This is a genomic window from Streptomyces sp. NPDC046915, assembly GCF_040644935.1.
Taxonomy (GTDB): Bacteria; Actinomycetota; Actinomycetes; order Streptomycetales; family Streptomycetaceae; genus Streptomyces.
The window spans coordinates 1-40,572 of sequence record NZ_JBEYXB010000042.1; the positions used below are offsets into that span (position 1 = coordinate 1).

Annotated in this window: 33 protein-coding genes; 14 read left to right on the top strand and 19 right to left on the bottom strand. The window is 71.3% G+C overall.

Annotation, left to right across the window (positions count from 1 at the left end; genetic code table 11):
- Window positions 1-415: 415 nt before the first annotated feature.
- Window positions 416-1,423, bottom strand: a complete 1,008-nt coding sequence (locus ABZ915_RS47175) for a stage II sporulation protein M (RefSeq protein ID WP_361817203.1) — start codon at window positions 1,421-1,423, stop codon at window positions 416-418.
- A gap of 131 nt (window positions 1,424-1,554) precedes the next feature.
- Between ABZ915_RS47175 and ABZ915_RS47180 the strand changes: the two genes are divergently transcribed.
- Entirely contained in the window at window positions 1,555-2,556 is a 1,002-nt protein-coding gene (locus ABZ915_RS47180) for an RDD family protein (protein ID WP_361817206.1), read from the top strand.
- 16 nt (window positions 2,557-2,572) lie between these two features.
- Here the strand turns inward: ABZ915_RS47180 and ABZ915_RS47185 are convergent, their stop codons facing one another.
- A complete protein-coding gene (locus ABZ915_RS47185; protein WP_361817209.1) occupies window positions 2,573-3,187 on the bottom strand; it encodes a hypothetical protein in 615 nt (204 codons plus the stop codon).
- Window positions 3,188-3,317: 130 nt separating this feature from the next.
- Window positions 3,318-4,775 carry an adenosylhomocysteinase gene (ahcY, locus tag ABZ915_RS47190; protein ID WP_361817212.1) on the bottom strand — a complete coding sequence of 486 codons (1,458 nt, stop codon included), beginning with the start codon at window positions 4,773-4,775 and terminating at the stop codon, window positions 3,318-3,320.
- Window positions 4,776-5,127: 352 nt separating this feature from the next.
- On the opposite strand from ahcY, the gene lepB reads away from it, so the two are divergent.
- Complete coding sequence (gene lepB, locus ABZ915_RS47195) at window positions 5,128-5,814, top strand: signal peptidase I (protein WP_361817214.1); 687 nt, start codon at window positions 5,128-5,130, stop codon at window positions 5,812-5,814.
- Window positions 5,815-5,832: 18 nt separating this feature from the next.
- Here lepB and ABZ915_RS47200 read toward each other — a convergent pair whose 3' ends face one another.
- From ABZ915_RS47200 to ABZ915_RS47225, 6 genes are all read right to left on the bottom strand, one after another.
- On the bottom strand, window positions 5,833-6,813 hold the full coding sequence (locus ABZ915_RS47200; RefSeq protein ID WP_361817217.1) for a cation diffusion facilitator family transporter: 981 nt from the start codon (window positions 6,811-6,813) through the stop codon (window positions 5,833-5,835).
- A 134-nt stretch (window positions 6,814-6,947) separates the two neighbouring features.
- Complete coding sequence (gene manA, locus ABZ915_RS47205; protein ID WP_361817220.1) at window positions 6,948-8,099, bottom strand: mannose-6-phosphate isomerase, class I; 1,152 nt, start codon at window positions 8,097-8,099, stop codon at window positions 6,948-6,950.
- Window positions 8,100-8,180: 81 nt separating this feature from the next.
- On the bottom strand, window positions 8,181-9,308 hold the full coding sequence (locus ABZ915_RS47210; RefSeq protein ID WP_361817223.1) for an SIS domain-containing protein: 1,128 nt from the start codon (window positions 9,306-9,308) through the stop codon (window positions 8,181-8,183).
- A 54-nt stretch (window positions 9,309-9,362) separates the two neighbouring features.
- A complete protein-coding gene (locus tag ABZ915_RS47215) occupies window positions 9,363-9,533 on the bottom strand; it encodes a Trm112 family protein (protein ID WP_360347509.1) in 171 nt (56 codons plus the stop codon).
- Between the two features lie 130 nt (window positions 9,534-9,663).
- Window positions 9,664-11,028, bottom strand: a complete 1,365-nt coding sequence (locus ABZ915_RS47220) for a phosphomannomutase/phosphoglucomutase (protein WP_361817226.1) — start codon at window positions 11,026-11,028, stop codon at window positions 9,664-9,666.
- A gap of 175 nt (window positions 11,029-11,203) precedes the next feature.
- Window positions 11,204-11,581 carry a DUF3499 domain-containing protein gene (locus ABZ915_RS47225; RefSeq protein WP_361817229.1) on the bottom strand — a complete coding sequence of 126 codons (378 nt, stop codon included), beginning with the start codon at window positions 11,579-11,581 and terminating at the stop codon, window positions 11,204-11,206.
- A gap of 366 nt (window positions 11,582-11,947) precedes the next feature.
- Between ABZ915_RS47225 and ABZ915_RS47230 the strand changes: the two genes are divergently transcribed.
- Window positions 11,948-12,400, top strand: coding sequence for a metallopeptidase family protein (locus tag ABZ915_RS47230; protein WP_361817283.1), 453 nt, complete (start codon window positions 11,948-11,950; stop codon window positions 12,398-12,400).
- Between the two features lie 69 nt (window positions 12,401-12,469).
- Here the strand turns inward: ABZ915_RS47230 and ABZ915_RS47235 are convergent, their stop codons facing one another.
- From ABZ915_RS47235 to ABZ915_RS47245, 3 genes are all read right to left on the bottom strand, one after another.
- Window positions 12,470-14,023, bottom strand: a complete 1,554-nt coding sequence (locus ABZ915_RS47235; protein ID WP_361817232.1) for a DUF5719 family protein — start codon at window positions 14,021-14,023, stop codon at window positions 12,470-12,472.
- On the bottom strand, window positions 14,020-17,709 hold the full coding sequence (locus ABZ915_RS47240) for a glycosyltransferase (protein WP_361817235.1): 3,690 nt from the start codon (window positions 17,707-17,709) through the stop codon (window positions 14,020-14,022). The genes ABZ915_RS47235 and ABZ915_RS47240 overlap by 4 nt, the downstream gene beginning before the upstream one ends.
- A gap of 259 nt (window positions 17,710-17,968) precedes the next feature.
- Complete coding sequence (locus ABZ915_RS47245) at window positions 17,969-18,232, bottom strand: WhiB family transcriptional regulator (protein WP_132852983.1); 264 nt, start codon at window positions 18,230-18,232, stop codon at window positions 17,969-17,971.
- Between the two features lie 615 nt (window positions 18,233-18,847).
- On the opposite strand from ABZ915_RS47245, the gene ABZ915_RS47250 reads away from it, so the two are divergent.
- The 4 genes from ABZ915_RS47250 to ABZ915_RS47265 all read left to right on the top strand — a co-directional run bounded on the left by ABZ915_RS47250 (window position 18,848) and on the right by ABZ915_RS47265 (window position 22,759).
- The gene (locus ABZ915_RS47250) at window positions 18,848-19,354 is read left to right on the top strand and encodes a cysteine dioxygenase family protein (protein ID WP_361817237.1); all 507 of its coding nucleotides are present in this window, start codon (window positions 18,848-18,850) and stop codon (window positions 19,352-19,354) included.
- Window positions 19,355-19,402: 48 nt separating this feature from the next.
- On the top strand, window positions 19,403-20,362 hold the full coding sequence (gene cofD / locus ABZ915_RS47255) for a 2-phospho-L-lactate transferase (protein WP_361817240.1): 960 nt from the start codon (window positions 19,403-19,405) through the stop codon (window positions 20,360-20,362).
- Complete coding sequence (locus ABZ915_RS47260) at window positions 20,359-21,693, top strand: coenzyme F420-0:L-glutamate ligase (protein WP_361817242.1); 1,335 nt, start codon at window positions 20,359-20,361, stop codon at window positions 21,691-21,693. The genes cofD and ABZ915_RS47260 overlap by 4 nt, the downstream gene beginning before the upstream one ends.
- 64 nt (window positions 21,694-21,757) lie before the next feature.
- Window positions 21,758-22,759 carry a DNA-3-methyladenine glycosylase 2 family protein gene (locus ABZ915_RS47265; RefSeq protein ID WP_361817245.1) on the top strand — a complete coding sequence of 334 codons (1,002 nt, stop codon included), beginning with the start codon at window positions 21,758-21,760 and terminating at the stop codon, window positions 22,757-22,759.
- A 34-nt stretch (window positions 22,760-22,793) separates the two neighbouring features.
- On the opposite strand, the gene ABZ915_RS47270 is transcribed toward ABZ915_RS47265, so the two are convergent.
- The 5 genes from ABZ915_RS47270 to ABZ915_RS47290 all read right to left on the bottom strand — a co-directional run bounded on the left by ABZ915_RS47270 (window position 22,794) and on the right by ABZ915_RS47290 (window position 27,917).
- Window positions 22,794-23,342, bottom strand: coding sequence for a DUF1772 domain-containing protein (locus ABZ915_RS47270; protein WP_361817247.1), 549 nt, complete (start codon window positions 23,340-23,342; stop codon window positions 22,794-22,796).
- Between the two features lie 14 nt (window positions 23,343-23,356).
- On the bottom strand, window positions 23,357-24,358 hold the full coding sequence (locus tag ABZ915_RS47275) for an AraC family transcriptional regulator (protein ID WP_361817250.1): 1,002 nt from the start codon (window positions 24,356-24,358) through the stop codon (window positions 23,357-23,359).
- Between the two features lie 37 nt (window positions 24,359-24,395).
- A complete protein-coding gene (locus ABZ915_RS47280) occupies window positions 24,396-25,214 on the bottom strand; it encodes an NAD(P)H-binding protein (protein WP_361817252.1) in 819 nt (272 codons plus the stop codon).
- 93 nt (window positions 25,215-25,307) lie between these two features.
- Window positions 25,308-26,390: an NDP-sugar synthase gene (locus ABZ915_RS47285; protein WP_361817254.1), complete on the bottom strand. Its 1,083-nt coding sequence runs from the start codon at window positions 26,388-26,390 to the stop codon at window positions 25,308-25,310.
- Between the two features lie 108 nt (window positions 26,391-26,498).
- Window positions 26,499-27,917 carry a peptidoglycan recognition protein gene (locus ABZ915_RS47290; protein ID WP_361817257.1) on the bottom strand — a complete coding sequence of 473 codons (1,419 nt, stop codon included), beginning with the start codon at window positions 27,915-27,917 and terminating at the stop codon, window positions 26,499-26,501.
- Window positions 27,918-28,028: 111 nt separating this feature from the next.
- Here ABZ915_RS47290 and ABZ915_RS47295 point away from each other — a divergent pair, with 111 nt between their 5' ends.
- From ABZ915_RS47295 to ABZ915_RS47315, 5 genes are all read left to right on the top strand, one after another.
- Window positions 28,029-28,784 (top strand): TIGR03089 family protein, encoded by a 756-nt coding sequence (locus tag ABZ915_RS47295; RefSeq protein ID WP_361817260.1) that lies wholly within the window; start codon window positions 28,029-28,031, stop codon window positions 28,782-28,784.
- 119 nt (window positions 28,785-28,903) lie between these two features.
- On the top strand, window positions 28,904-30,091 hold the full coding sequence (locus tag ABZ915_RS47300) for an LCP family protein (protein WP_361817263.1): 1,188 nt from the start codon (window positions 28,904-28,906) through the stop codon (window positions 30,089-30,091).
- Between the two features lie 230 nt (window positions 30,092-30,321).
- On the top strand, window positions 30,322-32,085 hold the full coding sequence (locus tag ABZ915_RS47305) for an LCP family protein (protein ID WP_361817265.1): 1,764 nt from the start codon (window positions 30,322-30,324) through the stop codon (window positions 32,083-32,085).
- A gap of 115 nt (window positions 32,086-32,200) precedes the next feature.
- The gene (locus ABZ915_RS47310) at window positions 32,201-33,820 is read left to right on the top strand and encodes an LCP family protein (RefSeq protein WP_361817268.1); all 1,620 of its coding nucleotides are present in this window, start codon (window positions 32,201-32,203) and stop codon (window positions 33,818-33,820) included.
- Window positions 33,821-34,056: 236 nt separating this feature from the next.
- On the top strand, window positions 34,057-35,700 hold the full coding sequence (locus ABZ915_RS47315) for an LCP family protein (protein ID WP_361817271.1): 1,644 nt from the start codon (window positions 34,057-34,059) through the stop codon (window positions 35,698-35,700).
- 28 nt (window positions 35,701-35,728) lie between these two features.
- Here ABZ915_RS47315 and ABZ915_RS47320 read toward each other — a convergent pair whose 3' ends face one another.
- Complete coding sequence (locus ABZ915_RS47320) at window positions 35,729-36,757, bottom strand: glycosyltransferase family 2 protein (protein WP_361817274.1); 1,029 nt, start codon at window positions 36,755-36,757, stop codon at window positions 35,729-35,731.
- Window positions 36,758-37,051: 294 nt separating this feature from the next.
- On the opposite strand from ABZ915_RS47320, the gene ABZ915_RS47325 reads away from it, so the two are divergent.
- Window positions 37,052-38,419 carry an LCP family protein gene (locus ABZ915_RS47325; protein WP_361817286.1) on the top strand — a complete coding sequence of 456 codons (1,368 nt, stop codon included), beginning with the start codon at window positions 37,052-37,054 and terminating at the stop codon, window positions 38,417-38,419.
- A gap of 57 nt (window positions 38,420-38,476) precedes the next feature.
- On the opposite strand, the gene ABZ915_RS47330 is transcribed toward ABZ915_RS47325, so the two are convergent.
- Window positions 38,477-39,034 carry an acyl-CoA thioesterase gene (locus ABZ915_RS47330; protein WP_361817277.1) on the bottom strand — a complete coding sequence of 186 codons (558 nt, stop codon included), beginning with the start codon at window positions 39,032-39,034 and terminating at the stop codon, window positions 38,477-38,479.
- A 119-nt stretch (window positions 39,035-39,153) separates the two neighbouring features.
- Between ABZ915_RS47330 and ABZ915_RS47335 the strand changes: the two genes are divergently transcribed.
- The gene (locus tag ABZ915_RS47335; RefSeq protein ID WP_361817280.1) at window positions 39,154-40,482 is read left to right on the top strand and encodes an LCP family protein; all 1,329 of its coding nucleotides are present in this window, start codon (window positions 39,154-39,156) and stop codon (window positions 40,480-40,482) included.
- Window positions 40,483-40,572: the final 90 nt, after the last annotated feature.

A 40,572-nucleotide genomic window follows, 5' to 3' on the forward strand; every position in this document is an offset into this window, starting at 1 on the left:
TTTGGCACGCTGTTGAGTTCTCAAGGAACGGTCGCTTCCTTTGTACTCACCCGAGAGACTCTCTCGTGGCTTTCCTCCGGGCGCTTCCCTTCGGTCTTGCGTTTCCGACTCTATCAGATCTTTTCTCGATCCGATTTCCTCGGTGCTTTCCAGGTTTCCGCTTTCGCGTTTTCCTTTCCGGCGGTTCCGACTTTATCAGAAGTTCTGGGCCGGTCTGACCGGCCGCTCATTTCCGAGTTATCGGGAGAGGCTTCTGTGGAACCCAGTTCCTCAAGAAGCAGATAGATTCTAGCTGCTGCGTCCCGGACATGTCCAGTTCTAGGCAACTCATAGAATCTACCTCCCCCCTCCAGCTGTGTCAACAGCTTTTGCGGGGCGAAGAGGAGACTAGCAGCTCAAGGGGCGCGTACGCACATCAGGCGGCGGTCGGCACGCTGGCGCTTCGCTCGGTTGCCTCGACGTCACCCGTTTCACCGGCACGGACAGCGCGGCCGCCGAGCACGTAGACGTACGTGAGGAAGGCCAGCTCGGCGACGATGCCGATGCCTATACGCGCCCAGGTGGGCAGGCCCGATGGGGTCACGAAGCCTTCGATCGCACCGGAGACGAAGAGGACGAGAGCGAGACCGATCGCCATGCCCACGGCGGCGCGGCCCTCTTCCGCGAGGGCCGTGCGGCGGCTGCGCGGGCCGGGGTCGATGAGGGTCCAGCCGAGGCGCAGTCCCGTGCCGGCCGCGACGAAGACCGCGGTGAGTTCCAGCAGACCGTGCGGGAGGACGAGGCCGAGAAAGGTGTCGAGCCGACCGGCTGAGGACATCAGACCGAAGCCGACGCCCAGGTTGAGCATGTTCTCGAAGAGGATCCAGAGCACCGGGAGGCCCAGGAAGACACCGAGTACCAGGCACATGGCGGCGGCCTGGGCGTTGTTCGTCCACACCTGGGCGGCGAAGGAGGCGGCGGGATGGCTGGAGTAGTACGTCTCGTACTCGCCGCCGGGGCGGGTGAGCTCCCGCAGCTGGCTGGGGGCGGCGATGGACGACTGCACCTCGGGGTGCGTGCCGATCCACCAGCCCAGGAGGACCGCGATCGCGGTGGAGATCAGGGCGGTGGGTACCCACCAGTGGCGCGAGCGGTAGACCGCCGCGGGGAATCCCTGCCCCAGGAACCGCGTCACGTCACGCCAGGAGGCGCGGCGGGTGCCTGTTACGGCACTGCGCGCGCGGGCGACGAGTTGACTGAGCCGACCCGTGAGCTGGGGGTCGGGGGCGCTGGACTGGATCAGGGAGAGGTGGGTGGCGGTGCGCTGGTAGAGGGCGACGAGTTCGTCGGCTTCCGCGCCGGTGAGGCGGCGCTGACGGCGGAGCAGCGCGTCGAGGCGGTCCCACTCGGCTCGGTGGGCGGCGACGAAGACGTCGAGGTCCATCGGGTGTGTCTGCTCCTCGGCTGGGACCGCTTGTGCTTGGGATGGCTGTCAGCTTGTCGTACTGGGGCGCGATGCGCCCTCAGCTTGGCAGACTTGCGGTTCTCCGGGCAGAGCAGGGAAGGGCGGCAGGCGTGAGTGAGCTGGTGACGGGCGAGGCGGTGGCGCTCGAGTTGCGTCCCGCGAGGCTGCCCAGCAGGGCACTGGCGGTACTGCTCGACCTGGTCGTAGCCGTGATCGTCTATATCGTCGTGTTCACGGCGCTGGTGGCGGCGACGTCGTCGCTCGACGAGGCGGCGCAGGTCGCGTTGTCCATCGCCAGCTTTCTGCTGGTGCTGGTGGGCGGGCCGATCGCGGTGGAGACGCTCAGTCATGGGCGTTCGCTGGGGAAGCTGGCGTGCGGGCTGCGGGTGGTGCGGGACGACGGTGGGCCGATCCGGTTCCGACACGCGCTGGTACGGGGGGCGGTCGGGGTGGTCGAGATCCTGATGACGTTCGGTGTCGTCGCCTGTATCGCCTCGCTGGTGTCGGCGCGGGGACGCCGGCTCGGGGATGTCTTCGCGGGGACGTTGGTGGTGCGGGAGCGGGTGCCGACCGGGCAGGGCCATTTCGTTCCCCCGCCGCCTCCCTGGCTGGCGGGGCGCTTCTCGGGGCTCGACCTGTCCGCGGTCCCCGATGGTCTGTGGCTTGCCGTCCGTCAGTATCTGACGCGGATGCAGCAGCTTGATCCGCAGGTCGGCTGGGCCATGGCGGAGCGGCTCGCGGCCGACCTGGCGGCTCGTACCGGGGCTCCGGCGCCGCAGGGTGTGCCGCCTGCCGCGTATCTGGCGGCCTTGCTGCACGAGCGGCAGGCCCGGGAGGCCCGGCGGGCCTTCGGGGGCGGCCCGGTCGGGGGTATGCCGGGCGTCGGGGGCGCGCCTGTCTCCTCAGCGGGTGTGCCCGGCGGCTACGCTCCGCCGGTCCCGCAGCCGACCGCCTCACCGTTCCAGCAGCCGGCCGCGCCGGCGTTCCAGCAGCCTCAGCCGGCTGCCCCACAGCCCCGCACTCATGTCCAGGCTCATCCCCAGGCCCCAGCCGGGTCCCAGGGCCCGTCCTCGGCCGAGCGGCCGGCCACCGGATTCGTGCCGCCGGCGTAACTGGTACCGGTCCGGCTCAGTCGAAGGCCGACGGCGGCGACTCGAGGTCCTCCAGCTCGATCCCGGGCGCGGCGAGGACCACGTCCCCGGCGATGTGCACGGTGTGCCGTTCGCCCGTGTCCAGGGCTGTGACCTGGTATTCGTCCACGGTCAGAGGGCCGTTGTCAGTGGTGTGTGCTTCTCTTTCCACCAAGGCCCAGGACTGGTCCACGGTGCGCGGGGCGAGGACCGGATCCGTGAAGGCCACGAGGCGTACGCGGGTAGCGGGGGCGGAAGGGGTGAGGCGCAGGAGACGGGCGGTGGCGATCAGGAACGCGGGGGACGTGCCGGTGAAGGCGTGGGCGCGCACATTGCCTTCGGTGGCATGAGTGCCGGTGGGGTCGGTGCGGACCCAGGTGACGCCGTCGAGGGCGGCGCCGCGCACCTGCCAGTTCGCCGCGTGCAGTTCAAGTCGGATGGGGCGGCCGAGTTCGTCGAGGGTGAGGTCGACGGAGCCGGTGTGGTCGCCCGAGGGGGTGGTCAGCCGGGAGACGTAGCGCCAGCCGGAGGGGCCGGGGGCGCACTGGAAGTGCTCTTCTGCGAAGGGGGTGTGATCGTGCGGATCGTGGAGCGAATAACGGCCGCGGGGCATGGGGGTCCTGGGTCTTGACGGGCTGAGGGTCCGGCCAGGGCTGCTGGTCCGGCCAAAGGGGCAGGCCCCCGGCACGGGGGTGCGGGGGCCTGCCTCGGAGGACCTGCGCGGGACGCGCCAGGGGTGTGGCTCAGTAGCGGTAGTGGTCCGCCTTGTACGGGCCATCGACCTCTACGCCGATGTACGCGGCCTGCTCCGGACGCAGCGTGGTCAGCTTGACGCCGAGCGCGTCGAGGTGGAGGCGGGCGACCTTCTCGTCGAGGTGCTTGGGCAGCGTGTACACGCCGATCGGGTACTCGGTCTGCTTGGTGAACAGCTCAATCTGGGCCAGCGTCTGGTCCGCGAAGGAGTTGGACATCACGAACGACGGGTGACCGGTGGCGTTGCCCAGGTTCAGCAGACGGCCCTCGGACAGCACGATGATCACCTTGCCGTCCGGGAACTTCCAGGTGTGCACCTGCGGCTTGACCTCGTCCTTGACGATGCCCGGCACCTTCGCGAGACCGGCCATGTCGATCTCGTTGTCGAAGTGGCCGATGTTGCCCACGATCGCCTGGTGCTTCATCTTGGCCATGTCGCCGGCCATGATGATGTCCTTGTTGCCGGTCGTGGTGATGAAGATGTCGGCCTTGTCGACGACCTCGTCCAGCGTCGTGACCTGGTAGCCGTCCATCGCGGCCTGGAGGGCGCAGATCGGGTCGATCTCGGTGACGATGACGCGGGCGCCCTGGCCGCGCAGGGATTCCGCGCAGCCCTTGCCGACATCGCCGTAACCGCACACGACCGCGGTCTTGCCGCCGATCAGGACGTCGGTGGCGCGGTTGATGCCGTCCACCAGCGAGTGGCGGCAGCCGTACTTGTTGTCGAACTTCGACTTGGTGACGGCGTCGTTGACGTTGATCGCCGGGAAGAGCAGGACGCCGTCGCGCTGCATCTCGTACAGGCGGTGCACGCCGGTGGTGGTCTCCTCGGTCACGCCGCGGATCTCGGAGGCGAGCTGGGTCCACTTCTGCGAGCCGTTGCTGATCGTGCGGTGCAGGAGTTCGAGGATGACGCGGTGTTCGTCGGACTCGGCGGTGTCGACCGAGGGGACCTTGCCGTCCTTCTCGTACTCGACGCCCTTGTGGACGAGGAGGGTGGCGTCACCGCCGTCGTCCAGGATCATGTTCGGGCCGCCGGTGGGCGAGTCGGGCCAGGTCAGGGCCTGCTCCGTGCACCACCAGTACTCCTCCAGCGTCTCGCCCTTCCAGGCGAAGACCGGGACACCCTGGGGGTTGTCGGGCGTGCCGTTCGGGCCGACGGCGATGGCGGCGGCGGCGTGGTCCTGGGTGGAGAAGATGTTGCAGGAGGCCCAGCGGACCCGGGCGCCCAGGGCGACCAGGGTCTCGATGAGCACGGCGGTCTGCACGGTCATGTGCAGCGAGCCGGTGACGCGGGCGCCGGCCAGGGGCTGCGCCTCGGCGTACTCCTTGCGGATCGCCATCAGGCCCGGCATCTCGTGCTCGGCGAGGGTGATCTCCTTGCGGCCGAACTCGGCGAGCGAGAGGTCGGCGACCTTGAAGTCCTGTCGGTTGTCGACAGTCGTCATTGCGAGCTGCTCCTCGTGGGGTTGGGTCGAGGTGGGTACGGCTGGTCTGCGCGGCGGCGGACACAGGGGTGCCCGAAAAAAGAGGACACAGGCATGCCCACACGTGCGCGCAGCGCAGTCCGTCGGAGGCCCTCTCTCCCTCGGTCGGTCCGCGGTGGGACCGCCCGACCGCCATCAGCAGCGACGTCTGGCTCCGTCCCAAGCTACACCGGAGGGCCCTGCCGTCCCCAGTCCGCATCCGAAGAGATCACGCCGATTACATGGTGTGACGGCGAGGGAGGGGGCCGCACAGCGATGTCACAGGCACGCGCTAACCTCTGCGGTCGCGAATGGGCGTGATGGGGAGGGACGAATGTCCGGCAAGGGCCGTGGGCTGGGGATCGCAGCCGTCGTCGTGGGGCTGGTGGGCGTGCTGCTCGGGGTCGGGGGTCTCGTGTACGCGCGGCACGCGTACGCCGGCTCCGTCGTGTCGAGCGAGAGCATGCAGCCGACGTACGAACCGGGTGACCGGATCGTCTATGAGCGGGTCGACGGGAGCGAGGTGCGGCGGGGTGACGTCGTGTTGCTGTCGGCGCCCGACCGCTACGGCCCCGATGTGCTGTCGGTGCAGCGGGTCATCGGCGTGGGTGGTGACCACATCGAGTGCTGTGCGAACGCCGGGTCCGCGAAGGAGCGGCTCACGGTCGACGGGAAGCCGCTCGCCGAGCCGTACGTCCGCGACGGCCTCGCCATCGACCCGATGAATCGCGAACTCGACGTCAAGGTGCCCGAAGGGCGGCTGTTCCTGCTCGGGGACCATCGCCTGAACGCGCGGGACTCCCGCTTCTTCCCCGACGACCACGGCGGGACGTTGCCCGTGTCCGCGATCCGGGGCCGGGTGGTCGACGACTACTCCGTGCCCGTCGTTCTCGGGGCGGCGATGATCCTCGGGGTGGTGCTGGTCCTGGCTGGCATCGGCCTGGGCATCGCGGCCGCGGTCGTACGGCGGAGGGCGCGGGCCGCCGTGCCGCCGCCGCCCCCGTGGGCGGTGCAGGTCTGAGGCAGGGCCCGAGACCGCTCAGTGCTCGGCGGCGTGCGGGTTGGGGCCGCCGGGGGTCGCTTCGGGGTCCGGGCCCTTGGCCGCCGCGGTCTCGCTGTAGATGTCGGGCTCGAGGTAGATGACGCGGGCTATGGGGACGGCGGCACGGATGCGGGCCTCGGCGGCGTCGATGGCCTTGGCGACCTCGGCGGCGGTGTCGTCGTGCTGGACGGCGATCTTGGCGGCGATCAGCAGCTCCTCGGGCCCGAGGTGGAGCGTGCGCATGTGGATGATGCCGGTGACCGTGTCGCCGTCGACGATCGCGGCCTCGATCTTCTTGATCTCCTCGATGCCCGCGGCCTCGCCGAGCAGGAGGGACTTGGTCTCGGCGGCCAGGACGAGGGCGATGAGGACGAGCAGGACACCGATGCAGACGGTGCCGATGCCGTCCCACACGCCGTCGCCGGTGAGCAGGGCCAGGCCGACGCCGCCGAGAGCGAGGACGAGACCGATCAGCGCCCCGAAGTCCTCCAGCAGGACGACCGGCAGCTCGGGCGCCTTGGCGCGGCGGATGAACTGCGACCAGGAGAGCTTGCCGCGCAGCTCGTTCGACTCCTTGATGGCCGTGCGGAAGGAGAAGCCCTCCGCGATGACCGCGAAGACCAGGACGCCCACCGGCCAGTACCAGTGCTCGATGTCGTGCGGGTGGCTGATCTTCTCGAAACCCTCGTAGATGGCGAACATGCCACCGACGGAGAAGAGGACGATCGAGACGAGGAAGGCGTAGATGTAGCGCTCGCGGCCGAAGCCGAAGGGGTGCTGCGGGGTCGCCTCGCGCTGGGCCTTCTTGCCGCCGATCAGCAGCAGGAACTGGTTGCCGGAGTCGGCGAGCGAGTGGACGCCCTCGGCGAGCATCGACGACGAGCCGCTGAACGCGAACGCCACGAACTTCGATGCCGCGATCGCGAGGTTGGCGCCGAGTGCCGCCACGATCGCCCTGGTCCCGCCTGACGCGCTCATGTGTCCGCGTTGTCCCTTCGCCTTCGTACGTACGCCGTCCAGGCCTGGCGCTCGTCGCCTTTGCCCGTCCTTTGCCGGTGGGTCATTCTTGCAGCCCCCTGCGGCAGCGGCGCGTCAGGTATCCACAGGTGCGGTCAGACAATCACAGTGGCACGGAAGACGCTGCCCTCGCCGGACACCTCGGCCTTCTCGCCCGCCGGTACGAAGACGGACTCGCCCGGGGTCAGCTCGTACTCCCCCGCCCGTACGGATCCTGCCGTGCAGAGCAGTATCTGCGGGGTCGGGAGGCTGAGGTCGTGGCTGGTGCCGCCCGCGGGGAGGACGTACCGGGACAGCCGGAACTCGTCGATCGGCGTCTCGTAGACCTCCTCGTCGTCCGGCGACGCCTCGGGGCGCAGCACACCGGGGTCGCCGGCCTCGAAGCGGACGACGCGCAGGAGTTCGGGGACGTCGACGTGCTTGGGGGTCAGGCCGCAGCGCAGGACGTTGTCGGAGTTGGCCATGATCTCGACGCCGAGGCCGCTGAGGTAGGCGTGCGGGATGCCGGCGCCGAGGAAGAGGGCCTCGCCGGGCTGGAGGCGTACGTGGTTGAGCAGCATGGCGGCGATCACGCCGGGGTCGCCCGGGTAGTGGTGGGCGAGGCCGGCGTAAGGCGTGTAGGCGCCGCCGAGGCAGGTGCAGGCGGCCGTGACGGCGGCGACCGTGCGGGCCATCTCCTCGGGGTCGGCCGTCAGTACGGCGGTGAGGACCTCGCGCAGGGCCGCGTCCTCGGGGCGTGCGTGCAGGAGGTCGACGTACGGCTTGAGGGAGTCGACGCCGAGCCCGTCGAGCAGGTCGGCGGTCTCAACAGGGTCGCGGAAGCCGCACAGGCCGTCGAACTCGGTGAGCGCGCAGATCAGTTCGGGCTTGTGGTTGGCGTCCTTGTAGTTGCGGTGCGGGGCGTCGACCGGGATGCCGCGGCGCTCCTCGTCCGCGAATCCCTCCTTCGCCTGCGCCAGGTCGGGGTGCACCTGGAGGGAGAGCGGGGCGCCCGCGGCGAGGATCTTGAGGAGGAAGGGCAGGCGGGGGCCGAACTTCGCGACGGCCTTCGCGCCCAGCTCGCGCTCCGGGTCGCCCTCGATGACCTCGACGAGCGTGCCGCGCGCGGTACGCGAGGGTGCGCCGGGGTGGGCGCCCATCCACATCTCCGCCTGCGGCTCACCGGTGGGCTCGACGCCGAGCAGTTCGGGGATGGCCGTGGTGGAACCCCAGGCGTAGGGGCGGATGGTGTTCTCGAGGCGATCCATGTCGTTTCTCTGTCTCCGTACGTACGCGGCCCGGCCGGTGCCGGCAGCGGGGCGCGGGTCAGTTGGCCCGGTGAGGCAAGATCAGGCCCCTGAAGCGAGCGCCAGGTAAACGGCGGCGAAATCCGTGACGGCGATCAGTTCCGCGAGCGTTTCCAGTTCGGCGCCTTCCTCCGGCTCCAGTTCGCTCATCGGCGTGTCGTGGCTGAGGGCCAGATCGCGGGCGGCGGGGGCGGCGGTGAGGCCGCCGATGGGGCGGTCGCGGAGCAGGACCACGCGCGCGTGCAGCGCGGGAGGTTCCTCGACGCGGTCACGGAAGAAGTCCTTGGGGTCGGCGCTGGCGGCGAGCGGGCCGGCCAGCAGGGCGCTGTGCGCGGCGAGTGCCTCGGGGAGTTCGGCGACCAGGGCGGGGCGGCCGGCCAGTTCGGCGAGCGCGGCGGCGAAGCGGCGGCCCGCGGGGCCTGCCGAGATGCCCTCGGTCCAGATCACGGGGAGCGCGTCGGCGAGCTCGGCGGCGAGGGTCTTGGCGGGGTTGCTGTAGGTCACGATGGCCGGGCCGCAGCGTTCGGCGACCTGGTCGAGGCGGTCGGCGACCTTCTCCAGGGCGTCGGGCGGGGCGGTCAGCAGACCGATGCGGTCGAGGAGCGCGAGCAGCGGGGTGAGCAGTGCCCACAGGACGCCCGGGGAGGACGCGGCGAGGGGCTCGTCGTGGTCGTAGGGGGCCGTGGCCATCGGTACGAACAGCCCGTGCGCGCCGGCGACGGCCTCGGCGAGCGGGGTGCGGGCGGGGGCCACGGCGGCGACGGTGCAGCCGCGGCGGTAGGCCTGTTCGGCGAGCAGGGACAGGCTCGGTTCGGTGCCGTCCGGCGTGGCGATCAGCAGCAGGTCGACGGAGCCCGCCCAGCCGGGGAGCTCCCAGCGGAGGGCGCCGGCCGCCGGGGCGACGCCGATGGGTGCCAGCCGGGTGACGGGGCTGCCGGCGCCGGCGAGCGTGCCGAGGAGGTCGGAGGCGTGGGTGGCGGAGGCGCCCGGACCGGCGATCAGGACGGACCGGGGACGCCCGTCCGGCTTGAGGTCGGCGATGCCCGCCTCGAAGGCGTGCCGGGCGGCGGTGCGGACGCGGGCGCCGGCTTCCGCGGCACCGCGCAGGAGGCCCCGGCGGTCGGCGTCGGCGAGCCCCTCCGGGGAGTCGAGCAGCGTTTCGTCGAGCATGGGGCAGCCTCCGGTCACCGGGGTCCTGTTGAGGATGTGGAAGACGCCTCGTGCTTACGCGGGGCGGCGGGCCTCGTCGATGAGGAGAACCGGGATGCCGTCGCGGACGGGGTACGCCAGGCCGCAGTCCTGACCGGTGCAGATCAGCTCGGTGTCCTGCTCCTTGAGGGGGGCGTGGCAGGCCGGGCAGGCGAGGATCTCCAGGAGGCCGGCTTCGAGCGGCATGGGGGTTCCCTTCGGGGGCGATGGTGCCTGTGCGGATGTGCCTGGTCAGCGTACCGCCGGTGACCGTGGGGTGGCGGACTCACGGCGATGCCCGCCCGCCACCCGCCTCGGTCGGCTGATAGGCGGCCCGTCAGCCGCGGATGATGGCCAGCGCCTCGTCCCTGACCTTCGCCATGACCGCCTCGTCCCGTGCCTCCGCGTTCAGGCGCAGCAGTGGTTCCGTGTTGGAGGGGCGGACGTTGAACCACCAGTCGGCGGAGGAGACGGTGAGGCCGTCGAGATCGTCGAGGGTCACGTCCTCGCGGCTCTCGTACGCGGCGCGGATCGCGGCGAGCCGGGCCTTCTGGTCGTCGACCGTGGAGTTGATCTCGCCGGAGCCGGCGTAACGGTCGTACTGGGCGACGAGCGCGGACAGGGGGCCGTCCTGGCCGCCGAGGGCCGCGAGGACGTGCAGGGCCGCCAGCATGCCGGTGTCGGCGTTCCAGAAGTCCTTGAAGTAGTAGTGGGCGGAGTGCTCGCCGCCGAAGATGGCGCCCGTCCTGGCCATCTCGGCCTTGATGAAGGAGTGGCCGACGCGGGTGCGCACGGGTGTGCCGCCGTTCTCCCGCACCACTTCCGGGACCGACCAGGACGTGATCAGGTTGTGGATGATCGCGCCCTTGCCGCCGTGCCTGGCGAGCTCGCGCGCGGCCACCAGGGCGGTGACCGCCGACGGGGAGACCGGGTCGCCGTTCTCGTCGATCACGAAGCAGCGGTCGGCGTCGCCGTCGAAGGCGATGCCGAGGTCGGCGCCCTCCTCGCGGACGCGCTTCTGGAGGTCCACCAGGTTGGCGGGGTCGAGCGGGTTCGCCTCGTGGTTGGGGAAGGTGCCGTCCAGCTCGAAGTACATCGGGACGAGGGTCAGGGGCAGGCCCGCGAACACGGTGGGGACCGTGTGCCCGCCCATGCCGTTGCCCGCGTCGACGACGACCTTCAGGGGGCGGATGGAGGTCAGGTCGACGAGGGAGCGGAGGTGCGCCGCGTAATCCTCCAACGTGTCGCGCGAGGCGAGGGTTCCCGGCGTGGCGGCCGGCTCGGGGGCGCCGGACTCCAGCCACCGCTCGGCCAGTTCGCGGATCTGGGTCAGGCCGGTGTCCTGGCCGACCGGGGCGGCGCCCGCGCGGCACATCTTGATGCCGTTGTACTGGGCCGGGTTGTGCGAGGCCGTGAACATCGCGCCCGGCAGGTTCAGCGCGCCGGAGGCGTAGTACAGCTGGTCCGTCGAGCACAGGCCGATCTCGGTGACGTCGACGCCGTGTGCCGCCGCGCCGCGCGCGAAGGCGTGGGACAGGCCGGGCGAGGACGGACGCATGTCGTGGCCCACGACGATCGCTGCCGCGCCGGTCACCTGGGCGAAGGCGATCCCGAAGAGCTCGGCCAGCGGCTCGTCCCACTGCTCCGGGACCACACCGCGTACGTCGTACGCCTTCACGATCTGCGACAGATCAGCAGCCACAGCCCAACCTTCCTGAAAGTCCTATCGGTGCGCACAAACTACCCGGCCCGGGTGATCGTCCGGCGCGCGGAAACCCAGCCGTCCACACACCGTTACCGGAAGATGGGGAAAGCTGGGGATGCGGTGGGGTACGGCCTCGGTCGTCCGGCTCGGTCGCGCGGCTCAGCTGTCCGGCTCAGTTGTCCGGGGAGCGCAGCACGCGCAGGTGGCCGCGGCGGGCGACCTCCATCGGATCCGCGCCTCGTCCACCGCCGCCGCCCGCCTGGGCCGCCCGTTCCTGGGGGCGGGCCGCCTCGCGCACGGCATTGGCCAGCGCTTCCAGGTCGTCGCCGGTGGGCCGGGCCGGGGCGGAGCCGTCGAGGAGGCGTACGACCTCCCAGCCGCGCGGGGCGGTGAGGCGCTCGGAGTGCTCGGCGCACAGGTCGTAGCAGTGGGGTTCGGCGTAGGTGGCGAGCGGGCCGAGGACCGCGGTCGAGTCGGCGTAGACGTACGTCAGCGTCGCGACGGCGGGTCGGCCGCAGGCGGTGCGCGAACAGCGACGTACAGGGCTCACGACGATGGACGGTACCGCACTCTTGAGCGGGCCGCGACGACTCTCCCCCAGGTCACCCCACCGTGTCGTGCTGTGAAACGCCCCACACGCCTCTCGGAACACGCCCCGCTGACCTGCGCGAACGACGTCGGCCGGGGTCTCGGGCCGTATGATGCACGGTCATGATTCGGTACTAACACCGTCAATTGCCTTGAGCCGGCCGGTCTTGTAGAGATACGGAAACGAGCCCAACCTTGGCTGGAATGGCCGTCCGGCAACATGGCGTACCGGGTGAGGACAGGGGTGACCGGTTGCCGCCGCGGTCGGCGTCGCGTTGCCGCGTGGAGCGGGGCGGGCGCAGCGCTCGGGGACTACGCTTCACCAGTGATGGACAACCGTGTACCGCCCCGTGCCGCCGGCCCCGGGCCCCGTCGTCGTGATCGCCACGGGCGGGGCATGCGCGGTCCGATCGCGCCGCCGCAGGTGCCGCTGGCGGCCAGCCGTGCCGATGTGTTCGCGGACCTGGTGCAGGACTCCGTGGAGCGCCTCGAGCGGCGGTGGCCGCAGCTGGCGGAGATCGACTTCATGGTGCTCGAGGTGCCGCGGCTGGACGGGCGGCCGGGGGACGGGTGGAGCGACGAGGCGGTGCCGTTGGGCGGGATCATTCCGGTGCGGGACGGGCGGCGGGCGCGGGTCGTCGTCTATCGGCGGCCTGTGGAGATCCGGACCAAGGGACGGGACGAGCGGGCGGCGCTCGTGCATGAGGTTGTGGTGGAGCAGGTGGCGGAGTTGTTGGGGTTGACTCCGGAGACTGTGGATCCTCGGTACGGGGAGGACTGAGCGGGGGTTCAGGCGGTTTCCTGGGCCGGTGTTCGCAAGTGGCCCAGGGCACTGCCAGTGCGCTTGGTCCTACTTCTGTAGTACCGCCAAGTCCTCGTCCGCCTTTGGTACCGATACCGTTCCCCGGTCGTCCGGGAGGGTTTGGATGGTGAAGCCCGGGACGCCTCCCTCGGTGGCTGTGAGGGTGCGGGAGCCGTAGACGGGGCCGCCGGAGAGGTGCTCGACCGTGAGGGCGTAGGTGCCCTTGAGGCCGGTCGGGACGGGGGCGGTGATGTTCTGGGTGGTGCCCGACTTGATCGTGTAGGTCTTCGAGACCGCCGTGCCGCCCTCGCTGCCCGCGGAAGCGGTGACCTTGACCTGGGCGGTGGCCGTGGGTGCGGTCAGGGACAGGGTGCTGTTCTTGCCGCTGTTGTCCGCGGAGGTCGCGCGCGTGCCGATGGGGTTGGTGGCGGGGATGAAGGCCGTTTCCTGCTTGGCGCCCGTGCCCCGTACGACCCGCAGCGCGGCGACCACCGGGACGGACTGGTCCGAGGGGGTGAGGACCAGGGAGCCGGGCTCACCCCGGGTGACGTCGCCGAGGTCGGCCACTGTGGTCATGCCCGACTTCACGTGCAGCGTCTCGTTGCCGGCGGGGGTGATCAGGCCTTGGGGGGAGGCGAGCCGCACCTTCAGGTCCGCGTCGGCGTCGCCGGGGGTGAAGGCGATCAGGCGGACGGAGGTGGCGTCCTTGGGGATGCCGGGCAGGACCAGGTCGGCCGCCGGGTCCACGGAGGCGGGCAGCCAGTCGCCGCCCAGCTTGTCGTCCAGGGCCTGCACGGACGCCCCGACCCGTCCGCTGCGCACACTGACGTGCACGGTGAGGTTGTCCTGCTTCTCGCCGGTGAGCGTGGACAGCAGAACCGGCTCACTGGCGTGCGGCTGGACGGTGAGGCCGTCCGCCAGCGTGGACTTCAGGGAGCCGTCCTTGCCGTAGAGGTTGATGTCGACGACGGCGGCGTTGTCGTCGGGGTTGGTGAGGTGCACGTAGTCGGTGCGGCCGGCGGCCGTGCTGGCGCCCGGGAACCAGAACTCCGTGTCCGGCGCGGTGCAGTTGACGCCCTGGAGGCCACGGCCGGTGCCCGCGGCGACCTCGGTGGTCTCCTGGACGGTCCAGCCGGGCGCGGACTTCCCCTCGGCGGTGCCGACCAGTGCGGGCGCGTCCGCGCCGGAGGTGTCCCCGGTCACCGGCGTGCCGGGGTCCTTCGGCGTCAGGACGGGCTTGGCGGTCTTCCCCTTGGCGCTCGTGCCGGTCTTGCCGTTCTTATCGGTCTTGCCGGTCTTGGCGCCCTTCCCGGACGTCGAGGCGTCCGTGCCGTCCGCGGACTGCTCGGTGGCCGCCTGGAGTTCGGCCTTGCCGCCGCTCGCCGCACCCTTGGTGACCGGTGTGAAGGACGTGTACGACGTATCGGCGATGTCGGAGATGCTCGGCGCCGGGCAGAGCAGGCTCGTGCGCTCCACCGGCAGCCGGGCCGCCGTGCCGGCGGGGGCGGCGCCGGACGCGTCGGGTGTGTTGAGCGCGGCGAACCCGGTGACGGCGGCGAGCGCGGCCGTGCCGGCGATCAGGGACAGGGTGGTGCGGTTCACTGCTCGCTCCCGTCGGGGCGCTCATTGCCGGTGCCGTGGGGGTGGTGCTGCGTCGGGTCGTAGGCCGGGTCGTAGCCCTGCTGGTACGTCGGGTCGTACGGCGCCTGCTGGTCGGTACCGCCGTACGCGTACGGGTCGTACTGGCCGTTCTGATACGGATCGGCCTGGTACGGATCGGCCTGGTACGCCTGCTGGTCGTACGCTCCCGGGTACTGCGCGGCGCCCTGGTACTGGTCGGCGCCGTAGCCGCCGTACTCGGCGCCCGCGTAGGTGGCCGGGTCCCACTCGTCGTAGGACTGCTGCTGGGGTACGGCGACCGGCTCCTGGGGCGGGTGAGGCACGGCCTCCGGGTCGCCCGAGCCGGTCTCCTCGGCCCCCTCGGTCCCTTCCGTCCCCTCGGCCTCCTCGGCCTCCGCCTGGGCGCGCAGGCGGCGGGCGCGGCGGCCCTCGCCCGCGGTGGCCTCGGCGGGTACGGGCTGCTCCTCGGGGAGGTCGTCGTCGACTTCGCGGCGGCGGCCGGGCAGGGCGAGCACGACCAGGACGACGGCGAGCGCGCCCTGGGCCCACAGCCAGCCGGTGTGGCCGATCGGGGCGTCGTAGGTGACGTCCAGTTTCCCGCCGGAGGAGGGGAGTTCGAAGCCCTGGGCCCAGCCGTCGACCGTGGTGCGGGGCAGCGGCTTGCCGTCCAGGGTGGCCGTCCAGCCCTCGGCGGTGGAGTCGGCCAGGCGCAGGACGCGGCCGTCGGCGCCGGAGGGGATCGTGGTGTGGATCTCGACGGGTCCGGCGGCGACGGGCTGCGGCGTGCCGGAACCGGAGGCGGGCACGATGGCGGCGCGCGACACCTCCTGGTCGATGCGCCACAGGGCGCTGCCGTCCTGCTGGCTGAGCCGGGACAGGCCGGGGGTGGCGTCCAGGATGCGGCTGACCTCGCGGGGCGCGCCCTTGTGGACCAGGACATAGCGGACGGCGAACTTGCCGAGCTGGTCGACCTGGTCGGCGCCGGAGCCGGCGACCAGGTTGGCGACGACCTTGTCGAGCTTGCCGTTCTCGCCGTCGGCGGCGGTCAGTTCGGCGTCGCCCATGCGCGCGCCGGAGCCGCGCACGAGGCTGTAGCTCACGCGGGCGGTGGAGTCGCTGTCGAGGACCAGGGTGCGGGCCCGGTCGCGGGTGTCGCTGTCCTCGGCGACGAACGCGGGCACCTGCGTGGGGTCGCGCCGCTCCACCGGTCCGTCGGCGCCGCCGATCATCCAGCCGGCGGCGACGAGCAGCGGGCCGGCGGCCGAGGCGAAGGCGATCAGCGCGGCGACCGGCTGGCGCCAGCCGAAGCTCTGCTCGGCCACGCGCGCGCGTGCCCCGTCGGCGCCGAGCGCGGCGGCGGCCAGGAGGGCGAGGCCGTAGACGAGGGTGGCGGGTCCGGCCCAGGTGGAGCGGTTGGACAGGACCGCGAAGACGAGGCCCACCAGGGCGGCGGCCCAGGCCGTCCGGATTCCCAGCTGACGTTCGGAGCGCAGCAGGGCGGCGAGCGCGGCCAGCACGATGCCGATGAGCATCAGCCCGTGCACCGTGCCGGGTCCGCCGGGGCTGGCGCCGAGCAGGTCCAGGGCCGTGGCGGCCGAGGAGCCGTACTCCAGTCCGGCCTCCTTGAAGAAGCCGAACGGCAACAGGGTCAGCGACCAGGGCGCGAGGACCAGCAGCGGGGTGCCCAGCTGGGCGAGGAAGCGCAGGCCGTAGGCGACGATCTCGCGGCGGCGCACGGCCAGCACGCCGAGCCCCAGGACCAGCGCGATGGGCCACACGATCGGGGTGAACGCGGTGGTGATGGTCAGCAGCAGCGCGTACGCCCAGGTGGCGCGCCAACTGCCGCGTGACCCGGAGGCGTTGGCGAGGCCGCTGGCCGCGATGCCCGCGCGCGCGATGAGCGGCAGCAGCACGGCGAGGACGGCGGTGCCGATGCGGCCTCCGGCGAGGGCGCCGGTGGCGGCGGGCAGGAAGGCGTAGGCGACGGCCGCCCACGCGCGCAGCAGGCGGGAGGTGACCAGCGGGCGGGAGGCGAAGTACGCGGTGAACCCGGCCAGCGGCACCGAGAAGACCATCAGGACGGTGACGGCGAGGCCGGTCGAGCCGAGGAACGTGGAGGCCAGCATCGCCACGAGGGCGAGATAGGGCGGGGCGGACGGGGTGCCGCCGGCGCCGACGGGGTGCCAGGCGTCCAGGTAGCGCGACCACAGTTCACCGGAGCCGGCCGGGGCGGGCAGCAGGGCGCCGCCCGCGAGCGCGCCGCCGCCGAGCAGGTTGCGGCAGGCGGCGAACGACACGAGCAGCAGCACCAGGAAGAGCACCGGGCCGGGCTTGCGGGCGATGCGCTTGAGGCGGGCGAACTGCTCGATCTCCAGGAAGTCGGCGTCGTCGCCACCGGGCCCGGACTCGACGGCGCCGCCGTGCCGTCCGGCGGAGGACACCTCGGGGTCGGAGCTGCCGAAGAGGTTGCCGGCGACCTGTTCCACGGTGGCGCGCACGGTCGCGCCGGGCGGCGGGAACAGGGGGCGCAGTTCGCCCTTGTCGACCTGCGGGCGGCCGCGCCTGCGGCGCCCGGCGATGATCCGCTCGGGCCGCAGCAGGGTGCCCAGCAGGCCGCGGATCTCGTCGACGGCCTGTCCGGGGACCTTGCCGACGAGGTAGGCGAGGGTCCTGAGCAGTGTGCCGAGCACGAGCCGCAGCAGGACCCAGGGCAGCACGGCCGTACGGGCGTTGACGAGCAGGGTGTAGACGGCGCCCGCCTTGTCGACCTTGTGCGGGGAGGCGGCGGTGCGGCCCAGGCAGTCGACGGTGCGGCGCTCGCGGGAGGCGGCCTCGGCGTGCCGTACGACGGCTTCCGGGGCGATGAGGACGCGGTGGCCGGCCGCGTGCGCCCGCCAGCACAGGTCGACGTCGTCGCGCATCAGGGGCAGCCGCTTGTCGAAGCCGCCGAGTTGCTCGAAGACGTCGCGCCGGACGAGCATGCCGGCGGTGGACACCGACAGCACGGGCCCTACGTGGTCGTGCTGTCCCTGGTCCTGTTCCCTGCGGTCCAGGCCGGTCCAGCGGCGGCCGGAGTTGGCGATGCTGACGCCCACCTCGAGCAGCTGGCGGCGGTCGTACCAGCCGCGCAGTTTGGGGCCGACGACGGCCACGTCGTCGCGGCCGAGCTCCATTTCGTTGTCGACCACGCGCAGCAGCTGGGCGAGGGCGTCGGGTTCGGGGGCACTGTCGTCGTGCAGCAGCCACAGCCACTGGATCGGCTCGCCGTGCGGGAGGTCGGGCAGGTCGTAGGCGTCGTCGCGCCACGAGCGCGTGACCGGGTCCCAGCCGCTGGGACGCTTGAGGTACGGCAGCTCGTCCGGGGTCAGGACGGGCGTGGAGCGGACCGCCTCCTCGACTGCCTGGCCGAAGCCGGTACGGCGGGCCAGGTGCAGCACGCGGTCGGCGCCGAGGGCCTCGGTGACCAGCTGGGCGGAGTCGTCCGCACTGCCGGTGTCGGCGGCCACGGCGTGCTGGACAGGGCGCTCCTGGCCGAGCAGCCCGGCGAGCGCGTCGGGCAGCCAGCGGGCGCCGTCGTGGGAGACGAGCACCGCGGTGACGACATGACGCGGGAACTCAGGCATGGCAGCGGTGGCTTGGTGGGCTGCCGTATGGCTGTGCACGGACATCGAGGTACGGGCCCCGGTTCGGTGGACTGCGGTGGACGCCCGCGCCCCCTGTGGGTGGCGAGGCGTCTCGGACGAGCGACCACACTATCGGCTGGGCATGACGGCGGCCCGCCGCCTGTGGATAACCCACCTGCAACGGGCCGTTCGCGCTGTTTGCCGTCATATGTGCCGGTACCGGCACTGGGCCCGGCGTCTGTGCCCGGTCGCTGCGTCGCCCGTGTCCGATCTGCGTGTCGCCTGTGCCGGGTCTCCGCCCGCGTCAGACCGCGGCCTTCTTCAGGCGGCGCCGCTCGCGCTCGGACAGGCCGCCCCAGATACCGAATCGTTCATCGTTTGAGAGGGCGTACTCGAGGCACTCGGAACGCACCTCGCATGCGAGGCAGACCTTCTTGGCCTCTCTGGTGGAGCCGCCCTTCTCGGGGAAGAAGGACTCGGGGTCGGTCTGGGCGCACAGCGCGCGCTCCTGCCAGCCGAGTTCCTCGTCCGCGTCGTCGACCAGCAGTTGCTGCACCAGCTCGGTCATGTGCGCCCCTCGTCTGTCTTCGCGTCCCCGTGGTCGTGGCCGTTACCGATTTCGGCTGAACGACACGAGTGAAATTACAAGTGTGCCGCTCCGGGAGAGTCAAGCCGAGATCTGCTATTGAGCCCGTTATTCACTCTGCGGAACCAAGGCCGTGCGGAAAGTGTTCAAATCGCCATAAACCTTGACACGCAGACGAGGCCCAGGAGGGCCTCCCACCCCACACAGATACCTGTACGGAGAAAGACGCCCAGGAGTTCGATCGCGTTCCGACGAGCCCCGTGCGCCTGGATGGACCCCATGTGTCCCGGCAACCCGATGAACAAACCTTTCACCTGAGGAATGAACCGGATGAGGTGAAACATGTCCCACATTCCGGGCGTCGAGTTGACACGAGGGGTGTGAACCGCTGTCCTTGTGGGCATGCTCGCGCACTCGGCACTCACCTCGACCCGCCCCGCCGGGTCCCACGGTGCTGCCCGCGCCCGCTGTAGCTGTTGTTGCTGTCCCAGCTGTTGAGCCTTTCCCCCCGCTCCGGCTGCGCCTGAGTCCGTCCCGACTCGGCTGCGTGTCTTCATCCCTGGCCCCACTCTTCCGCCGAGGACCCACCGCACCCCCATGAACAGCGACAACGACCTCCAGATCGCCGGCGACATCCTCGAAGTCCCGCACCTGCTCCAGGCCCCGCGCGAGCACCCGGCCACCGTCGCCGAGTTCGTCGGCCTGGCCCGTGACATCGCCGCCGACCGCTCCCAGTGGGCGCACCTCGTCCAGTACGACGCGACGAGCCGCTGGTACCACCGGCTGCGCACCGGCCCCGGCTACGAGGTGTGGCTGCTGTCCTGGGTGCCGGGCCAGGGCACCGGTCTGCACGACCACGGCCACTCCTCCGGCGTGCTGACCGTCCTGGAGGGCACGCTGACCGAGCGGACCGGCCGGGGCACGCGCGCCTTGGGCGAGGGGGCCCAGCGGGTCTTCGCGCCGGGGTACGCGCACGAGGTCGTCAACGACGCGCTGGAGCCCGCGGTCAGCCTGCACGTCTACTACCCGGGCCTCACCGAGATGCCCATGCACACCTCCCCGCACTGCGAGGGAAGGACCGAGCCGCGTCCGGTGACTGCCTGACGCCGACTTGCCTGACGCGTTGTCGTACCCGCCTGCAAGACTGCTTCCATGCGCATTGTGGTTCTGGCAGGCGGCATCGGTGGTGCCCGGTTCCTGCGCGGTCTGAGGCAGGTCGTGCCGGACGCGGACGTCACGGTCATCGGCAACACCGGGGACGACATCCACCTCTTCGGGCTGAAGGTCTGCCCGGACCTCGACACGGTGATGTACACGCTCGGCGGCGGCATCAACGAGGAGCAGGGCTGGGGACGGGAGGACGAGACCTTCCACCTCAAGGAGGAGCTCGCGGCGTACGGGGTCGGACCCGAGTGGTTCGGGCTCGGCGACCGGGACTTCGCCACGCACATCGTGCGGACGCAGATGCTGAGCGCCGGATATCCGCTGAGCGCGGTGACCGAGGCGCTGTGCGACCGCTGGAAGCCGGGCGTCCGGCTGATCCCGATGACCGACGACCGCGTGGAGACGCATGTCGCGGTCGAGGTGGACGGCGAGCGCAAGGCGGTCCATTTCCAGGAGTACTGGGTACGGCTGCGGGCCTCGGTCCCGGCGGAGGCGGTCGTGCCGGTCGGCGCCGAGCAGTCCAAGCCGGCGCCGGGTGTGCTGGAGGCCATCGCGGAAGCGGACGTCGTGCTGTTCCCGCCGTCCAACCCGGTCGTGTCCATCGGCACGATCCTCGCCGTGCCCGGCATCCGGGAGGCGATCGCCGACGCAGGCGTGCCGGTGGTGGGCCTGTCCCCCATCGTCGGGGACGCGCCCGTGCGCGGGATGGCCGACAAGGTGCTCGCGGCGGTCGGCGTCGAGTCCACGGCCGCGGCGGTGGCCGCACACTACGGCTCCGGTCTGCTCGACGGCTGGCTGGTGGACACCGTGGACGCGGGCACGGTCGACCGCGTCGAGGCGGCCGGCATCCGCTGCCGGGCCGTGCCGCTGATGATGACCGACGTCGACGCGGCCGCGCGGATGGCCCAGGAGGCGCTGACCCTGGCGGAGGAGGTGCGGCGGGCGTGAGCGGCGGAGTGTCCCAGCGGCCGGAGGGCGGTGCCGTGCCCGAGTACCGGGTCCGGGCCGTCACCGGGATCCCGGAGGTGCAGCGGGGCGACGACCTCGCCAAGGTGATCGCCGGTGCCGAACCGGGGCTGGCCGACGGGGACGTGCTGCTCGTCACCTCGAAGATCGTGTCCAAGGCGGAGGGCCGGATCGTCGAGGCGGCCGACCGGGAGGCCGCGATCGATGCCGAGACCGTCCGGGTGGTGGCGCGGCGCGGCCCGCTGCGGATCGTCGAGAACCGGCAGGGCCTGGTCATGGCCGCCGCCGGGGTCGACGCCTCCAACACCCCCTCCGGCACGGTGCTGCTGCTGCCCGAGGACCCGGACGCGTCCGCGCGGGCCATCCGGGACGGGCTGCGGGAGGCGCTCGGCGTCAACGTCGGGGTCGTCGTCACCGACACCTTCGGGCGACCCTGGCGCGCGGGGCTCACGGACGTCGCGATCGGCGCCGCGGGCGTGCACGTGCTGGACGACCTGCGCGGGGACACGGACGCGCACGGCAATCCGCTCTCCGCCACCGTCGTCGCCACGGCGGACGAGCTGGCCGCCGCCGGTGACCTCGTCAAGGGCAAGGCCGCCGGGCTGCCCGTCGCCGTGCTGCGCGGGCTGCCGCACACCGTGGCCGAGGACCACGGCACAGGGGCGCGGGCCATGGTCCGGGGTGCGCGCGACGACATGTTCCGGCTGGGCACCTCCGAGGCGGTCCGGGAGGCGGTGACCCAGCGGCGTACGGTACGGGCCTTCACCGACGAGCCGGTCGACCCCGGGGCCGTACGGCGGGCGGTGGCCGCGGCGGTGACCGCGCCGGCGCCGCACCACACGACGCCGTGGCGGTTCGTGCTGCTGGAGTCGCAGGCCTCGCGCACGCGGCTGCTCGATGCCATGCGCGATGCCTGGATCGCCGACCTGCGGCGGGACGGCAAGACGGAGGAGTCCATCGCCAAGCGGGTGCGGCGCGGTGACGTGCTGCGCAACGCTCCGTATCTCGTGGTGCCGTGTCTCGTCATGGACGGCTCGCACACCTACGGGGACCCTCGGCGGGACGGCGCCGAGCGGGAGATGTTCGTCGTCGCCACCGGAGCCGGGGTGCAGAACCTCCTCGTCGCGCTGGCCGGGGAGCGGCTGGGTTCGGCCTGGGTGTCGTCGACGATGTTCTGCCGGGACGTGGTGCGCGAGGTGCTGGACCTGCCCGCGGACTGGGATCCGATGGGAGCGGTGGCGGTCGGCCATCCGGCCGAGGAGCCGCGGCCCCGGCCGGAGCGGGAGGCGGGGGCGTTCATCGAGGTGCGCTGACCGGTCTCCTCCGCGGGACCGCCTAGTCTCGTAACACAGCTCCGGCAGCCCAGGGATCTCATTCGTGGCAGGACGTTTCGCTCCGCGGCCCACGCGTACGACCGTGCGCGGTGGGCATGTCGCCGTGCCCGCCGGTGTCCCCCGGCAGTCCACCGGGCCGGGGCGGGTGCGTACATGGGTGCCGGACGGGCCGCTCGATCTCGGGCTGGTGCTCGGGCCGCTGAGGCGCGGCCCCGGGGATCCGACCTTCCGCGCGGCGCCGGACGGGTCCGTGTGGCGGGCCAGCCGGACGCCCGCGGGACCGGGCACGCTGCGGGTGTCGGCGTACGGCGGTGAGGTGCGCGGCGAGGCGTGGGGGCCGGGGGCCGAGCGGCTGCTGGAGCGGTTGCCCGAGCTGCTCGGTGCCGCCGACGATCCCTCCGCGTTCGAGCCCCGGCACCGCGTGGTGGCGATGGCCCGGCACCGGCGGCCGGGATTGCGGCTTACGCGGACGGGGCTGGTGCTGGAGTCGTTGATCCCGTCGGTCCTGGAGCAGAAGGTCACGACCGTCGAGGCGTACCGGGCGTGGCGGTTGCTGGTGCGGAAGTTCGGGGAGCCGGCGCCGGGGCCCGCCCCGGAACGGATGTACGTGATGCCGGAGCCGCGGGCGTGGGCGCTGATCCCCTCCTGGGAGTGGCACCGGGCCGGGGTCGACAACAAGCGGGCGTCGACGATCCTGCGGGCCGTGCGGGTCGCCGCCCGGATGGAGGAGGCGGTCGGGATGACGCCCGAGGCCGCGCAGGCGCGGTTGGAGGTCATACCCGGGATCGGGCCGTGGACGTCGGCGGAGACCGTGCAGCGCAGTCATGGGGCGGCGGACGCGGTGACGGTCGGGGATCTGCACCTGCCGGGGATCATCGGGTGGGCGCTGGCCGGGGACCGGAGCGCGGACGACGCCGCGATGCTGGAGTTGCTGGAGCCCTATGCGGGGCAGCGGCACCGGGCGGCCCGGCTGATCCTGCTGAGCGGACGTGTGCCGCCGCGCAGGGCTCCACGGATGCCCGTCGGGGACATCGGCCGGCTGTGACGTCAGTCGGCAGTGACGTCGGCCAAGGGTGAGATCAGCTCTGCGGCACAGCCGCGGTCGTGGACCGGCCGTGCAGTTTCAGCGCCTGGGCCAGGCAGCCCACCGCGGCCGTGGTCAGCACCGTACGCACAATGTTCATGGCCGACCAGACGCCCTTGAACCTGTCGACGACCGAGAGGTCGGCGGCCTTCGCCGGGTCGCCGAGATCGGCGAGTTCGCCGTTCAGGGGCAGGTTCACCGCGACGGTGACCACCAGTACGGCCAGATAGAGCACACCGGCCGCGGCGGCCCACAGTGCCGCGCCCTTGCGCGCCCGCCGGTACTCGGCGACCGCGGCCCACACCGTGGCCACCAGGGCACCGAGGAAGACGACCGCGAACGGACCGCTGTGGTCGATCTCGTCGTTGAAGTTCCGCATGGCGGTGAGATAGGCGGCGTCGTCCAGCCGGGACAGACCCGGCATGATCGACAGGTCGTAGGCGAAGAACAGGCCCGCCAGGAGTGCCATCGCGACACAGGCCACTACGAGCAGCACTCCGGCCGCGCCACCGGAACGGCGTGACAGGGACGGGTTCATGGACATGGGCTTGGCCTCTCTCAGCAAGGTCGGTGGCCCAGGACGACCGTCCTGGAAGGTGGCGGCGGGGACAGCACCTGCGCCGCGCCGCCCGTCGCCCGGTGTTCCTGAGGGCTCACGCCGCGCACGCGTTTGAAGGCCGAGCTGAGCGCGAAGGCGCTGCCGTAGCCGACCCGGTGGGCCACCTTGGTCAGGGTCGCGTCCGGCTCGCAGAGCAGGTCCGCGGCGAGGGTGAGACGCCACTGGGCCAGATAGGCCATCGGCGGCTCCCCCACGACCTCGGTGAAACGACGGGCCAGGCTCGCCCGGGACACGCCGACCTTCCGGGCCAGCGACTCCACCGTCCAGGGCTCGGCCGGGTTGTCGTGCAGGAGTCGCAGGGCGGGGCCGACGGTCGGGTCGGACTGCGCGCGGTACCAGGCGGGGACGCCGTACTCCGGTTCCCTGAGCCAGTCGCGCAGCAGGCCCACGAAGAGCAGGTCCAGGAGGCGGTCGAGGACGAGTTCCTGTCCGGGCTCGTCACGGGTGATCTCCTGAGCGAGAAGGGGGATCAGCGGGTCGTCGGCGCCTTCGGCGGGGCGTACGAGGAGGGCGGGGAGGGCGTCGAGGAGGCGGCGGCCGACCGCGCCGGGGGCCTGGTAGGTGCCGCTGAGCATGACGGACGTCTCCGGTCCGCCGGCGACACCCCAGGTGCGCACGCCCAGCGCCGTCATGTCGGTGAGGTCGGCGCCGTCGACGGTGGTGCACCACTGGTCGGCGTCGACGACGACGCGCACGGGAGTGTCCGGGTCGTCGGCGACGGTGTACGGGTCGGGTCCGCGCAGCACCGCGAGGTCGCCCGGCTTCAGCAGGACCGGCGTGCCGCCGTCGGGCATCACCCAGGCATCGCCGCAGACCATGGTGACGAGGGACACCGGGGCACGGTCCTCGACCCGCAGGGACCACGGCGGGCGGAAGACGGACTGGAGCAGGAACGAGCCGCGTGCCTTCAGGCCTTCGAGGAGGCCGGCCAGAACATCCATGTGATGACCTCTCGCGGAGGGAAGGCGGACCGAGGCGTCAGACGGTCCAGACGCCCGTGGCGGCGGTCTTCCCGGCGAACTCGGCGAAGTCCACGGGCTCCCGTCCGAGAGCCTCCCGCACGCCCTGCGTGACACTGGCGTTGCGCCCGTCGAGGATGAGGCCGAAGAGGTCGGCGAATTCGACCGGCAGACCGTTCTCCCGCAGTGTCAGGCGGTAGTCGTCGAGGGAGACCGGCGTGTACGTGATCTCGCGGCCGGTGGCCTCGGACAGTTCGGCGGCCACGTCGTGGAAGCTCAGCAGCCGGGGGCCCGACAGCTCGTAGGTCCGGCCGATGTGCCGGTCGTCGGTGAGGGCGGCAGTCACGACGTCCGCGATGTCGTCGGCGTCGACGAACGGTTCCACGGCGTCCGCGGTCGGCAACGCGAGCTGTCCGGCCCGGACCGGCTTCAGGAAGAAACTCTCGCTGAAGTTCTGGTCGAACCAGTTGGCGCGCACGACGGTCCAGTCCGCGCCCGCGGCCTTGAGCCGTTCCTCGCTGTTCACCGCGCCCTCCTCGCCGCGCCCGGAGAGCAGCACCAGCCGGCGCGCGCCCTTGCGGACGGCCGACTCGGCGAGGGCGCCCACCGCTTCGGCGGCTCCGGGGAAGGCGAGATCGGGATGGTAGGTGACGTAGACGGCGGTGACTCCGTCGAGCGCCGGCTCCCAGCTGTCGGGAGCGTCCCAGTCGAAGGGCGGTTCGCCGGTGCGTGAGCCGACGCGCACCGGCAGGCCCCTGGCGGTCAGTCGCTGCGCGACACGCCGCCCGGTCTTGCCGGTGCCGCCGATGATCAGGGTCGTCCGGTGTGTGCTGGTCATGCGTTCAGTCAACTGCGGCGAGGTGGCGACGACCATAGCCACAACGCTCAGTTCCATAAGCAGGCGTCTACGCGGATCCCTCCCCCGCACCGGCTACTGGTCCGAGGAGAACCGCACCGCCCCCGCCGGGATGCGCGCGTCGCACCACACCCGCACGCCCTCCCGCAGTTCGTTGTCGGCCCCGACGACCGCACCGTCGCCGATCACCGTGCCGGTGAGGACGGAGCGCTCGCCGACCCGGGCGTGGGCGCCGATGAGGGAGTCGGTGACGACGGCACCGGGCTCGATGACGGCCCCCGGCAGGATGGTGCTGCCGAAGACCCGGACCCCCTCGGCGACGAACGCGCCCTCGCCCACCACCGTGCCGCCCGTCAGCTTGGCGTCGGGCGCGACCGTGGCCGTCGGCAGGATCAGGCGGTCGCCGCAGCGGCCGGGGACGGCGGGGGAAGGGGCCCGGCCCAGGACCAGGTCGGCCGAGCCGCGGACGAAGGCCGCGGGCGTGCCGAGGTCGAGCCAGTACGTGGAGTCCACCATGCCCTGGAGGTGGGCCCCGGCGGCCAGCAGGCCGGGGAACGTCTCGCGCTCCACGGACACCGGCCGGCCCGCCGGGATGGTGTCGATGACCGAGCGGCGGAAGACGTACGCCCCGGCGTTGATCTGGTCGGTGACGATCTCCTCGGGGGTCTGCGGCTTCTCCAGGAAGGCGAGCACGCGGCCGGTGTCGTCGGTGGGGACCAGGCCGTAGGCGCGGGGATCGGTGACCTTGGTGAGGTGCAGGGACACGTCCGCGGACGTCTCCTCGTGGGTGCGCACCAGCGCCCTGATGTCCAGTCCGGTCAGGATGTCGCCGTTGAAGATCAGCACCGGCTCGTCGGGGCCGGAGCGCAGCCGGGAGGCCACGTTGCGGATGGCTCCGCCGGTGCCGAGGGGCTCCTCCTCGGTGACGTACTCGATGTGGAGGCCCAGCGCGGCGCCGTCGCCGAAGTACGGCTCGAAGACCTCGGCCAGGTAACTCGTCGCGAGCACGATGTGGTCCACGCCCGCCGCTCTGGCCCGGGCCAGCTGGTGGGTGAGGAACGGCACCCCGGCCGCCGGGACCATGGGCTTGGGCGTGTGCACCGTGAGCGGGCGCAGCCGGGTGCCTTTGCCGCCGACCAGGAGGATCGCTTCTGTCACCTGTCGTCTCTGCTTCCTGCCGGGACCGGCCGAACTGTGTTTCGGCCGGCCAGTGTATGCAGACCGTGCGACAGCGCCCCCGACGGCGATGGACGTGCGCCCCGCCCGTCAGCGCCCCTGGTAGCGCGCCGCGGTGGAGCGGGCCGAGCCGAGCTTGGCGTAGAGCCGTTTCCCCGGGCAGTCGGTGGAGTATCCGTCCCGATGGCCGGAGATCACGTTCAGTCGTACGTTCTTCCCCTTTGGATACAGATTGCCACCGCCCGACTTGAGATATGTCTTTCCGCGCGGATTGGCCCCGTAGAGTCCGAGCTTCCACGCGGTGAGCTTGGCGATGGCCTTCACGGCGGCGGAGGACGGCTTGCTCTTGCCGTAGCTGCCGATCACGGCGATGCCCATGCTGTTGGCGTTGAACCCGAGGGTGTGTGCGCCGCGGACCGCCTTGGACACTCCTCCGGCGCGGCCCTCGTAGATGGTTCCGCACTTGTCGATGAGGAAGTTGTAGCCGATGTCGCGCCAGCCCATGCTGCGGACGTGGTACCGGTAGATGGCACGGATGACCGACGGTGCCTGTGAGCAGCGGTAGTTGTTGCCGGAGGCGGTGTGGTGGACGAACGCCGCCTTGACCTTCTGTGTGTAGACGAACCCTTTCTCGCGCAGCGACTCGTCCGCGCGCCAGCCGCGCCTGGTCACGATGCGGGGGCGCGGCCCGATGTGCGGCTTGCTGCGCTGGGCCTCGGTCAGCCGGTCGCCGCGCAGGGCCAGTAGCTGCATCTCGGTGTCCGCCCTGCCGAGGGCCGGGATCTCGGTGGCACCGAAGGGCGCGAGGTCGGTGTTGACGGCGGAGGCGGCGGCCTCGGCCTCCTGAAGGGTGCCGGTGCTCGGGACGTCGGCCTGGGGCCCGGCGGGCGGGGGGTCGTCACCGGGGTCGACGAGTTCCAGGCGCAGACCGGAGGGGAGGGGTGCGCGGGAGCCGGCGGTCCGGCCTCCGTCACCGGCCCCCTCGTCCCCGTCGCCCCGCTCCGTCCCGTCGTCCGCCCGCACGCGTACGTCGACCCCCTCCGAATCCCCCACCCACAGCGGCGCGGTGGCGCCGCGCACCTGGCCGGAGGCGCGCTCCGCGGTGTCCGGGTCGGCGCCGTGGTCGGCGTTGTGCGTCTCGACGTCCTGCCAGCCGGACCACCTGCCGGTGCCGGCGGCCCGGGTACGGACCTGGACGTGACCGTGGAGTTCGGTGCCGGGGTCGTCCCAGACGACGCCGACGAGCGAGAAGTGCCTTACGTGGTCGCGGTGCAGGCCCTGTTCGGAGGCGGCGCCGTGGGCGCGGTCCCGGGTGAGGGGCACCAGGGGCAGGGACTGGGTGCCGCCGGGGACCGCGGATGCGACCGCACGCCCCCCGACGGGTCTCGCGGGAGCGGCTGTCGCGGGCACGGTCAGCGGCAGGGCGAGGGCGGCGGCGCAGGTGACGCCGACCGAGGAGACGCCGATCGAAGAAGTGAGGAATCCACGCATGCTCCTGATCTTGGACATAGTCATATAAATCTGTCCATCCGGGAACTGACGGACCGTCGGCTGAGGTTCCGCCGAACCGGTGGCCCCGCCGCGCGGTGCCGGGCCGGGCCGCCGCGTACGCTTGCGCGGGTGAACGCCACCGATCGCACCCCCGCCGACCTGCTGCGATCCGCGCTCGCCGCGGATCCCGGACGTCCCCTGGTGACCTTCTACGACGACGCCACGGGCGAACGCGTCGAACTGTCCGTGGCCACCTTCGCCAATTGGGTGGCCAAGACCGCCAACCTCCTCCAGGGCGACCTCGCCGCCGGACCCGGCGACCGGGTCGCGCTGCTGCTGCCCGCGCACTGGCAGACGGCCGTGTGGCTGCTGGCCTGCTCGTCGGTGGGCGTGGTCGCGGACGTGGCCGGCGATCCGGCGGCGGCCGACGTCGTCGTCAGCGGGCCGGACTCACTCGACGCGGCGCGGGCGTGCCGCGGCGAGCGGGTCGCGCTCGCGCTGCGGCCGCTCGGCGGACGGTTCCCGCAGCCCCCGGAGGGCTTCGCCGACTACGCCGTGGAAGTCCCGGCCCAGGGCGACCGGTTCGCGCCGTTCTCGCCGGTGGATCCCGAGGAGCCGGCGCTGATCGTCGCGGGGGCGGAGCTGACGGGTGCCGAGGTGGTGGAGCGGGCGCTCCGGGAAGCTCCGGCGCTGGATCTCACGGGACCCGGGTCCCGGCTGCTGTCCGCGCTGCCGTACGACACCTGGGAAGGGCTGAGCGCGGGGCTGTACGCGCCGCTGGCCACCGGGGGCTCCGTGGTGCTGTGCCGGCACCTGGAGCGGCTGGACGAGGAGGCTCTGGCCAAGCGGATCGAGAGTGAGCGGGTGACCGCCGCGCGCCACTGAGGGGGCCGCCCGGCGTTCACCCGTTCGGAGTAGCAAGAAGCCCCTCCGGTCTCCCCCACGCGTCATGGTCGTAAGAACCAGGGCATGACGCTCGTACGCCATGAGGGGGTGGCCCCGCCGTGACCGACACCGCAGGCACGCCCTCCGGACCGGCCCCGGGCCCCGGCGCCGCCGCCACCGGTGAGGGGCTCGCACGGCGGCGTCGGCGGCGGTGGGCGAAGGCGGCGGCCCTGGGGATCGGGATCGTCGTGGTCGCGGCGGTCGGGGGCGGGTGGGCGGTGTACGCGAAGCTCAGCGCGAACATCACGCCGGACGAGGCGGCCGCGGCCGAGCTCGCCCGGTACGAGCGGGAGCGGCCCACGGCGCTGGTGCGCGACGCGCAGAACATCCTGCTGATCGGGTCGGACACGCGCGCGGGGGACGGCAACGGCGAGTACGGACGGGACCTGGGCAGCGAGCGGTCCGACACCACGATCCTGCTGCACCTGGCCGCCGACCGGCGCAGCGCCACCGCCGTGTCCCTGCCCCGCGACCTGATGGTGGACGTGCCGGGCTGCCGGCGGGCGGACGGCGGCCGCAGCGAGCCGACGTTCGCGATGTTCAACTACGCCTTCGAGATGGGCGGTTCGGCCTGCACCATCCGGACCGTGGAGAAACTGACGGACATCCGGATCGACCACCACGTCGTCATCGACTTCAGCGGCTTCAAGGACATGGTCGACGCCGTGGACGGTGTGGAGGTGTGCCTGAAGGAGCCCATCAGCGACAAGGACGCCAGACTGCGGCTGCCCGCGGGCAAGGTGACGCTCGACGGCGAGCAGGCGCTCGGCTATGTGCGGGCCCGCAAGTCCCTGGGCGACGGCAGCGACACCGACCGGATGGACCGGCAGCAGCGGTTCCTCGGGGCGCTCGTCAACAAGGTGCGCAGCGACGATGTCCTGCTGAACCCGGTCAAGCTCTATCCGGTGCTGGACGCGGCCACTTCCTCGCTCACCACCGATCCGGAACTGGCGAGTCTGCGCGGCCTTTACCAACTGGTGCGCGGTTTGCGGGACATCCCTACCGAAGAGGTGCGTTTTCTGACTGTTCCAAGGGAGTCGTACGTTTACAACTCCAATCGCGACCAGTTGGTGGAACCCGAAGCCGAGAAACTCTTCGCGCGGTTGCGGGCGGACCAGCCGGTGGAAGTCGCGCGGGAAGTCACACGGGATTCTCACAACGACCGCCGCCCCGACGACCTGCGAAGCGCCCCTTCCCCCACTCCCACCTTCCGCGGGAGCACCGCCGCCGAGGACACCTGCGAGTAAAACCAGCGCCAAGAGCGAACCTCCGCCCATGGGAATGGGGTGGATTGCCCTGGTGTAGGGAGGTGGAATTTGTCACTGTCGTCGCCTGACGCTGAACTGGGCGGATAGTGTGAGCGATCCAGTGCATCCGACCGCGAGGTCCGTCCTGGGGTCGTGCACTGATTGACCGAGACCCGAGCGCCTTGTGGGGGGAAGGCGCCGCGTGGCCCCGACGGAGGACTCAGACAACCGTGGACGCGCAAGGCCGTGGGCGGGCGGACAACATCGATCCCGCAGACCAGTGGGTGCTCAATCCGAACACCGGCGAATACGAACTGCGACTGAGTACTTCCGCAGCGCAATCGACGGTTCCGGGACCGCGTAGATCCGCGTCCCCCCGCGGCGGCGGAGGCAAAACCGCGGCGCGCGGCCGGACCGCGGCGCCGGGGCGTGGCGGTCCGGACAGCGGGGCCCGTGACACCCTCGTGTCGGAGGTTCCCGGTCCGCGCCGGCGCCGGGGAGGCCCCCCCGAGCCGACGCCGGGACGCCGCAACCGGCGTCCGGTGAAGAAGAAGTCGAAGGCGAAGAAGATACTGCTGTGGACCGGTGGGTCCATGGCCTTCGTGCTGGTCGCCGTGTCGGCCGCGGGCTACCTCTACATCAAGCACCTGAACGACAACATCACTTCGGTGTCCGACGACGGAGCCAGCACAGGCGGCTTCCGCAAGGACGAGGCGATCAACATCCTGCTGATCGGCACCGACAAGCGCACCGGCAAGGGCAACGAGGGCTACGGTGACGCGGGCAGCGTCGGTCACGCCGACACCAACATCCTGCTGCACGTCTCCAAGGACCGGACGAACGCGACCGCGCTGAGCATTCCGCGCGACCTGATCGTGAACGTCCCCGACTGCCCGACGACCCAGTCCGACGGCTCCAAGAAGGTCATCCCGGGCACGGACAACGTCCGCTTCAACACCAGCCTGGGCCAGGACGGACGTACGCCGAGCTGCACCATGCGCACGGTCACCGAGCTGACCGGGATCACCCCGGACGACTTCATGGTCGCCGACTTCAACGCGGTCAAGACGCTGACCACGGCGGTCGGCGGGGTCGACGTCTGCCTGGGGAAGAACATCGACGACAAGGACTCGCACCTGAAGCTGTCGAAGGGCACGCACAACATCTCGGGCGAGCAGGCCCTGGCGTTCGTGCGCACCCGGCACTCGGTCGGGTTCGGCGGCGACCTGAGCCGGATCGGGCTCCAGCAGCAGTTCCTCAGCGCGCTGATGCGCAAGCTGAGTTCCAACTCGACGCTCTCCAGCCCGACGAAGATGCTGAAGCTGGCCGAGGCCGGCACCAAGGCGCTGACCGTGGACGACAAGCTGGACAGCATCGGCAAGCTGAAGGACCTGGGTCTGGAACTGGGCAAGCTCAACCCGAAGAACCTGACCTTCACCACGGTGCCCGTCGTGGACAACCCGGCCGAGAAGGTCAAGACGACCGTCGTGCTCAACAACTCGACGGCTCCCGCGGTCTTCGACGCGATCAAGGGCGACGTGTCCTTCAGCGACGTGAAGAAGAAGCAGAAGGCGGCCAAGGACGCGCAGGCCGCCCGGCTCAAGGGCACCAAGGCCGCCGCCTCCGACGTGCGGGTGCGCATCCTCAACGGCGGAGCGGCGTCCGGCAGCGCGCAGGCGGCCCTCAACTGGCTCCAGAACGACGAGGGCGTGACGAGGTCGGAGAACGCCGGCAACGCCCCCGCCGCACTGAAGAAGACCACGCTCGAGTACGGGCCCGACCAGGCGGCCCAGGCCCGCAGGCTGGCCGCCATCATGGGGCTCTCCGGATCCGCCATGAAGCCCGGGAAGAGCGTGACCAACTCCCAGGGGCTGCCCGCGATGACGCTCACCCTGGGCACGGACTTCAAGGGTGCGGGCGTCCCCCTCAGCACTCCGACGAAGGCGCCGAAGGTCGACAAGTCCACGGCGGACAAGGTGCAGTGCGCCTCATGAGCCACTGAATTCGGGCGGCGGTCGCCGATGAGGTGACCGGATGGGCCTGTTCTACGTCTAACAGGGCGTAGGACAGGCCCTTTTCATGGTGCCAGGGTGGGGAGGACGGGGAGAAGTGACGCAGAACGTGCAGGGGGAGGAGCGGACGCCGCGTGGCGTCCGGCACCGGACGGCGAACGAGAGCGAGGGCGGCGGTGCGGACACCGACAGCCGCCCCGGCAGACAGCGGCCCCGGCGGGGGCGCCGCGTTCTGAGATGGTCCGCGACGACGCTGACGCTCCTGATACTCGGCACGGCCTGCGCCGGATACCTGTATTACGAGCATCTCAACGGCAATATCCAGAAGGGCGAGCGCAGCAGCGGCGACGCCAAGGCCGAGAAGGCCGGGCCGAACGCCGACGGGCAGACGCCGCTCAACATCCTGCTCATCGGCTCCGACAGCCGTAACTCCGACGAGAACGTGAAGCTGGGCGGCAGCAGGAACGACCGCGGCAATCCTCCGCTGGGCGACGTGCAGATGCTGATCCACCTGTCCGCCGACCGCAAGAGCGCCTCTGTGGTGAGCATTCCGCGGGACACCCGGGTCGACATCCCCAAGTGCAAGGACCCGAAGACCCACCACGAGTTCCCGGCGACCAACGACATCATCAACGTGTCCCTGGCCCGCGGCGGCGCCGGCTGCACCCTGGCCACGTGGGAGAACCTGACCGGGATCTACATCGACCACTGGATGATGATCGACTTCGCGGGCGTGGTGCGGATGGCCGACGCCATCGGGGGCGTCGACGTCTGCGTGCGGCAGAACGTGTGGGACCGTCCGCTGCCCGGCGTGTCCGGCGGCTCCGGCCTGCGACTGGCCGCCGGAACGCACAAGGTCAAGGGCAAGCAGGCCCTTCAGTGGCTGCGCACCCGGCACGCGTGGGGAAGCGACCCGCTGCGGGCCCGGGCCCAGCACATGTACCTGAACTCGATGATCCGCACGCTGAAGCAGCAGAACGTCTTCACCGACACCGGCCGGCTGATGGACCTGGCCGAGGCGGCCACCAAGTCCCTGAAGGTCTCCGAGGAGATCGGCACGGTCAAGAAGCTCTACGACCTGGGCACGCAGCTCAAGACGGTGCCGACCGACCGCATCACCATGACGACGATGCCGGCCGTCGAGGACGACCGGAACCGCGACCACCTGCTGCCGGACGGGGCCCGCGCCGAGCAGATGTGGGAGATGCTCCGAGACGACGTGCCCTTCGACGGCAAGGGCAAGGCCGCCGCGGCGAAGCAGGCCGCGGGCAAGAAGCCGGCCACCAAGGCCCCTTCCACCACGGACGACCGGATCGGCGTCACGGTGCGGAACGCCACGCGGTCCGCGACGCTGGGCCCGGTCGGCGGCCGCGCGAACACGATCGCCCAGGAACTCGTGGGCAAGGGCTTCACGAAGGCCACCATGGACGGCACCGCCGGGCTGTCCGAGGGCAGGACCGTCGTGCGCTACCCGAGCGCCGATCTGGAGGGCGACGCACAGCGTGTCGCCCGGTCGCTCGGTGTCCCGCTGTCCTCGGTGAAGAGGTCGACCGACGTCTCCGGGGTCACCGTGGTCGTCGGCGCCGACTGGCGGACGGGCTCGTCCTACCCGAAGCAGTCCAAGCCGAAGGCCGGGAATCTGCCCGGCAACTCCGACGCCATCAACGGCGCGGACACCGGACGGTGCATGGACGTGTACAGCCCGTATCGCACCTAGGACACCGGCCCGCGCTCCCCGCCGGGACCGCACAGCGAACTCCTAACTGGTTGCAGAATGATGTGGCGCGCTCAAGTCCGCAGGGGTCGGGCGAAACCGGGCGCGTGGTCCGCGACGGACGACGTGGGTGCCTTTTGAGAGGTAACCCAATGAGCCTCTCGTGCGTCTGACTAGGGGCAAGGGCGTGCCCGGTGAGGGCGCAGGGTGGGGAGGGCTGGGAGTTGGCGCGGAGCAGCATGAGCGGGGAGGTCCCCGCGGTCGAGGACACGAAGTCCCTCGCACCGCAGGGAGGCGGCGCCTCGGCCGGGCACGGCCGGCACGGCGGCGGGAGACGCCGCGGCGGCGGGGGCGGCGAGGGTGGTGGCAAGAGCGGTACGCAGGAGAACCCGCCGCGCAGACGGCGTGCCCTGCGCTGGTCGGCGACGGTGCTGGCGGTGGTGATACTCGGCACGGCCGGCGCCGGATACCTCTACTACCAGCACCTCAACGGCAACATCAAGAAAGACCCCCTGAACATCGGCGACGCCAAGGACAGGGCGGCCGAGTCCAAGGCGAACGCGGCCGGCCAGACGCCGCTGAACATCCTGCTGATCGGCTCGGACGGGCGGAACAACAAGGAGGACCAGAAGCTCGGCGGCGCGAAGGACACCTTCAACACCGCGCCCCGCGCCGACGTCCAGATGCTGCTGCACCTCTCGGCGGACCGCACCAACATGTCGGTGGTCAGCATGCCGCGCGACACGCTCGTGGACATCCCCAAGTGCACGGACCCCGACGACAACAAGGTCTACGACGCCCTCACGTCGCACATCACCAACGACTCGCTGGGCCGCGGCGGCCCCGGCTGCACGGTGGCGACCTGGGAGAAGCTGACCGACATCCACATCGACCACTTCATGATGATCGACTTCTCCGGTGTGGTGTCGATGGCCGGCGCCATCGGCGGCGTACCGGTGTGCGTGGACGCCAACATCCACTCCAAGGACAGCAGCGGCCACGGCTCGGGCCTGAAGCTGACGAAGGGCACCACGTACGTCAAGGGCGTCCAGGCCCTCCAGTGGCTGCGCACGCGGTACGGCTTCGAGGACAACACCGACATCGCGCGGGCCAAGGCCCAGCACCAGTACATGAACGCGATGGTCCGTCAGCTGCGCGAGAACGCCACGCTCAGCAACCCGGGCAAGCTGAAGGACCTCGCCGAGACGGCCACCAAGGCGCTGACGGTCGACAACGGGCTCGGCACGGTCGCGAAGCTGTACGACCTGAGCAACGAGCTGAAGAAGGTCCCCACCAAGCGCATCACCATGACGACGATGCCGTGGCAGTACGAGTCGCCCACCAGTGGCCGGGTGGTGCCCAAGCCGGAGGACGCGGCGAAGCTGTTCCGGCTGGTCCGCGACGACATCGCCCTGGACGGCAAGGGCAAGAAGAAGCCCACCAAGCCGAAGACGAGCTCGGACCCGGCCGCCGCCGACGACAAGATCGCCGTACAGGTGCAGAACGGCACCGGATCCGACACGCTGGCCCCGGTCTCCGGACGGGCGAACACGATCGCCCAGCTCCTCGTCGGCGAGGGCTTCACGCAGTCGGTGTCGGACCGCTCGGCGGCCCCGAGCGAGGCCACGACGCTGATCCGCTATCCGAGCGCGGACCTGGAGGGGGACGCCCAGCGGGTGGCCAAGGCGCTCGGCATCCCGATGTCCGCGGTGAAGAAGTCGACGGACGTCACCGGGGTCACCCTGGTCGTCGGCGCCGACTGGCGCACGGGCACCAAGTACACCGCGCCGAAGGAGGACGACTCGACCCCGGACACGGCGCAGGTGATCAACGGCGCGGACAAGAAGCAGTGTATGCACGTCAACCCGAGCTACACCTGGTAGCCCGGGCCGACGAGCGCCTCGCGCGGACTCAGTCGGTGGCGAGCACCGCGGGTCGGCGCGAGGCGATGACCTTCTTGGCGAGGGCGCGGGGGCTGGTCAGGAAGCCCCAGCCCCAGGACATGTGCATGGTGGCCAGGGCCACCGGGATCCGCAGCCGGGCCGTGAGCGGCAGGCCCTTGCCCGCGGGCACCGAGCCGGCGGTGATCGCCGCGAGGTAGCCGCCGGGGATCACGAGACCCCAGGGGGTCAGGGCCGCGCCCACCACGATCCCCGCCGCTATCGCGCACACCGCCGTCGGCGGGGCGAGGTAGCGCAGGTTGATGGAGCCCTCGTGGTAGCGGGCGACGACGTGCCGCCAACGGCCGTAGTCCTTGTACTGCTTGGCCAGCGCCCGCACGCTCGGCCGCGGCCGGTACGACACCTTCAGCTCCGGCGAGAACCAGATCAGCCCGCCCGCCTCGCGGATACGGAAGTTCAGCTCCCAGTCCTGGGCGCGGATGAACTCCTCGTTGTAGCCGCCCTGCCGCTCCAGCGCCTCGCGCCGGAAGACACCCAGGTAGACGGTCTCGGCCGGGGCCGCCTCGCCGCCGGTGTGGAAGGCGGCGTTGCCGACACCGATCTTCGAGGTCATCGCGGCGGCGACCGCGTGCTCCCAGTCGTTCTCACCCTCGGCGTGCATGATGCCGCCGACGTTCTGCGCGCCGGTCTCCTCCAGCAGCCGTACGGCCGTGGCGATGTAGTTCGCCGAGAGCATGCCGTGGCCGTCGACGCGGACCACGATCGGATGGCGGGAGGCCTTGATCGCGGCGTTGAGCGCGGCGGGGGTGCGGCCGGTCGGGTTCGGGACGGTGTGCACGCGGGGGTCTTCGGCGACCAGCTCGGCGGCGATCTCGTCCGTACGGTCCGTGGACGGGCCGAGGGCGATCACCACCTCCATCTCGCCGGCGTACTCCTGCGCGAGGATCGCTTGGACGGCCCCGCGCAGATGCCGCTCCTCGTCGAGGACGGGCATGATCACAGAAACGGCGGGGAGCCGCACGTCGGGGTTGGCGTTCATAGGGGGCTCACGTTACCGCGAACGGGGGAACACCCGTGCGCGCCGCCGGGTCGCTGCCGCGGGCCGGAGATCGTATGGGCCTACGGTGCTCACGTTCCCTCGAACGGCCCCGGGACGCAGCGGCCTGTCCTGACAAGCCCTGGGACCCGGGGGGCCCGAAGCCCCAGCGGAGGTGTCCCCATGCCCGTCACGCCGCCGAGCTCTCCGGCACGGCCCCAGCAGCGCCCGCGACCGCCCCGGCAGCCGCAGCGGGTGCCGCGGCCACCCGCCGGACGGAGACGGCCGCGCTGGGCCATGCGGGCGGTGACCACCCTGTCGGTGGTGGTGCTGGCCTCCGCCGGGATCGGGCACGCGGTGGTCAGCAGCCTGGACGCGGGCATCGCCCGGGTCGACGCCTTCAGGGACATGAAGAACCGACCGCGGGCCGGTCACGGCATGAACATCCTGCTGGTCGGCACCGACGGCCGGGACAAGATCGGCGAGCGGGAGCGGCGGAAGTACCGGCTGGGCGGCGCGCCCTGCCACTGCACGGACACGATCATGATCGTGCACATCTCTGGCGACCGGGGGCGGGCGAGTGTGGTGAGCCTGCCGCGCGACTCCTACGCCGAGGCGCCCGCGCACGTCGACGAGGCCACCGGGCAGCGGCACGGCCCGCATCCCCTCAAGCTCAACGCGGCCTACGCGGAGGGCGGGCCGCAGCTGACCGTCCGCACCGTCGAGAGCATGACCCATGTGAAGATCGACCACTATCTGGAGGTCGACTTCACCAGCTTCATGAAGACCGTGGACGTGCTGGGCGGCGTCCAGGTCTGCACCCCGCTGCCCCTGAAGGACGGCTACACCGGCCTCGACCTCCCGGCCGGCACGCACACCCTGGCCGGCGGGCAGGCCCTTCAGTACGTCCGCGCCCGGCACGTCGACGGGGCCAGCGACCTGGGCCGGATGCGGCGCCAGCAGCGCTTCCTGGCGTCGCTGGTCGAGCGGGCGACCTCGTCGGGGGTGCTGCTGAACCCGATGCGGTTCCGGGACGTGACCCGGGCGGTACTGGGCTCGGTACGGGCGGACGAGGGCTTCGGCACGGACGAGCTGCTGGAGCTGGGCCGGGCGATGCGGAACTTCTCGCCCTCCTCGTCCGAGTTCACGACCGTCCCCATCGGTCAGCTGTCCTACCCGGTGAAGGGCATCGGCTCGACGCTGAAGTGGGACGGGCCCAAGGCCGAGCAGCTGTTCCAGGCCCTGCGCGACGACAAGCCGCTGGCGCCCGCGCGCCGGCCGCGGGGCGAGACGGTGGTCCCGGTGGAGGTGGCCCCGCAGCAGATCCGCGTCCAGGTGATGAACGGCACCGGCACGGTGGGCCTCGGCCGGCGGGTGGACACGGCCCTGTCGGCGACCGGCTTCGCCACCACCCACCTGCCCCTCGACGCGCCAGGCCACAACGTGGGCCGCACGGTGATCCTCTACGACCCCCGCTGGGACCGCTCCGCGAAGTCCCTGGCCACGGCCCTCCCCGGCAGCGAGCTCCGCCCGGCCAACGGGCAGGGCCCGATGCTGAAGGTGATCGCCGGATCGGACTTCAAGGGCGTACGAAAGGTGAGAGGCGAGTCGGCGAACGGCCAGGCCGAGGCGACGGTGGTACGGGGCGACGAGGCACGGTGCTGACGCACACCGCCCCGTCCTCGTAGCCCTCGAATCCCCTGGCCCCTGGCCCCTGCGCCCTCAGTCCTCGTACCCCTCCGCCGCGCGCCTCTCGCGGAGTTCTCGGATTTCGCGGCGGCGGGCCAGGCGGTGGGTGCGGCGGATCTCGGCTTCCTGGTAGCGGCGCCTGTCGCGGTCGGTCTCCGGGAGGACCGGTGGGACGCGGCGGGGCTTGCCGTCGGCGTCGACCGCGGCGAAGACCAGGTAGGCGGAACCGACATGGGTGGCCGGGGTGGACTCGTTCCAGCGCTCGGCCAGGACCCGGACGCCTATCTCCATCGAGGACCGGCCGGTCCAGTTGACCTGGGCTTTCACATGGACCAGGTCGCCCACGCGGACCGGCTCCAGGAAGACCATCTCGTCCATGGACGCGGTGACGGCGGGACCCCCGCTGTGCCGGCCGGCCACCGCGCCCGCGGCGTCGTCGACGAGCTTCATGATCACACCGCCGTGCACCGTGCCGAGCAGGTTCGTGTCGTTGTGGGTCATGATGTGGCTGAGCGTGGTCCGGGACGCGGACGTGGGCTTGCCGGAGATGTCCGGCGTACCCGACTCCGCTGCGGTGGCCTGGTCTGTCATGGCCCCTACCTTATGCCGGAGCGACATTCGCGGAATTTGTGTCGGGTTCGCAACAGCGGCGCCCTGATTTTCCGACAGCCCTTGTAAGACACCTGGTCGAGCCCGGCACACTGGGGCCCATGAATGATTGGCCCGAGGGATGGTCCGACGAGAACCGCGGCCCGCGCTACGGACGCGGGAGTGCCGGCGGCGCGCAGCCTGAGGGCGCCCGTGTGATGCGGCAGGTCCGGCGCGGCCCGGCGGGCCCGCCCGGCCAGGGCGGGTACGGCGCGCCCGGCCAGGCGGCCCCGCCGTACGGCGGCGGAGTCCCGCAGCAGCCGTCGTACGTCGACGGCCAGGGACACGACGGCGGTTACGGCGAGTACGACAGCGGCTACAACACGGGCCAGGTCTACGGTGGCCACGGTGGCGGCGGCTTCGTGCCCAACGACAACGACGCCGATCCGGACATGGGGCGCTACCGGCCGCGGCCGAACTGGCGGCGCCGCATCAAGTGGACCGCGATCACGCTGGCCACCGTGCTGATCGTCACCTCGGTGGCGACCTACTTCTGGGCCGACTCCAAGCTCCACCGCGACGTCGACCTGTCGAAGGTCATCGACCGGCCGGAGGCGGGCAAGGGCACCAACTACCTGATCGTCGGCTCCGACAGCCGCAAGGGCATGACGTCCGAGGACAAGAAGAAGCTGCACACCGGCTCCGCCGAGGGCCAGCGCACCGACTCGATGATGATCCTGCACGTCGGCGACAACGGCGACACGCTGGTCTCGCTGCCGCGCGACTCGGACGTGGAGATCCCGTCGTACGTCGGCTCCACCTCCGGCAAGGAGTACAAGAGCACCGGCCGCCACACGAAGCTGAACGCGGCCTACGCCGAGGACGGCCCGACGCTGCTCGTCCGCACCGTCGAGTACAACACCGGCCTGCACATCGACCACTACGTGGAGATCGGCTTCGCCGGCTTCGCGAAGATCGTGGACGCGGTCGGCGGTGTCGAGATCGACATCGACAAGGGCTTCAAGGACAAGTACTCGGGCGCCGACTTCAAGTCGGGCAAGCAGACGCTGAACGGCGAGCAGGCCCTGGCCTTCGTCCGTACCCGGCACGCGTTCGCCGCGTCCGACCTCCAGCGCACCAAGAACCAGCAGAAGTTCCTGTCGGCGCTGGCCCACCAGGTGGCCACCCCGTCGACGGTGCTGAACCCGTTCAAGTTCTACCCGACGATGGGCGCCGGCCTGGACTCGCTCACCGTCGACAAGGACATGAGCCTGTGGGACCTGGCCTCCATGTTCTGGGCCATGAAGGGCGTCAGCGGCGGTGACGGCACCTCGATGAACATGCCGGTCTCCGGCTCGACCGGCGGCAACCTCGTCTGGGACAAGGCGAAGGTCAAGACGCTGGTGAGCGAGCTGAAGGACGACCAGAAGGTCACGGTCGCCGGCAACTAGGGTCCGTCTTCAAAGATCATCGGGTGGTGGATCATGGTGGGGTGATACGTCGCCATGAACTCACCGATCAGGAGTGGGAGTTACTCGCTC

What these genes read in the sequence shown, in the direction of transcription:
- ABZ915_RS47200 (WP_361817217.1), bottom strand. Translation starts at nt 6,813, where the DNA reads ATGAGCGCGTCAGGCGGGACCAGGGCGATCGTGGCGGCACTCGGCGCC.
- ABZ915_RS47240 (WP_361817235.1), bottom strand. Translation starts at nt 17,709, where the DNA reads ATGTCCGTGCACAGCCATACGGCAGCCCACCAAGCCACCGCTGCCATG.
- ABZ915_RS47230 (WP_361817283.1), top strand. Translation starts at nt 11,948, where the DNA reads ATGGACAACCGTGTACCGCCCCGTGCCGCCGGCCCCGGGCCCCGTCGT.
- ABZ915_RS47335 (WP_361817280.1), top strand. Translation starts at nt 39,154, where the DNA reads ATGAATGATTGGCCCGAGGGATGGTCCGACGAGAACCGCGGCCCGCGC.
- ABZ915_RS47315 (WP_361817271.1), top strand. Translation starts at nt 34,057, where the DNA reads ATGAGCGGGGAGGTCCCCGCGGTCGAGGACACGAAGTCCCTCGCACCG.
- ABZ915_RS47330 (WP_361817277.1), bottom strand. Translation starts at nt 39,034, where the DNA reads ATGACAGACCAGGCCACCGCAGCGGAGTCGGGTACGCCGGACATCTCC.
- ABZ915_RS47275 (WP_361817250.1), bottom strand. Translation starts at nt 24,358, where the DNA reads ATGGATGTTCTGGCCGGCCTCCTCGAAGGCCTGAAGGCACGCGGCTCG.
- manA (WP_361817220.1), bottom strand. Translation starts at nt 8,099, where the DNA reads ATGGATCGCCTCGAGAACACCATCCGCCCCTACGCCTGGGGTTCCACC.
- ahcY (WP_361817212.1), bottom strand. Translation starts at nt 4,775, where the DNA reads ATGACGACTGTCGACAACCGACAGGACTTCAAGGTCGCCGACCTCTCG.
- lepB (WP_361817214.1), top strand. Translation starts at nt 5,128, where the DNA reads ATGTCCGGCAAGGGCCGTGGGCTGGGGATCGCAGCCGTCGTCGTGGGG.
- ABZ915_RS47325 (WP_361817286.1), top strand. Translation starts at nt 37,052, where the DNA reads ATGCGGGCGGTGACCACCCTGTCGGTGGTGGTGCTGGCCTCCGCCGGG.
- ABZ915_RS47245 (WP_132852983.1), bottom strand. Translation starts at nt 18,232, where the DNA reads ATGACCGAGCTGGTGCAGCAACTGCTGGTCGACGACGCGGACGAGGAA.
- ABZ915_RS47185 (WP_361817209.1), bottom strand. Translation starts at nt 3,187, where the DNA reads ATGCCCCGCGGCCGTTATTCGCTCCACGATCCGCACGATCACACCCCC.
- cofD (WP_361817240.1), top strand. Translation starts at nt 19,403, where the DNA reads ATGCGCATTGTGGTTCTGGCAGGCGGCATCGGTGGTGCCCGGTTCCTG.
- ABZ915_RS47250 (WP_361817237.1), top strand. Translation starts at nt 18,848, where the DNA reads ATGAACAGCGACAACGACCTCCAGATCGCCGGCGACATCCTCGAAGTC.
- ABZ915_RS47270 (WP_361817247.1), bottom strand. Translation starts at nt 23,342, where the DNA reads ATGTCCATGAACCCGTCCCTGTCACGCCGTTCCGGTGGCGCGGCCGGA.
- ABZ915_RS47175 (WP_361817203.1), bottom strand. Translation starts at nt 1,423, where the DNA reads ATGGACCTCGACGTCTTCGTCGCCGCCCACCGAGCCGAGTGGGACCGC.
- ABZ915_RS47280 (WP_361817252.1), bottom strand. Translation starts at nt 25,214, where the DNA reads ATGACCAGCACACACCGGACGACCCTGATCATCGGCGGCACCGGCAAG.
- ABZ915_RS47210 (WP_361817223.1), bottom strand. Translation starts at nt 9,308, where the DNA reads ATGCTCGACGAAACGCTGCTCGACTCCCCGGAGGGGCTCGCCGACGCC.
- ABZ915_RS47215 (WP_360347509.1), bottom strand. Translation starts at nt 9,533, where the DNA reads ATGCCGCTCGAAGCCGGCCTCCTGGAGATCCTCGCCTGCCCGGCCTGC.
- ABZ915_RS47290 (WP_361817257.1), bottom strand. Translation starts at nt 27,917, where the DNA reads ATGTCCAAGATCAGGAGCATGCGTGGATTCCTCACTTCTTCGATCGGC.
- ABZ915_RS47320 (WP_361817274.1), bottom strand. Translation starts at nt 36,757, where the DNA reads ATGAACGCCAACCCCGACGTGCGGCTCCCCGCCGTTTCTGTGATCATG.